This window comes from Stenotrophomonas sp. S41 (assembly GCF_016624625.1).
GTDB lineage: Bacteria > Pseudomonadota > Gammaproteobacteria > Xanthomonadales > Xanthomonadaceae > Stenotrophomonas.
Map to the genome: position 1 here is coordinate 1 of NZ_JACVTV010000031.1, position 41114 is coordinate 41114.

General features: G+C 67.2%; 38 protein-coding genes. 16 read left to right on the top strand and 22 right to left on the bottom strand.

Annotated elements, in window-relative coordinates:
- Positions 1-304: 304 nt before the first annotated feature.
- Together IAE56_RS08915 and IAE56_RS08920 are read right to left on the bottom strand one after the other, a co-directional pair.
- Positions 305-2431, bottom strand: coding sequence for a methyl-accepting chemotaxis protein (locus IAE56_RS08915; RefSeq protein WP_200752283.1), 2127 nt, complete (start codon positions 2429-2431; stop codon positions 305-307).
- A 106-nt stretch (positions 2432-2537) separates the two neighbouring features.
- Positions 2538-2903: a MerR family transcriptional regulator gene (locus tag IAE56_RS08920; RefSeq protein ID WP_200752284.1), complete on the bottom strand. Its 366-nt coding sequence runs from the start codon at positions 2901-2903 to the stop codon at positions 2538-2540.
- Between the two features lie 79 nt (positions 2904-2982).
- On the opposite strand from IAE56_RS08920, the gene IAE56_RS08925 reads away from it, so the two are divergent.
- The 3 genes from IAE56_RS08925 to IAE56_RS08935 all read left to right on the top strand — a co-directional run bounded on the left by IAE56_RS08925 (position 2983) and on the right by IAE56_RS08935 (position 5090).
- Positions 2983-3387, top strand: a complete 405-nt coding sequence (locus IAE56_RS08925) for a hypothetical protein (RefSeq protein WP_200752285.1) — start codon at positions 2983-2985, stop codon at positions 3385-3387.
- A 94-nt stretch (positions 3388-3481) separates the two neighbouring features.
- Entirely contained in the window at positions 3482-4438 is a 957-nt protein-coding gene (locus tag IAE56_RS08930) for a L,D-transpeptidase (RefSeq protein ID WP_200752286.1), read from the top strand.
- Between the two features lie 4 nt (positions 4439-4442).
- Positions 4443-5090 carry a M23 family metallopeptidase gene (locus IAE56_RS08935; RefSeq protein WP_200752287.1) on the top strand — a complete coding sequence of 216 codons (648 nt, stop codon included), beginning with the start codon at positions 4443-4445 and terminating at the stop codon, positions 5088-5090.
- A 4-nt stretch (positions 5091-5094) separates the two neighbouring features.
- Here IAE56_RS08935 and IAE56_RS08940 read toward each other — a convergent pair whose 3' ends face one another.
- The 9 genes from IAE56_RS08940 to hflK form a co-directional block, all read right to left on the bottom strand.
- The gene (locus tag IAE56_RS08940; protein ID WP_200752288.1) at positions 5095-5520 is read right to left on the bottom strand and encodes a DUF4259 domain-containing protein; all 426 of its coding nucleotides are present in this window, start codon (positions 5518-5520) and stop codon (positions 5095-5097) included.
- Positions 5521-5623: 103 nt separating this feature from the next.
- Positions 5624-6031 carry a hypothetical protein gene (locus IAE56_RS08945; protein WP_200752289.1) on the bottom strand — a complete coding sequence of 136 codons (408 nt, stop codon included), beginning with the start codon at positions 6029-6031 and terminating at the stop codon, positions 5624-5626.
- Entirely contained in the window at positions 5994-6638 is a 645-nt protein-coding gene (locus IAE56_RS08950; RefSeq protein ID WP_200752290.1) for a MarR family transcriptional regulator, read from the bottom strand. The genes IAE56_RS08945 and IAE56_RS08950 overlap by 38 nt, the downstream gene beginning before the upstream one ends.
- A 71-nt stretch (positions 6639-6709) precedes the next feature.
- Positions 6710-7354, bottom strand: coding sequence for a hypothetical protein (locus tag IAE56_RS08955; protein WP_200752291.1), 645 nt, complete (start codon positions 7352-7354; stop codon positions 6710-6712).
- A gap of 156 nt (positions 7355-7510) precedes the next feature.
- Positions 7511-7867 carry a hypothetical protein gene (locus IAE56_RS08960; protein WP_200752292.1) on the bottom strand — a complete coding sequence of 119 codons (357 nt, stop codon included), beginning with the start codon at positions 7865-7867 and terminating at the stop codon, positions 7511-7513.
- 698 nt (positions 7868-8565) lie between these two features.
- Positions 8566-9858, bottom strand: a complete 1293-nt coding sequence (locus IAE56_RS08965; protein ID WP_108769628.1) for an adenylosuccinate synthase — start codon at positions 9856-9858, stop codon at positions 8566-8568.
- A 290-nt stretch (positions 9859-10148) separates the two neighbouring features.
- A complete protein-coding gene (locus tag IAE56_RS08970; RefSeq protein ID WP_079222788.1) occupies positions 10149-10334 on the bottom strand; it encodes a DUF2065 family protein in 186 nt (61 codons plus the stop codon).
- Positions 10335-10404: 70 nt separating this feature from the next.
- On the bottom strand, positions 10405-11268 hold the full coding sequence (locus IAE56_RS08975; RefSeq protein ID WP_164074732.1) for a protease modulator HflC: 864 nt from the start codon (positions 11266-11268) through the stop codon (positions 10405-10407).
- Positions 11265-12398, bottom strand: a complete 1134-nt coding sequence (gene hflK / locus IAE56_RS08980; protein ID WP_200752293.1) for an FtsH protease activity modulator HflK — start codon at positions 12396-12398, stop codon at positions 11265-11267. Before hflK ends, IAE56_RS08975 begins: the two co-directional genes overlap by 4 nt.
- A gap of 151 nt (positions 12399-12549) precedes the next feature.
- On the opposite strand from hflK, the gene IAE56_RS08985 reads away from it, so the two are divergent.
- On the top strand, positions 12550-13545 hold the full coding sequence (locus IAE56_RS08985; protein WP_200752294.1) for a YhdH/YhfP family quinone oxidoreductase: 996 nt from the start codon (positions 12550-12552) through the stop codon (positions 13543-13545).
- An 88-nt stretch (positions 13546-13633) separates the two neighbouring features.
- Complete coding sequence (gene pilH, locus IAE56_RS08990; RefSeq protein ID WP_005410644.1) at positions 13634-14005, top strand: twitching motility response regulator PilH; 372 nt, start codon at positions 13634-13636, stop codon at positions 14003-14005.
- Positions 14006-14111: 106 nt separating this feature from the next.
- Here the strand turns inward: pilH and IAE56_RS08995 are convergent, their stop codons facing one another.
- Positions 14112-15005 (bottom strand): DnaJ C-terminal domain-containing protein, encoded by an 894-nt coding sequence (locus IAE56_RS08995; protein ID WP_164074729.1) that lies wholly within the window; start codon positions 15003-15005, stop codon positions 14112-14114.
- Between the two features lie 226 nt (positions 15006-15231).
- Here IAE56_RS08995 and IAE56_RS09000 point away from each other — a divergent pair, with 226 nt between their 5' ends.
- Together IAE56_RS09000 and IAE56_RS09005 are read left to right on the top strand one after the other, a co-directional pair.
- Complete coding sequence (locus tag IAE56_RS09000; protein ID WP_200752295.1) at positions 15232-15714, top strand: peroxiredoxin; 483 nt, start codon at positions 15232-15234, stop codon at positions 15712-15714.
- Between the two features lie 29 nt (positions 15715-15743).
- Positions 15744-16343, top strand: a complete 600-nt coding sequence (locus IAE56_RS09005; protein WP_200752296.1) for a ferritin-like domain-containing protein — start codon at positions 15744-15746, stop codon at positions 16341-16343.
- Positions 16344-16388: 45 nt separating this feature from the next.
- Here the strand turns inward: IAE56_RS09005 and pbpC are convergent, their stop codons facing one another.
- From pbpC to prpB, 8 genes are all read right to left on the bottom strand, one after another.
- Positions 16389-18770 carry a penicillin-binding protein 1C gene (pbpC, locus tag IAE56_RS09010; protein ID WP_200752297.1) on the bottom strand — a complete coding sequence of 794 codons (2382 nt, stop codon included), beginning with the start codon at positions 18768-18770 and terminating at the stop codon, positions 16389-16391.
- 49 nt (positions 18771-18819) lie between these two features.
- The gene (locus IAE56_RS09015; RefSeq protein WP_200752298.1) at positions 18820-23727 is read right to left on the bottom strand and encodes an alpha-2-macroglobulin; all 4908 of its coding nucleotides are present in this window, start codon (positions 23725-23727) and stop codon (positions 18820-18822) included.
- A 154-nt stretch (positions 23728-23881) separates the two neighbouring features.
- Entirely contained in the window at positions 23882-25060 is a 1179-nt protein-coding gene (gene prpF, locus IAE56_RS09020) for a 2-methylaconitate cis-trans isomerase PrpF (RefSeq protein WP_200752299.1), read from the bottom strand.
- A 23-nt stretch (positions 25061-25083) separates the two neighbouring features.
- Positions 25084-25410 (bottom strand): type II toxin-antitoxin system RelE/ParE family toxin, encoded by a 327-nt coding sequence (locus IAE56_RS09025; protein WP_108769639.1) that lies wholly within the window; start codon positions 25408-25410, stop codon positions 25084-25086.
- Complete coding sequence (locus tag IAE56_RS09030) at positions 25397-25654, bottom strand: type II toxin-antitoxin system ParD family antitoxin (protein ID WP_200752300.1); 258 nt, start codon at positions 25652-25654, stop codon at positions 25397-25399. The genes IAE56_RS09025 and IAE56_RS09030 overlap by 14 nt, the downstream gene beginning before the upstream one ends.
- Before the next feature lie 100 nt (positions 25655-25754).
- Complete coding sequence (gene acnD, locus IAE56_RS09035; RefSeq protein WP_200752301.1) at positions 25755-28373, bottom strand: Fe/S-dependent 2-methylisocitrate dehydratase AcnD; 2619 nt, start codon at positions 28371-28373, stop codon at positions 25755-25757.
- Positions 28374-28470: 97 nt separating this feature from the next.
- Complete coding sequence (gene prpC, locus IAE56_RS09040; RefSeq protein ID WP_108769642.1) at positions 28471-29628, bottom strand: 2-methylcitrate synthase; 1158 nt, start codon at positions 29626-29628, stop codon at positions 28471-28473.
- Positions 29629-29664: 36 nt separating this feature from the next.
- A complete protein-coding gene (prpB, locus tag IAE56_RS09045) occupies positions 29665-30558 on the bottom strand; it encodes a methylisocitrate lyase (protein ID WP_200732661.1) in 894 nt (297 codons plus the stop codon).
- Between the two features lie 153 nt (positions 30559-30711).
- On the opposite strand from prpB, the gene prpR reads away from it, so the two are divergent.
- From prpR to IAE56_RS09060, 3 genes are all read left to right on the top strand, one after another.
- The gene (prpR, locus tag IAE56_RS09050; RefSeq protein ID WP_200752302.1) at positions 30712-32295 is read left to right on the top strand and encodes a propionate catabolism operon regulatory protein PrpR; all 1584 of its coding nucleotides are present in this window, start codon (positions 30712-30714) and stop codon (positions 32293-32295) included.
- Between the two features lie 382 nt (positions 32296-32677).
- The gene (locus IAE56_RS09055) at positions 32678-33250 is read left to right on the top strand and encodes a hypothetical protein (protein ID WP_200752303.1); all 573 of its coding nucleotides are present in this window, start codon (positions 32678-32680) and stop codon (positions 33248-33250) included.
- 36 nt (positions 33251-33286) lie between these two features.
- Complete coding sequence (locus IAE56_RS09060; RefSeq protein ID WP_200752304.1) at positions 33287-34213, top strand: S1 family peptidase; 927 nt, start codon at positions 33287-33289, stop codon at positions 34211-34213.
- 112 nt (positions 34214-34325) lie between these two features.
- Here IAE56_RS09060 and aacA read toward each other — a convergent pair whose 3' ends face one another.
- Positions 34326-34793, bottom strand: a complete 468-nt coding sequence (gene aacA, locus IAE56_RS09065) for an aminoglycoside 6'-N-acetyltransferase (protein WP_200752305.1) — start codon at positions 34791-34793, stop codon at positions 34326-34328.
- A complete protein-coding gene (pdxH, locus tag IAE56_RS09070; RefSeq protein WP_200752306.1) occupies positions 34790-35389 on the bottom strand; it encodes a pyridoxamine 5'-phosphate oxidase in 600 nt (199 codons plus the stop codon). The genes aacA and pdxH overlap by 4 nt, the downstream gene beginning before the upstream one ends.
- A gap of 40 nt (positions 35390-35429) precedes the next feature.
- Here pdxH and IAE56_RS09075 point away from each other — a divergent pair, with 40 nt between their 5' ends.
- From IAE56_RS09075 to mdtD, 6 genes are all read left to right on the top strand, one after another.
- Positions 35430-36257 carry a kinase gene (locus IAE56_RS09075; protein WP_200752307.1) on the top strand — a complete coding sequence of 276 codons (828 nt, stop codon included), beginning with the start codon at positions 35430-35432 and terminating at the stop codon, positions 36255-36257.
- An 84-nt stretch (positions 36258-36341) separates the two neighbouring features.
- Positions 36342-36884, top strand: coding sequence for a shikimate kinase (locus IAE56_RS09080; protein WP_200752308.1), 543 nt, complete (start codon positions 36342-36344; stop codon positions 36882-36884).
- Positions 36881-37993: a 3-dehydroquinate synthase gene (gene aroB / locus IAE56_RS09085; RefSeq protein WP_200752309.1), complete on the top strand. Its 1113-nt coding sequence runs from the start codon at positions 36881-36883 to the stop codon at positions 37991-37993. Before IAE56_RS09080 ends, aroB begins: the two co-directional genes overlap by 4 nt.
- Positions 37994-38112: 119 nt before the next feature.
- On the top strand, positions 38113-38352 hold the full coding sequence (locus IAE56_RS09090; protein WP_106468857.1) for a WGR domain-containing protein: 240 nt from the start codon (positions 38113-38115) through the stop codon (positions 38350-38352).
- 26 nt (positions 38353-38378) lie between these two features.
- Positions 38379-39461 (top strand): uroporphyrinogen decarboxylase, encoded by a 1083-nt coding sequence (gene hemE / locus IAE56_RS09095; RefSeq protein ID WP_200752310.1) that lies wholly within the window; start codon positions 38379-38381, stop codon positions 39459-39461.
- Between the two features lie 57 nt (positions 39462-39518).
- On the top strand, positions 39519-41000 hold the full coding sequence (gene mdtD / locus IAE56_RS09100; protein WP_234455980.1) for a multidrug transporter subunit MdtD: 1482 nt from the start codon (positions 39519-39521) through the stop codon (positions 40998-41000).
- Positions 41001-41114 lie beyond the last annotated feature (114 nt).

The window sequence follows — 41114 nt, forward strand, 5'->3', positions numbered from 1 at the left end:
GCCTAAAAAACCCCCCCCCCCAACCCCCCCCCCCCCCCCAACCCCGGGGGCGGCAACCCGTGCGCGGAAGACGGCGGCACGCAAGACAGCAGCAAAAAAGGCTGCCCGAACGCGCGCCAGAGCTTGATAATCACCCAGGCAGCCCCACCCGCACCTGCAATGCCAGGTGCGGGATCTGCGCGCCTTCGGTTTCGTTGCTGTCCATGCCTCCTCCCTCGGCTCCAAGCGAGCACCCCAGCGAGCATCGCCGAAAAAGGGGGCCGCGCGGTAGAGTCGAGCTTGCTCGACTCTACCGGCGCAGCGGTCAGGCCGCGCGCGCCACCACGGCACGGGCTGCACCGCCCTGCTCGATCTGGAACACCGACACCGAGGTGGTCAGTGCGTTGGCCTGCTCTTCCAGCGCGCGGCTGGCCGCGGTGGCTTCCTCCACCAGCGCCGCGTTCTGCTGGGTCACCTGGTCCATCTGCACCACCACCTGGTTGACCTGTTCGATACCCGCGGCCTGTTCCTTGCTGGCCGCAGCGATGTCGCTCATCAGCTGGTTGGTGCGCGAACTGGCGTGGGCCAGGCGGGCGATCGCCGCCTCGGACTGTACGGTTACGGCCAGGCCGCTCTGCACCTTGGCGGCGGCATCCTCGATCAGCTCCTTGATCTCCTTGGCGGCGACGCCGGCGCGCTGCGCCAGGGTGCGCACTTCACTGGCGACCACGGCGAAGCCACGGCCCTGCTCACCGGCACGTGCCGCTTCGACGGCGGCGTTCAGCGCCAGGATGTTGGTCTGGAACGCGATGCCGTCGATCACCGTGGAGATCTCGGAGATACGCGCCGAGGACTGGTCGATCTCGCCCATCACCGTTGCCATCTGCGCCATGGCCTGTTCGGTTTCGCGCACGGCAGCACCGGCCGCGTGGGCTTCGCTGTCCGCCTGGCGGGCCAGCTCGGCGTTCTGGCGCACGGTGGAGGTCAGTTCCTCCATCGATGCAGCGGCCTCTTCCAGGTTCGCCGCCTGCTGTTCGGTACGGCGCGAGAGATCACTGTTGCCCGCGGCCAGTTCCTGCGCCGCATTGTTGATGCTGTCGGCCGCCACCTGGATGCCACGGACGATGCCGGTCAGCTGCGTGGTGGTGGTGTTGGCATCGTCGCGCATGCGGGCGAAGACACCTTCGTACTCACCGTCCATGCGCGCGGTCAGGTTGCCGTGCGAGATCGCACGCAGCACATCGGACACGTCGGCAATGCTGGCCTGCGAACTGGCCATCATGGCGTTGAGGTGTTCGACCATCGCGCGGTACTGGAACTGGAACGCCTCGGCATCGCCGCGCACGCTGAAATCGCCCGCGCCGGCGGCCCGGGCCAGCGTGTCGATCTGCGCGCTGATCGCCATCAGGCTCTGCTTCACCGCGGCCAGGGTGCGGGTGAACGCGCCCTTTTCACCCGGGTACTGCGGCAGGTCGCGGCTGAGATCGCCGATCGCGTAGCGCTGCATGACTTCAGCCATCAGCAGTTCCACCTGCACGTGCGATTCCACCAGGCTGTTGGTGGCCTGCACCATGCGGCCGAAATCGCCGGGGAAGGCGCGGGCATCCATGCGGTAGCCGATGGCACCGGCCTCGTGCTGTTCGGCCATCTGCAGCTGCGCGCCAATGGCGGCCTGCACGCTCTGCCGCACGCTGCCCATGGCCTCGCCCAGCTGCGTCAGTTCATCGCGGCCACCCAGGTGGAAGGACTGGTCCAGCTCGCCCTTCGAGAGCTGCTGCGCCAGCTGCACCGCGCGCGCCAGCGGGCCGGTCATGCTGCGCCCGATCATCACCGAAGCGGCGATGCCGACCAGCAGCGCCACGCCGCCCAGCACCAGCAGCTGCAGCAGGCTGCGCTCGCCGAGGCGGATCGCTTCGGCCGCCGCCTCGCGGCTCTCTTTTTCCTCGAAGGCCACGCCATCAGCCAGCGCCTTGTTCCAGCCGTTGGCCGCTTCCTGCACCGGGCCCAGGGTCAGCGCGACCGCGCCGGGCAAATCCCCCTGTTCCATCAGTTCGCTGGTCTGCTTGTTGAGCGGGCGCGCAATGGCACGCTTGGCCGCGATGGCCTCGCCCATCGCCCTGCCCTCGGCATCGCCGGGCAGCGCCTGGTAGGCGGTCCAGCTGGCCTCGTAGCGCTTGACCAGGTCGGCGATGCGTTGCTCGTCGGCCTCGCGCGCGTCACCCTGGCGGATCAGCATCTCGCGGCGCACGACCATCATCTGGTTGTTGGCATCGAGCATTTCCGACAGCAGTCGCACCTTCGCTACGCTGACCTCGACCACCTGCTGCATGGCGTGCTTCTGCACGGCCGTGGCGGTGGCGCCGGTGGCGACCACGGCAGCCACCAGCAGCAGCAACAGGCCAAAGCCAAGGCCAAGACGCCAGGCGACCCTGACATTCCTCAAGTAGTTCATGGGGGGGGGAATCCAAACGTGGAGGGGATGCGCCCTTATCGGCCCGCCGCCCGTGCTCCTTGACCGTGCAACCGCCAACGCTTCGGTGGCGGTTCACATTCTTCGTTCAGCCAGCGACCTCGTGTGGCTGCAGTGGACAGGCGCTGGCCAGGCGCGTGGCCAGGTCCTGGCGCAGGGCGCCGAGCGCGGCGATGCGGGCATCGATGTCGGCGAGCTTTTCCTGCAGCGCGGCCGCCAGCAACGGGCCGGCATCGGCCTGCTCCCACAGCCTGGGCAGGCGCTGGCCGATCTCGGCCAGGGTGAAGCCGAGCTGCTGGGCCGTGCGGATGTAGTGCACCAGCATCGCCGTTTCCTCGGGGTAATCGCGGTAGCCATTGGCCAGGCGCCGCGCGCCGATCAGGCCCTGCTTCTCATAGAAACGCAGGGCTTCGCGCGACAGGCCGCAGGCCTGGGCCAGCTCTCCAATCTGCATGGGGATTCCAGAAAAGACTTGACCTTGAAGTTTACTTCAGCCCTGACAGTACGCCCTCTTTCCCTTGTTGAAGGCGTCCATGCTCACCTCCCGTTACTTCCGCATCGTCCGCGCCAGTGCGTTCTACGACCTGGTGGTCACCCTGCCCTTCGCCCTGCCCTGGACCTTCGCACCGCTGCATGCGGCGATGGCAGCACTGGCCCAGGCCTGGCAGCTGCCGGGCCAGGTCCCCGCACTGGATCCGCTGCACATGCTGCTGGCCAACCTGCTCGGTTCGGTGGTGGTGATGTGGTCGCTGGCCCGCGTGCTCGCCCCCAGCGTGCTGCTGGGCCGGCTCGACGCTGCGGCACGCTGGCTGTTCGCGCTGTGGCAGGTGTATGCGGTGCTGCACGGTGCCAGTGCGATCCTGCTGCTGTTCACCGTGGCCGAGATCGGCTTCGGCGTGCTGCAGAGCTGGCGCATCGAGGATGACTCCGCGCGTTGAGCGCTCATCTGCCGCTCAGCAACACGCTGGTGTTTTCACGCGGGCTGGTCGCGGGGTGCAGGCATGGTGGGGGCACGTTCTGCAGGAGCTTCCCATGCTTTCACCCCGCGTTGCCGTGCTTGCGCTGTCGCTGCTGGTTTCCCCTGCATTCGCGCAGGCCCCGCCAGCCGACCTGCCCGCGCCCATCGCCGAACGCGCCGGACCGGACATCGCCGCACGCTCGCCGTTGCACGCGCAGGTGCTGCTGGACCGCGCCAATTTCTCGCCCGGCCAGATCGATGGCGAAGTGGGCAGCAACCAGCGCCGCGCGGTGTCCGGCTTCCAGGCCGCGCACGGGCTGACCGTGACCGGCGAGCTGGACGATGCCACCTGGAATGCATTGCAGGCCGATGCCAACGCACCGCTGGCCAGCTACACGTTGACCGCCGAGGACGTGGCCGGTCCATTCCAGCCGGTGCCGAAGGGGCCCGCCGCACAGGCCAAGCTGAAGGCGCTGGGCTACGGCAGCGTGGAAGAGTCGCTAGGCGAGCGCTTTCATGCCTCGCCCGAGCTGTTGAAGGCGCTCAACCCCGACGTCGACCTGGGCAAGGCCGGCAGCCGCATCCAGGTGCCGAACATTGCGCCGGCACCGCTGCCGAAGGCGGCCAAGGTGGTGGTCGACAAATCCGATTCCACCCTGCAGCTGCTCGATGCAGCGGGCAAGGTGATCGCGCAGGTGCCGGTGTCGTCGGGCAGCCAGCATGATCCGCTGCCGATCGGTGAATGGAAGATCCTCGGCGTGTACCGCGACCCGCCCTTCCACTACAACCCGAAGCTGTTCTGGGATGCGCGCAAGGGCGAGAAAAAGGCCACGCTGCCGCCGGGCCCGAACAATCCCGTGGGCCGGGTCTGGATCGACCTGTCCAAGCCGCATTACGGCCTGCACGGCACGCCCGAGCCCGGCCATGTCGGCAAGACCGAATCACATGGCTGCGTGCGCATGACCAACTGGGATGCGCTGCGCGTGGCCGATGCCGTGGATACCTCGGTACCCGTCGTGATGCAGGAGTGAGGCGATGCGTCTTTCGCAGCTGATCGTACTGGGCGTGCTGCTGGGGCTGGGTGCCGGCTGGTGGCTGCGCCGCGATGCGGCTGAGCCGGTAGTGGTTGCCCTGCCTGCAACGCCACCCGCAGCCGTGACGGCGGCGCCGGTGAAGCCGCCTGCACCCGCGCGCGTGGATGCTGCGGCTCCAGCACTCACGCTGGCCTCTCCCGGTGCGGATGCGCCCGCAGGCCTGCTGCTGCCCGTGCAGGGCATCCAGGCATCGCAGCTGCGCGACACCTTCACCGATGCACGCAGCGAGGGGCGCGTGCACGATGCCATCGACATCATGGCCGACGCCGGGACGCCGGTGCTGGCGGTGGCCGATGGCACGGTGGAAAAACTGTTCGACAGCGAGCGCGGCGGACTGACGATCTACCAGTTCGAGCCCAGCGGACGCTGGTGCTACTACTACGCCCACCTGCAGCGCTATGCCGATGGCCTGGCGGAAAAGCAGGCGATCAAGCGCGGTGAAGTGATCGGCTACGTCGGCAGCACCGGCAACGCCAGCGCCGATGCCCCGCACCTGCATTTCGAGGTGCACGTGCTGGGCCCGGAGAAGCAATGGTGGAAGGGCGAATCGATCAACCCTTACCCGTTGCTGCAGGCGGCTGGCCGCTGAGGCTTCAGCCGACTGCGCTGCGTGCGGCGCGCAGGCCCGCCTGCAGCGTGTTCACTTCGGCCATCCATTCGTCCAGCGAATCGACCTCGTCCCACAGCTCGCGCAGCTCACTGTCTTCGGCCGTCACCTGCTGTACGGCGCGTTCGGCCAGTGCCAGCAGCGCGGCGGTCGGGCGCTGTGGATTGGCCTTCATCCACGCCTGCAGGTCTTCCTCTTCGGCGATCGCCGGCGAGGGATGGCCCAGCAGCGCCAGGATCACTTCCGCTGCGGCCAGGGCCTTGCTGCCGTCGCCGGCGTCCAGGTCTTCGTCGGTCTCGGCAGCCGTGCGCAGCGCTTCTTCCAGCAGTGAAAGATCCGTGCTTTCGCGCAGGTCGCAGACCAGATCGCAGGCGTCATCGTTTTCGAATGTACCGCTGCCCCATGCACCCATGATGTTGCTCCTTCCTTGATTGATGTCCTGCCACGCGCGGACCGCGAGGCGCGACGCAGAAGCATGCGGCACGGCTGCGGATCCTGGCAACCCACCGGCGCACTCAGAGACCGCAGGCCACCCGCACCGCTTCACAGGCAGCGATGAGGTCTTCCACCAGGCGCCCGCTGACATCCAGTTCGCCCTCGTACTCGGCGATGTTGCGCTGCTGGTGGCACTTGTCGAGCACCCGCCATACCTCGGGGCCCACGCCCAGCGTGTGCTTGAGCGACTGGAACACGATGTAGCGGTTGCTGGGCCGGAACCCGTGCGCACGAAGCGCTGCCAGGCTCAATGCGTGGGCGGCGTTGTAGGCCAGGTCGAAGCGGCTTTCCAGCGAAAGCGTCGCATTGCGTGCGTCACGCAACCGCGCCAGGCCCGAGCGCTGCAGGCCTTCGATCTCGCGCGGATCCGGCGGCTCGGCGCTGAGCGGTTTACCCGGCCCGACCAGGTTCTGCAATGGCGAGGTCATCCATTCCTCCAATCACCCACAGCTTGGGTTGTTCCAGTACTCGCTGCAGGAAGGCATTTCCCTTGTGCAGGCGATCGTTCAATTCGTCGTGCGTGTACAGCGTCGGGTTCACCGGCCGTCCCAGGCGATCTTCCAGCGGATCGAGCACGGCCATCAGCTCAGCATAGCCCAGCGTATCGGAGACCAGCATCAGGTCGATGTCGCTGTGCGCGCTGTCGGTGCGCTTGGCCACCGAGCCGAATACGAAGGCCGCCGCAATCTGGTCCTGCAGCGGCTGCAGTGCGTCGCGCAGCGGCTGTGCCAGGCCGATGGTCTTGTGCACCAGCGCCACCAGTTCGGCATGGATCGGCGAGCCCGCAAACGCGCGATAGCGTTTCTGGTTGCCGACCTTGCGCTGCTCCACCAGGCCACTGGCGACCAGCTTGGCCACTTCGCGCTGCACGGCGCCGGAACCGGCACCGCTGCCACTGATCAGCTCGGAAATGCTGAAATCACGGCGGTCCTGCCCGAACAGCAGGGCCAGCACCCGTTGCTGGGTCTGGGTGAACAGCGCGTCGGCCAGGCCGATGGGGCCTGTGGACGACGATGTGGCGGCTTGGTTACCCATATTGGGCATTATTGTGCCCATATTGGGTATTTAGCAAGTGCGGCGCCTGCCCCGCCGGGCAAGGCCCGGCGCTACCGGGCACTGTTGCGCCGTTGCCAGCGCCGCAGCGCGATGCTCGCGGCGGCCAGCCCGCCAGCGGCAATCAGCAACAGCAGCGCCACCGGCTGCCAGAAGAAGAACGGCCACAGCCAGAGGTAATCGAGGTCGGTCAGCTTCAACACGTCCATCGGCGGCAGCAGTTCCACCGAGGCCGCTCGCCCGGCCAGCGCCGGGTCGACCTCCAGCACGGTCAGCCGCAGCCAGGAACGCCCGCGCGGCAGTGCGTCCCCCCGCCCATAGCCGAAGTACGAGGCGGCGAACCTGCTGGGCCCCACCGACTCCAGCGCACGGGAAACATCCGTTCCGGACGCACCCGAGCGTGTCTTCGCGCGGAACTCGTTGCGATCGGTCGGGGTGTCCGCGCGCAGGCGCAGCTCCGGATCGATCGACGGATCGGCGCCGTCATCGGCGTAGCGCAGGCGCAGCCGCAACGGATCGTCGATGAAACGGTAAACCGTGACCTCGGCGGTCGCGCCGGGCTGCAGCACCAGTGGCAGGGTCTGCGTGCGCGAGGCCAGGTGGTTGGCGGCCGCGCCCAGTACCAGCAGGATGCAAGCCAGCGCCCACAGGCTCCACAGCAGCCACAGGGTCACCCGCGCGACCGTCTCGCCCTTCATGCCGAACTCCCGGTCATCGCGCTGCGTCCCTGCTGGCGTTGGCCACAACGTAGCGCAGAACTGCACGTGACCATAGTGCTGGCGTAAGGCAGCGCGCGAGCCGGCCCGGTACCTCGCCAGATGGCGAGGCTGGGCATCGCACATGCAGAACGGAGGTCAGGCCGGCCTGACTTCCCGGCACACCAGCTCGGCAAGTTCGCGGCAGGCGAAGAACAAGCCTTCCACCACGCCCTCATCGAGGTGGCGGCGGAGCGTGGCCATGGTCTTGCAGCGGTTGGCCGCATGCAGCATCTCCGCCGCGGTGAGGATGGCCACGGCCGCACGGTCGATCCGCGCCAGTGACTGGCGTCGGCCGTCGGACAGGTTTTCCTCCGGCCAGAGCATGCCATCAGAGCCTTCGCCATCACGGATGCGGGTGAGGCAGCCCTGGAAGGTGCTGATATCGGAGGTGGGGTCTTCATCGTCGTTGACGGCATCAACAACATGGAGTGGCGGGTTCTTGCGAGTGGTCATGGCGTCGGCTTCCCTGGCTGTACGTAACAGCGCCACCGCGCAGAAGCGGGGTGGCGGACGGTGCGGGTTGCAAACCGGGATACATGCAGACCGGCGGGTCCGAAGACCCCCACGCACCGCCCGCCATAGAAGGCCGACGGATTGCCAGCCGGCACCGTTTCAGGACGGTGCCGGCTGGCAAGCGCTTACAGCACATATCGCGGGTTTGCATGCCCGGCCACCCTTTTTCGGTGGCGCGCCATGGTGTCTACGCCTGCACGTTCGATTCAATGAGAAAAATCCGAAAGGTCCGGAGGGAATCGAGCGTGCGATGCGAAGTGTTGCATACGCGGGGAGTGGCGGATGCGACAGGAAAAGGCGCGAATCTGCTGCTGCGCGGGCGAGAGCGACGTGCGGTGACGCAAACAACCCGCGCTTCAGAATGGCGCGTGACGCTTATCGCTTACCAGAAGTTGTATGCGGGGATCGTGCAGAAAGTGCGAGTGGCGTGTGGCTTGGGGGAATCTGACGTGGATGGCCGATTTAGAGTGCCGGAAGCGACATGCTGGTGGCTCCGGTTCTGCCAGCCATGGGCTGGCAGAACCGGAGTTGGTGGAGAACCCAAAAAGAAGCGCCGCGACCCTCAGGGAGTCGCGGCGCTCTTTTTCAATTGCACAGCGTTACCACCACGCCGGGCATGGCCCGGCGCTACCGCCCACTCAGGCGAACGGATCCTGCAGGACCATGGTGTGGTCGCGGTCCGGGCCGGTGGAAACGATGCTGATCGGGCAACCGGCCAGCTCTTCCAGCGAACGCAGGTAGGCGCGTGCGGCCGGCGGCAGCTCGTCCCAGTTGGTGATGCCGTGGGTGTTCTCGCTCCAGCCCGGGAACTCCAGGTACACCGGGGTGCAGTCTTCCCAGCCCTGCGCGTCCAGCGGCGCGTACTCGGTGCGCTTGCCGTTGTATTCGTAGGCGATGCAGACCTTCAGCTTTTCCATGCCATCCAGCACGTCGAGCTTGGTGATGCACAGGCCGCTGATACCGTTGATGGCCACGGCGCGCTTCAGCGCGACGATGTCCATCCAGCCGCAGCGACGCGGGCGACCGGTCGAAGCACCGTACTCGGCGCCGCGGTCACGGATGCCCTGGCCGATTTCATCGTCCAGCTCGGTCGGGAACGGGCCGCCGCCGACGCGGGTCGCGTAGGCCTTGGCGATGCCCAGCACGTAGTCGATCGAATCGGCACCGACGCCGGAACCGGCCAGCGCGCCACCGACGGTGGTGTTGGAGCTGGTGACGTACGGGTAGGTGCCGTGGTCGATGTCCAGCAGTGCGCCCTGCGCGCCTTCGAACAACACGCGCTTACCCTGCTTGCGCAGGTCGTGCAGGATGCCGGCCACGTCGGACTTCATCGGCTGCACGTATTCGCCGAAGGCCAGGGCCTCGTCGAAGGTCTTCTGGAAATCGACCGCATCGGTGTTCAGATACTTGGTCAGCACGAAGTTGTGGTAATCCAGCGCCGTGCGCAGCAGCTCTTCCAGCTGCTTGGGGTAATGCAGGTCGGCGATGCGGATGCCGCGACGCGCCACCTTGTCTTCGTAGGCCGGGCCGATGCCGCGACCGGTGGTGCCGATCGCCTTGCCGCCGGCAGCGCGTTCGCGCGCCTGGTCCAGGGCGATGTGGTACGGCATGATCAGCGGCGCGGCCGGGGAGATCTTCAGGCGCGAACGCACTTCGACGCCGGAGGCTTCCAGCTCGGCGATTTCCTTCTGCAGCGCGGCCGGCGAGATGACCACGCCGTTGCCGATCAGGCACAGCGCATCGTCACGCAGGATGCCCGACGGGATCAGGTGCAGGACGGTCTTCTTGCCATTGATGACCAGGGTGTGGCCGGCATTGTGGCCGCCCTGGAAGCGCACCACGGCGCCGATTTCCTCGGTGAGCAGATCGACGATCTTGCCCTTGCCTTCATCGCCCCACTGGGCACCCAACACTACGACAGACTGACCCATGACGGGCTCCTCGATTTGTTGCGGCCATCGGGGCCGCGGACGGGTAAACCGTGGCGGGGCTGGCCAGCACCTGGATGGCGGCTCCAAACGGGGAGCGGCCGGCGATGGAAGGCCCAGACACGGAAAAAGCCGAACGGGGAGGCCCGTCCGGCTTTTGTGCATTATCCGGGTTTCCGGGGTCGGGTGCCACCTTTCCGACGGACGGCTTTACCGGCCGGTCAGGCGCCTCGCCTTCCCGCAAACCGGGGTCAGAGCCGTTTCCTGCGGAAACGGATCCGACCCCTGCCCTTTCAGTGCCGGGCCCACCACAGCAGGCTCAGGCCGGCCAGCAGGACCAGGCCGCCGAAGCTGCGCAGGGCCGGGCTGGGCAGGTCCAGCAGGCGCTCGGCCATGCGCTTCCAGGCCAGCGGGGCGACGAACAGCAGCAGGCCTTCGAGCACGGCCACCAGGCAGACGGCCGCGAACAGATCTTTCATGCGGGGGGACTCCGGAAAAAACACGGGGCCCGGCATCTGGCCGGGCCCCGTGGGATCTTGCCGAACGACCTCAGCGGTCGTTCTTGAGGTACTGCAGGAACGGGTCGTTCTTGTCCAGGACGATCACGCCGTTGCCGTCGGTCATGGAGCCACGGTAGGCCTCCAGGCTGCGGTAGAACGCGTAGAACGACGGGTCGGCCGAGCCGGCCTTGCCGTAGATGCGGGCCGCATCGGCATCGCCTTCACCGCGCAGGCGCTGGGCATCGCGCTCGGCTTCGGCGATCAGCACGGTGCTGTCACGGTCGGCCTGGGCACGGATGGTCAGCGACTGCTCCTCGCCCTCGGCGCGCAGCTTGGCGGCTTCCTGCTTGCGCTGTGCGCGCATGCGCTCGTACACGTCGTTGATCACCTGGCTGTCGGTGGGCAGGTCGACCTGCTTGATGCGCAGGTCGATCATCTGCATGCCCAGCCCGGACACCGCTTCGTTGATGCCCTTCAGCTGCTCGGCGATCAGCTCGCTGCGGTCGCCGGATACCAGCTGCTGCAGGGTGCGCGAGTTGATCTGGTTGCGCAGCGAGTCGGTGATGATCGGCGCCAGGCGGGCATTGGCCACGCGCGGGTCACCACCGGTGGCACGGAAGTAGTCGCCCACGTTGGAGATGTAGCCCACGGCGAAGAAGTCGACGCTGACGTCCTTCTGCTCGGCGGTGAAGTAACGCGCCGGTGCCGTGTCCAGCACCTGGAAGCGGCGGTCGAACACGCGAACGGTTTCCACCACCGGCACCTTGAAGTGCAGGCCCGGCTTGATGTCCGAACGCACCACCTTGCCCAGGTTCAGGACCATGGCGGTCTGGTCCTCGCGGACCACGTAGACCGAACCCAGCAGGGCCAGCAGGGCCGCCACGACGACGGCAATCCAGATAGAACTTCTCATCGGCTGCCCTCCTCACGGCCGCTCGGACGCCCGGTCGGGCGGGCCACCGGCCGGCCCGGGTCACGGGAAACTTCGGTTGCGGTACCCGGCAGCGACGGCATCACCACATCCGGATTCGGCACCGGGGCCGGGGCCGAGGCGCCCGGACGGGTGTCGCCGGTCATCGGCACGTAGATCAGCTGGCGACCATCGCCACCGATCACCTTGCGGTTCTCGCTCAGCACCTGCTGGACGGTTTCCAGCCACAGGCGCTTGCGGGTCACTTCCGGGGCGTCCTTGTACTGGGCCTGCAGCAGGCTGAAGCGCTGTGCGTCACCCTCGGCCTTGGACACCACGGCCTGCTTGTAGCCTTCGGCGGTGGTACGGGCACGCGAGGCCTGGCCTCGGGCTTCCGGCACGACCTTGGCGGCGTAGGCCTGGGCTTCGTTGATCAGGCGTTCCTTGACCTGCTGGGCACCGTTGACCTCGTCGAAGGCCGGCTTGACCTCCTCCGGCGGACGGGCGTCCTGCAGGGTCAGGCCGGTCACGGTGAGGCCGGTCTTGAACGCACCCAGCAGCGCCTGCAGGCGCTCCTCGGCGGCCACGGCCAGCGGGCCACGGTTGTTCAGCACCGAATTGAGGTCGGCACGACCGACTTCCTCACGCACCGCGCTCTGCGCGGACTGTTCCAGCACCTGGTCGGCATCGACGGTACCAAACAGGTACTGCTGCGGATCATCGATGCGGTACTGCACGTTGAGCGAGACGTTGACGATGTTCTCGTCGCGGGTCAGCACCGGCACCTGGATCGAGAAGGTCTTGATCTCGGTGGCATTGACCTTGGTGACCGACTCGATCGGCCACGGCAGCTTGAAGTTCGGGCCCGGGGTCAGGATCCGCGAGAACTGGCCGAAGCGCAGCACGACGCCTCGCTGCTGTTCGCCGATCAGCTGGAAGCTGGAGAACAGCACCAGCAACACCACCGCCGCCGCCACCCAACGCAGGATGCCGCCATCGAACAGGTCCTTCAGCGGCCCGGGCAGACCGCCCCAGCCACCGCCATTGCCACCGCCACGCGACCCGAACGGCCCGCGTCGATTGTCCTCGGGGCCTTGTCCGCCCTTGTTGCCGCCGGGTGTATTCCAGGCCATGCACGCTCCATCAATATTGGGCTGCGGCGCGGGCCCTTCCCGCGGCGCCAGCCGTGAATCTTCACCGATCATACAAGATGGGGCGGACTGGCAGGTTTGAAAGGGCCATGACCGGGTAAGGTGGCGTTTTCCTCGAAGTCAGGCAGCGCCGATGGCCCCCACCACCCCGTTCACCGCCTTCCGGATCGAAAACGACGATGCCGGCTACCGCAGCGGCCTGGTCCAGCTGGGCGTGGACGACCTCAGCCCCGGCCAGGTGCTGATCCGCGCCCACTGGTCCTCGGTCAACTACAAGGACGCCCTGGCCGGCACCGGCAAGGGCAAGATCCTGCGGCGCTTCCCGCTGGTCGGTGGCATCGACGTGGCCGGCACCGTGGTCGCCTCCAGCGACCCGGCCTGGCGCGAGGGCGACGCGGTGCTGGCCACCGGCTGCGGGCTCAGCGAGACCCGTGACGGCGGCTACAGCCAGTACGTGCGGCTGGAATCGCGCGCGGTCATCGCCCAGCCTGCCGGCCTGAGCCCGCGCGAAGCGATGGTGCTGGGCACGGCCGGCTTCACTGCCGCCCTCGCCCTGCTGCGCCTGCAGGACAACCGGTTGACCCCGGGGCACGGCCCGCTGGCGGTGACCGGCGCCACCGGCGGGGTCGGCGCGCTGGCCGTGGACATCTTCAGCCGTGCCGGTTACGACGTGCATGCGATCAGCGGCAAGCCGGAGCAGGCCGCCTTCCTGCACGACATCGGCGCCGCCGAGGTGCTGCCGCGCGAGGCACTGGCCGATACCGCGCCGCTGCAGTCTGCCCGCTTCGGCGGTGGCCTGGACAATGCCGGTGGATCGATGCTGGCCAGCCTGCTGGCGCAGACCGTGCCCTATGGCAGCGTGGTCAGTGCCGGCCTGGCCGCCAGTCCGAAACTGGACATGACGGTGATGCCGTACATCCTGCGTGGCGTGTCGCTGCTGGGCGTTTCTTCGGCCAGCGCGCCGCGCGGCCTGCGCGAAGCGGTGTGGGCGCGACTGGGCGGCATGTGGAAGCCGCAGCACCTGGACCGGATCTGCACGGCCGAAGTCGGCCTGACGGACCTGCCGGGCGTGTTCGAACGGATGCTGGCCGGTGGCTCGCTCGGCCGCACGGTGGTGCGGATCGACTGAACGTCGCAGGCAGGCGACGGACGGCAGCTGCCGTGTTCCCACCCGCAATGTGCCCGCACTACACTGCGGGCATGACACGGGGAACAACATGGCACGCATTCTGATCGTCGACGACTCACCGTCGCAGCTGTTGGGGATACAGCGCATCGTCGAGAAACTCGGGCACCAGATCCTGACCGCCACCGATGGCGCGGCCGGGGTGGAAACAGCCAAGGCCGAACTGCCCGACCTGGTGCTGATGGACGTGGTGATGCCCAACCTCAATGGTTTCCAGGCCACCCGCACGCTCGCCCGCGACGAGGCGACCCGGCATATTCCGGTGATCCTGGTGACCACCAAGGACCAGGACACCGACCGCATGTGGGGCATGCGCCAGGGCGCCAAGGCCTACATCACCAAGCCGTTCTCGGAAGACGAACTGTCCGAGGTGCTGGAGCGCGTGTTCGCCGGCCAAGGCTGAGACGGCTTTTGTAGAGTCGAGCCATGCTCGACTGCTGTTGGTTGCGGCAGTCGAGCATGGCTCGACTCTACATGTCAAAACCGCCGGCCAGCGGCCGGCACTACCTTCAAATGGTTTCGCCAAAGGCCTTTGCCAGGTTCCGGTACGCCTTCTTCTGCGCCTCGTCGGTCGCCGCCGGGGCCACGATCTCCAGCTCCACGATCTGGTCGCCATCCGGGTTGCCCGGCAGGCCGCGGCCGCGCAGGCGCAGCTTGCGACCGGCATCGGAATCGGCCGGGATCTTCAGTTCCACCGCACCGCCCAAGGTCGGCACGCTGATGCTGGTGCCCAGCGCGGCCTGCCACGGGGTCACCGGCAGCGTATAGAGGATGTTGCGGCCATCGACCTCGAACTGAGGGTGGGCGGCGTATTCCACTTCCAGCAGCAGGTTGCCGCCATGGGTGCCCTGCCCTGACAGGCGGATCACCTGGCCCGGGCGGATGCCCTTGGGCACGCGCACGTCCAGCTGCTTGCCGTTGACGGTGATGCGCAGGCTGTCGCCGCCGTAGGCCGCTTCCAGCGGCACCGACAGCTTGGCCCGGGTATCGCGGTTGGGCGCCTGGCCGTGGCTGCTGAAGCCCGGGCCGGGGCCGGCGCCCTGGCCGCCACGCTGACGCGCGAACAGGCTCTCGAAGAAATCGCTGAAGCCGCCGCCGGCACCGCCGCCGCCGAACACTTCCTCGAAATTGAAGCCACCGGCACCGCCGTAGTTCGGCGGCACGTTGAATTCCTCGCCCGGGCGGTAGCCCTGCGCGCGCAGCTGGTCATAGGCCGCGCGCTTTTCCGGATCGCGCAGCGCCTCGTAGGCTTCGTTGACCGCCTTGAACTTGTCCTCGGCGCCAGCCTCCTTGCTCACGTCCGGGTGGTACTTGCGCGCCAGCCGGCGGTAGGCGGTCTTGATCTCGGCCTCGCCCGCACTCGGTTCCACCCCCAGGGTGGCGTAGTAATCCTTGAATTCCATCCAGCTACCTCGATCTGCTTCGGCCGCGCCGGTGGCGCCGCCCCAGGTTCATTCTACGCGCCGGCATGCTACGCCGCTGCCCGTACGGCGCCGGTGACGCCGACTGATCCAGCGCAATGCGGCTGCCACCGCCCGGCCCCAGGATGGGGTGTGCACACCGGGTTTCCAATGTCTTGACGCCTCCGTCCCATCAGCCCCACTAGCCTGCCACCAGCAAGGAGTTCCCATGACGATCCATGTCGGCGACCGTATTCCGGAAGTAACCCTCAAGCGCATCCGCGAGGGTATCGAAACGCTGGACACCCATGCCCTGTTCGACGGGCGCCGGGTGGTCCTGTTCGCCGTGCCCGGCGCCTTCACCCCGACCTGCTCCGCCCGCCACCTGCCCGGCTTCGTCGAGAAGTTCGCGGCCTTCCGCCAGCGTGGCATCGACGTGTACTGCATGGCGGTCAACGATCCGTTCGTGATGAAAGCCTGGGCCGCCGACCAGCACGTGCCCGAAGGCCTGCTGATGCTGTCCGACGGCAATGCCGAACTGACCCGTGCACTGGGCCTGGAGCTGGATGCCAGCGCCTCGGGCATGGGCATCCGTTCGCGTCGCTTCGCCCTGTACGTCGACGACGGCGTGGTCCGCGCCGCCTGGATCGAGGCGCACGGCCAGTTCGAGGTGTCCTCGGCCGACTACGTGCTGGAGCACCTCCCCACCTGACACCCCACTGCAAGAGGAACCGGCCAGCCATGTCCAACAAGCCAGCCAAAGCCAGCAAGTCCGCCGCCAAGCCCGGCACCAAGCCCAGCCCCCAGGTGCCCGGCATCAGCGACCGCAAAACCCTGCGCGAGCGCGCGCGACGCAACATCGAGGACGGTGCGATCACCGACAGCTACAGCGCCGACCGCAAGGCGGTAATCAAGCTGCTCAACGATGCGCTGGCCACCGAGTATGTGTGCGTGCTGCGGTACTACCGCCATTACTTCATGGCCAAGGGCATGCTGGCCGACGCGGTCAAGGCCGAGTTCCTCGAACACGCGCAGCAGGAACAGGCGCACGCCGGCAAGCTGGCCGAGCGCATCGTGCAGCTGGGCGGCGAACCGGACTTCAATCCGGACACGCTGACCGCACGCTCGCATGCCGAGTACAAGGAAGGCAGCGACCTGCGCGACATGGTGCGCGAGAACCTGGTGGCCGAGCGCATCGCCATCGACAGCTACCGCGAGATGATCAACTTCATCGGCGACCGTGACACCACCACCAAGCGCATCCTGGAGGAGATCCTGGCGCAGGAGGAGGAGCATGCCGATGAGTTCGCCGACCTGCTGGATGGGTGGATCGGGAAATGATCCGGTAGATGCGGTCGCACGGGTAGCGCCGGGCCATGCCCGGCGTCAACGGATGACGGTGAACCGCACCTGCGTCCACGCGCCATCGGTGGCCAGTGCGGTCAACGTATGCGCGCCGGGATCGGCGAATTCGCGCTGCATCAGCTGCGCGCCCTGGGTGCGGGCGATCCAGCGACCATCCAGCAACCAGTCCACCGCCTGTTCGCTGCCCAGCGCGCGCAGCTGCAGGCGCACGCCGTGCTCGGCATTGGGTGCCCGCGCCAGTGCGGCGCCATCGTTCAGACCATCCACGTGCAGGGCCACGCTCGCTTCGCGGCCATCGTCGCGGCAGTCCTCTGCCAGTGGCGGCAGCTGCGAGGCATCACGCGTGGCCTTGGGCAGCCACGGTGACAACAGCGCCGGCCAGCGCGCGATCTCGCGCTCGACTTCGGTGTGCGGCGCGCTGCAGTCGGCGGACAGCCGCTGGCCGCTACGCGCGTCGGCCATGTAACGCTGGCGGCCCGGCTGCCAACGGCGCGCCTCGCGCTCAGGGAAGGTCGGCGGCACGCCACCGTCCAGCAGCCAGGCCGGCATGCGCCGCTGGCACAACGCGGCCGGCAACGATTCGGCCAGTTCGCCGGTGGGCCAGCACACATCGGCGCGGCTGACGCTGGCCGGCATCGGCGCGGCGGCGGCATCGCCGGGCTGGCGCGGCAGGCTGTCGACCACTTCGAACATCAGCGGCAATGCGGTAACCGCGCCGTACTGACCCGGCAGCGGCGTGCCATCGGGTCGCCCCACCCACACGCCTACCGTGTAGTGGCGCGTGCTGCCGATCGCCCACGCGTCGCGGTAGCCATAGCTGGTGCCGGTCTTCCAGGCCACGCGCGGGCGGCCGCCAACATCGAAGGTTCCCACGCCATAGCCCGGGCGCGGATTGGATTCGAGCATCTCGCGCACGATCCAGCTGGCCCCGGGCGAGGCCAGGCGCCGCTCGATCATCGGCTCGTCGTCGGTGTAGCGCACGCGCCCGGCGATGCCGTTGCGGTTGAGCGCGGCGAAGGCGCCGACCAGATCCTCCAGGCGCGCACCGGTGCCGCCAAGGATCAGCGACAGGTTCGGCGAACTGCCCGGCGGGAAGCGCAGCTGGATGCCCGCGTGCGAGAGACGCGCGGCGAAACGCGCCGAGCCCACCCGCTGCAGCAGGTCCACCGCCGGCACGTTCAGCGACAGGCGCAGCGCGCTCGATGCACCGACCGGCCCATTGAAGGCCTCATCGAAGTTGCCCGGCCGGTAGCTGCCGAAACTCTGCGGCGCATCCACCAGCAGGCTTTCCGAATGGATCAGGCCATCGTCCAGCGCCATCGCATACAGGAAGGGCTTGAGCGTGGAGCCGGGCGAGCGCCAGGCCTGCACCATGTCGACGTGACCCAGGCGCTGGCGGTCACCGAAGGCCAGCGTGCCGACATAGGCACGGGCCTGCAGGGTCTGGTTGTCGACCACCAGCAGGGCGGCCGAGGTGCGCTCGGGCAGCGTGGAGAAATAGCTGGCCACGCGCTCTTCCAGCGTGCGCTGCAGGTCCAGGTCGATGCTGCTCTGGATGCGCGCCTGGCCCGGATGCGCCGAATGCAGCCGCTGCGCCAACAGTGCCGCATGCATCGGCGGGCGCAGCGAGCGTGCGACCACGTTCTCGATGCGCGCGTCCTCCACCTCTTCCGGCGTCCACACGCCAAGCTCGGCCATGCGCGCCAGCACCTTGTCACGCGCCTTCTGCGCGGCTTCCGGGTGGCGGTCCGGGCGCAGCCGGCTCGGCGCCTGCGGCAGCACCGCAAGCAGGGCGGCTTCGGCATGCGACAGCTGGGTGGCCGGTTTGCCCAGGTAGGCCCAGCTCGCCGCTTCCACGCCCTCGATCGTGCCGCCGTAGGGCGCGCGTTCCAGATACAGCGCCAGGATCTGCGCCTTCGACAGGTGCACTTCCAGCTGCACCGCGCGCAGCATCTGCTTGAGCTTGCCCCACGGCGTGCGCGAATGCGGATCTAGGATGCGCGCGACCTGCATGGTGAGTGTCGAACCGCCCGACACGATGCGGCCGCCGCGCAGCAGCTGGCCGCTGGCACGCAGGATCGCCAGCGGGTTGATGCCGGGGTGTTGCCAGAACCAGCGGTCTTCGTAGGTCAGCAGCGCCTGCAGGTACAGCGGCGAGACGCTGTCGGCCGATGCCGGGTAGCGCCACACGCCTTCGGCATCGGCGAAGGCGCGCAGCGGGCTGCCATCAGCGGCCACCACCAGGGTGCTGGTATCGCGCTGCTTCGGCAGCGGCGGCGGGAACGCGAAATCGAGAACCAGCAGCAGGACCAGCAGCGCCGCCGTGCCCCAGCGCAGCCAGGGCCACAGCGGCTGCAGCCGGCGGCGCAGGGCCGCCCGCCGGGTCGTCCGGTCGTTGTTCATTGCAGCGTGCCGGTGGGACGGGCCGCGCCGTCGCGGCCCGTCCGCGCGGTCACGGCTGGACCACCGTGATCGTGGTCGGGTTGCTGCGGCCCACGCCACGCAGCTGCGGGCGGTACATGTCTTCCACCAGCGGCGGCGGCACCGAGTAGGTGCCCGGGGTCACCGCGCGCACCAGGTAGAACACGTTGGCCTTGCCACCACGCGACAGCTTCAGTGCGGCCACGTAGCGGTCGTCGCGGAACTCCTCGTGCTTGGTGTCGGCGGCCGAGCTGCGGTCGCTGATGGTGATGCCATCGACCACCACGTCGGCCCACTGCTTGGCATCGCCCAGGTTGAAGTTCTCGATCTCCAGGCCGGCCGGCAGCAGGTCGGTCAGCAACGCATCGGGCATCTGCGTATCGGCACTGATGGTGATGCGCACGATCAGCGCTTCGCCTTCCTTCAGCGGGCGCGGCGTCCACGGCTTGCCGTCGGTGCCGAAGTAGGTCCGCTCGACGCCCAGCACGCTGTTGTCCGGCGCAGGCGCACTGCGCGGGATGCCGGCCACGTCGATGCTGGCGAACATCGGCGGCTGGCCCTGCGGGGTGAAGCGCACGCCGCTGGCCAGTTCGCTGCCGGTGAAGTTGCGGCCGAACAGCTTGCGCTGGCCGATGGTTTCGCTGTTGCCACCGATCACCAGTTCACCGGCCACCAGTGCCTTCTGGTTGGCCGCCAAGGCCTTGCCGAGGCGGGCGATGGCCACCTGCTCCTGCGTGCTCAGCCACATCCAGCCGGCATTGCGGCGGGCATCCAGGCCACGGCCGAGATCGACCGCGCGTGCATCCCAGGCCGGCTTGGCCAGCTTGTTTTCGTGGGTCAGCGCGATCATCAGCGCGTCATCGCGGATGGCACTGCCGTAATCGCCGAAGTACGACGGACGCTCGCTGCTGGACTTGGCGAAGCCGGCAGCAATCGCCGCCTGGCCACGCTTGGCGTCACCCTGCAGCGACAGCGCCACGCCCAGGTGGACCAGCGACAAACCACCGACGGCCTTGCTGCGCTCGTTGTCATACAGCGTGCGCAGGGTACCCAGCGGCGCGCGGTTGACGCGGGCCAGCACGTAGCCGGAATACGCCTGGTTGGCGAACTTCAGCTTCTCGCGGTCATCCTGGCCGTAGAACTGGTTGCCACCGGACAGCAGGTCCTCGCTGAGGCGGTTGAGTGCCTTCTGCAGCACGTTGTCCGGCACGGCGAAGCCACCGTCCTTGGCATCGAGCAGGAACTCGGTGATGTACGGGGTCAGCCACGGGTTCACGTAGCCGTCGTCACCCCACATGGAGAAGTTGCCGTTGGCCACCTGCATCGACGCCAGGCGACCGAACGCGCCTTCCATGCGCTCGCGGCGGGTCTTGGCATCCAGGCCGTCGGTGCCGAGCATCGACGAAGTCGCCTGGTCCAGGATCAGCGCGGCGTAGCCCTTGCTGGTGGTCTGTTCGGCACAGCCGTAGGGATAGTTCAGCGCGCCCTGCAGGGCACTGGCGAACGGGATCGGCGGCAGCGGGCTGACCAGCAGGCGCGCATTGACCGACTCGGCCATCAGGCCATCGGCCAGGCCGCCATCCAGGCTGACCGCGGCCAGTGGATCCAGCGTGCGCACCTGCGAACGGATCACCTGCGGCCACGCCGCACGCACCGGCAGGTCGTAGCGGCGGTCGGCCTTGAAGCCGTTGCCGTCCACGCGCACCCGCACCTTGGCCACGCTGTTGCCCTCGCGCGCCGACAGCGGGAAGCTCAGCGTGGTCTTGGCGTCGACGTTCAGCTGCACGTTGCGGCTGCCCTCGCCCAGGCCCAGCGGGCCTTCGGTGTCCACCTGCACGTTGAACTGGCCGGGCTTGCCGGTGAAGTTCTGCACGTCCAGGGTGACGGTGCTGCGGTCGCCCGGGGCGAGCACGCGCGGCATGCTGGCCTCGGCCAGGATCGGCGCGCGCACGATGGTTTCCACATCACGCTTGCCGTACTGGTCATCGCTGTAGACCAGCGCCGACACGCGCAGGGTGCCGTTGAAGTCCGGCACCTTCAGGCGGATGCGCGCATTGCCCTTGGCATCGAGCTGCACCGGGCCGGAGAACAGGTCCACGGTCTGCACGCGCGCGGTCGGCCGCTTGGCCTGCGGCAGTGCCTGCAGGGCCATGTCGCCGCCGAACTTCAGCTTGCCGTTGCTGCCGTCGAAGCTTTCGATCACACGGCTGTAGATGTCGTAGGCATCAATGCCGAGGCGACGCTGGGCGAAGAAGTGCGCGCCGGCATCGGGCACCGGGAAGCGGGTGATGTTGAGGATGCCCACGTCCACCGCCGAGACGGTGACGTGCGCGGTCTTGCCGGCCAGCTGCGGCGCGCTGACCGTCACCGGCAGGTCCTGTTCCGGGCGCATCTGCTTGGGCGCTACCAAGCCCACGGCCACGGTGCGGCCCTTGCGGTCCATCGGCACGTGCACCACGCCCACGGCGCGGGCCGGGGTGATCTTGCTGGGCGCACTGCCGCCACGGAACACCAGCGCGGTGATGTAGACGTCGTGGCGCTCCCAGTCGGCGGTGACCGGGATCTTGTAGGTGGCACCCGGCTTGGCGTCGATCTCCTGCACGTACAGCATGCGGTCGCTCTCGACCATCAGGATGCCCTTGCCGGCGTGCGGCGGGGTCACCGTCACCTGCAGGGTGTCACCGGCCTTGTAGCCGGTCTTGTCCAGGCCCAGCTTGACCTTGTCAGGGCGTGCATCCAGGCCGCGGTTGTCATCGCCCCAGCTCCAGCCGGCGCGGAACGGATAGCGGCTGGTCAGGCCGGTGGACGGATCGAACACGTCCACCCGGTACTCGCCCCACTCCACCGGGAAATCGAAGGCGACCGCGCTGCTGCCGGCATCGACGGTGCGGGTTTCCTTGTTCTCGAAGCGGCGGGTGAAATCGTAGTCCCAGCGGTTGTCGTTGAAGGTCCAGTGGTAGTCGCGCAGCTCGCGCACCAGGGTCACCTTCAGGCCTTTGGCCGGCTGCGGCTTGCCGGCGGCATCGACGCGCATCAGCTCGAAGCGCGCGTTGCCGTTGGAATCGGCACCGTCCTCGGGGTTGAACAGCGGGCGCACGCCGACCAGCGCATTGGCCGGCCACATGACGCGCTTGAGGGTGCGGGTGACCGTGCGGCCACCGGTTTCATACAGACTGCCCGACAGCACCACGGCGATCGGCGCCTTGGCCTTGGCCGCCTCTTCCGGCAGGGCCACGTCTTCGCGCAGCTGGCCATTGGCCGGCAACGTGGTGTCGACCACGTCCTTGGCTTCGCGCGGCAGCTGCAGGGTCGGGTCACCGAAGAAATAACCCGGCAGGCCTTCCACCGGCTGCTGTTCGGCGGCCACGGCCAGGCGCGCGGTGAAGCGGTTGCCATCGGCCGGGGCGCCATACAGATAGGCACCATTGGCCTGCAGGCGCAGCTCCTCGCCCGGCTTCAGCGTCTTCTGCGCGCTGTCCAGGTCCAGCTTCATGCGCTCGGGCAGGAACTCCTCGATGCGCAGGGTCATGCCCTGGATCGCTTCCTTGCTGGCCGGGTCGGTACGGAATTCCACCTGCCAGCGCCCGGTCGGCGCCTCGGCGGGGATGGTCTGCTCGAAGTTGATGTAGCCCTGGTCGCCGGGCTGCAGGCGGGTCTCGCGGAAGGTCTTGCCGTCGGGCTGTTTCAGGCGCAGGAACACCGGCTGAGCCTTCACCGGCTTGCCGTCGTTGTCGCGGAGCAGGGCCGACAGGCGCACGGTTTCGCCGGGACGGTACAGGTCGCGACCGGACCAGGCGTAGACGTCGAACCAGGCATTGTCACGACCGGCCACGGCGAATTCGCTCAGGTCCAGCGCCGGCTGGTTGAACGGCAGGAAGCTGGTGTCCTTGCCGCTGCTGGCCACCAGCACGTGGGTCGCGTCCAGGGTGTAGTTCAGCAGCGCGTTGCCGTTGCTGTCGGTGCTGCCCTTGAGCACCACCTCGCCCTTGGCGTCGAGCACGCGCAGATCGACGTTCTTCAGCGCCGCACCGTCCTTCAGCGCGGCGGTGTGGACGAACAGCTTGTCCTTGTAGGCACGGGTGTGCAGGCCGATGTCGCTGACCGAGAAGAACGCGGTATCGAACTCGCCTTCATAGTCGCCGGTGCGCTTGAGCAGGGCGAAGTACAGACCCGGCTCCTGCAGCTCCTTGATGTCCTGGGTCGGCAGGTAGGTCAGCACGCGCTCGTTCTGCTTGCCACCGAGGATGAAGCGGTTGACGTAGACCGGCTCGGCCAGCTTGTTGATGGGGCTGCGCTCGTAGTCGCTGCTCAGCTCCCAGCTGCCACGGCGGCCGCCGCGCTGGTACTGGCTGAAGAAGGTCGGCAGGTCCTTCTCGCGCACGCGCAGGAATTCGACGTCGACCTCGGGCACGTTCACCGACACCACCGGCAGGCCACGGCTGTCTTTGGCCGGCAGCACACTGCCCTGCGAGGCGAAACCGGCGACCGGCTTCAGTTCGCCGCTGAACACCTTCTGCTTCAGTTCCTTGCCCAGGCGGCTGCCGTCGGCGGCCAGCAGATCTTCGGAAACGACCAGGCTGTATTCCTTGCCGGCTTCGACGAAGGGGTAGCGCAGGGTCAGGCCGTCATCGGACAGGGTCCAGCTGCTGTCGTCGGTGCCGACCTTCTGTTCGAAACGCACCAGCTTGTCGAAGTCCTGGGTGCCGACCAGCGGGCGCGAGAACTCCAGCGCCAGCGACAGGCCCTCACTCTTCTGGTCCGGGTACGCGCGCAGCAGGGTGAAGTCCTTCACCTGCTCGGCCTTGGTGGCGATGGCTTCGCCGCTGGCCTTGGGCAGCTGCCCGCTGTCATTGCGACAACCGGCCAAGCCCAGCAACAGGCCTCCTGCCAGCACAGCCGCCGCCCAACCCCACCGCTTCCGCCGTGCCGGACCGCTCATGTCGTCACTCCTTGATCGAGGCGGCCATTATAGGCGCGCCGCGCCAAGGAGTTGACGCACCGGCGGTCGGAAACCCGGTCCCGCCCGGAACCCGGCAGCCGACAACCTTGGCTGGCGCCCCCCATGCCAACCAAGGTTGGCGGCTACCAGGGCATTACTCGGCCGGTACCCGCACCTTGCCTTCCATCAAGACGCGGGCGCTGCGGCTCATGATGGCCTTGGAAACCGTCCACTGGCCGTCAACGCGCCCGGCCTGGGCGCCCACGCGCAGCGTGCCGGACGGATGGCCGAAGGTCACCGCCTCGCGTTCACCGCCACCGGCCGCGCGGTTGACCAGGGTGCCCGAAATCGCCGCCGCGGTACCGATGGCCACGGCTGCCGTACCCATCATCGCGTGGTGCAGCTTGCCCATCGACAGCGCGCGCGCGTGCAGGTCGATGGCCGAGGCCGGAATGGCCTTGCCGCTGGACGATACGTAATCCTGCGCTGGCGCCACGAACGCCACCTTCGGCGTGTGCTGGCGGGTGGCGGCATCCTCCAGCTTCGAGATCAGGCCCATGCGCAGCGCACCGTGGGCGCGGATGGTCTCGAATTTCTGCAGTGCCGCCTTGTCTTCGTTGATGGCCGGCTGCAGCTCGGTGCCGGTGTAGCCCAGATCGGCGGCGTTGAGGAAGATGGTCGGAATGCCTGCGGTGATCATCGTCACCTCGAAGCTGCCCACGCCCGGCACATCCAACGTATCAACCAGGTTGCCGGTGGGGAACATTGCGCCGGCATCGCCGTCGTCGGACGGATCGATGAATTCCAGCTGGATCTCGGCGGCCGGGAAGGTCACGCCGTCCAGTTCGAAATCACCGGTCTCCTGCACTTCGCCATCGCGCATCGGCACGTGGGCGATGATGGTCTTGCCGATGTTGGCCTGCCAGATCCGCACGGTGCACAGGCCATCGCGCGGCACCCGGGCCGGATCGACCAGGCCGTTGGCAATGGCGAACGGACCGACGGCGGTGCTGAGGTTGCCGCAGTTGCCGCTCCAATCGACGAAGGCGGTGTCGATCGACACCTGGCCGTACAGATAATCCACGTCGTGGTCGGGCACCGAGGCGCTGGAAATGATCACGCACTTGCTGGTGCTGGACGTCGCCCCGCCCATGCCGTCGGTGTGCTTGCCATACGGATCGGGCGAACCGATCACGCGCATCAGCAGCGCATCGCGCACGGCGCCCGGGACCTGGGCGGCTTCGGGAAGGTCCTGCAGGCGGAAGAACACGCCCTTGCTGGTGCCACCGCGCATGTAGGTGGCGGGAATACGGAGTTGCGGGAGGAAGGTCATCGTCGGGTCCACGCGTTGGAATATCAGGAAATGTCTTGCATCAAGTGATCGAGCCCACGGTCAACACACCACACACGCATGACGTGCACGCACTCAGGCAGGTCGACGTAATAGATCAAGTAACGATCAAAGGAAGAAACCGGCATGAAGCGCAACGGCCCAGGCAGCTGCGCGGCGAGATCGGCGTGCCTGGTGGAGCCCGAAGCAGGAAACAGGGCGATGCGCTGCAGGGTGGCCTCCAACTCGGCCAGGAAACGCACGCCCAGTGCCATCCCTCCCTGTCGCGCGAACCAAAGCGCGGTATCGGCCGCGTCGGTCTCAGCACTCGGCCTCCACTCAATCGCCTTCACGCTCCATCCTTTCGGTCAATTCACGACGCATCCGTTCGAAGGTTTCACCGGTCACTGGAATGGCAGGGCCCGAGGCCAGCCCCTCGGCGATGAGCTTCTTGAGCAACTCCTCCGCCTTGCTGCGCTGCCGCTGGCGGATCAAGTCGCGCACATAGTCCGAAGTACTGGAGTAGCCGCCTTCGCGCACTTCCTCATCCACGAACTGCTTGAGCGGGTCGGTCAGCGAAATGTTCATGGTGGCCATGAAACTCTCCTTTGGCAGTTTTTGCCAAGTCAGTGTGCGCCCCGCCCTCGTGTCGGACAAGCCCGCACCCGCTCTCCGGGGGCAGGCATTCAGCGGGCTATCACGCCACCTTGGCGCCTTCCAGGAAATCCTGGGCGAAGCGCTGCAGCACGCCGCCCGCCTCATAGATCGCCACTTCCTCGTCGCTGTCCAGGCGGCAGGTGACCGGCACGACCACGTCCTGGCCGTCGCGGCGGTGGATGACCAGGGTCAGTTCGGCACGCGGGGTGCGCTCGCCGACCACATCGAAGGTCTCGGTGCCGTCGATGCCCAGGGTCAGGCGCGTGGTGCCCGGCTTGAACTCCAGCGGCAGCACGCCCATGCCGATCAGGTTGGTGCGGTGAATCCGCTCGAAGCCTTCGGCCGCAATGGCTTCCACCCCGGCCAGGCGCACGCCCTTGGCGGCCCAGTCACGCGAGCTGCCCTGGCCGTAGTCGGCGCCGGCGATGATGATCAGCGGCTGCTTGCGGTCCATGTAGGTCTCGATCGCTTCCCACATGCGCATGACCTTGCCTTCCGGCTCCACGCGCGCCAGCGAGCCCTGCTTCACGCTGCCGTCGTCGTTGCGCACCATCTCGTTGAACAGCTTCGGATTGGCGAACGTGGCGCGCTGCGCAGTCAGGTGGTCACCGCGGTGGGTCGCGTAGGAATTGAAGTCCTCTTCCGGCAGGCCCATCTTCGCCAGGTATTCGCCTGCAGCGCTGGAGGCCATGATCGCGTTGGACGGCGACAGGTGGTCGGTGGTGATGTTGTCCGGCAGCACTGCCAGCGCGCGCATGCCGGACAGCGTGCGCTCACCGGCCAGTGCGCCCTCCCAATACGGCGGACGACGGATGTACGTACTCTGCGGGCGCCAGTCGTACAGCGGGCTGACCGGCGCACCGTTCTCCACGCGCACGTTGAACATCGGGTTGTAGACCTTGCGGAACTGCTCGGGCTTCACCGAGGCCTTCACCACGGCGTCGATTTCGGCGTCGCTCGGCCAGATGTCCTTCAGGCGCACGTCATTGCCGTCGGCATCCACGCCCAGCACGTCCTTCTCGATGTCGAAGCGCACGGTGCCGGCGATGGCGTAAGCGATCACCAGCGGCGGCGAGGCCAGGAACGCCTGCTTGGCGTACGGATGGATGCGGCCATCGAAGTTGCGGTTGCCCGACAGCACGGCCGTGGCGTACAGGTCACGGTCGATGATTTCCTGCTGGATCTTCGGGTCCAGCGCGCCGCTCATGCCGTTGCAGGTGGTGCAGGCGAAGGCGACGATGCCGAAACCGAGCTGCTCCAGATCGGGCAGCAGGCCGGATTCTTCCAGGTACAGCTGCACGGCCTTCGAGCCCGGTGCCAGCGACGATTTCACCCACGGCTTGCGCTGCAGGCCACGTGCGTTGGCATTGCGTGCCAGCAGTGCAGCGGCAATCACGTTGCGCGGGTTGGAGGTATTGGTGCAGCTGGTGATGGCGGCGATGATCACCGCGCCATCGGGCATCAGGCCCTGCGCCTGCTCGGCCTTGCCCGCTTCCAGCTTGGCTTCGTCGGCGATGCCGCGCTCGGCCAGCTCGGCGGTGGCCACGCGCTTGTGCGGGTTGGACGGGCCGGCCATGTTGCGCACCACGCTGGACAGGTCGAAGTGCAGCACGCGCTCGTACTGTGCGGTGGCCAGGTCATCGGCCCACAGGCCGGTGGTGCGTGCGTAGTTTTCCACCAGCGCCACCTGCGCTTCCTCGCGGCCGGTAAGGCGCAGGTACTCGGTGGTCTGCGCGTCGATGTAGAACATCGCGGCGGTGGCACCGTATTCGGGGCACATGTTGGAGATGGTGGCGCGGTCACCGATGGTCAGTGCCGCCGCACCCTCGCCGAAGAATTCAAGCCAGGCGCCGACCACGCGTTCCTTGCGCAGGAACTCGGTCAGGGCCAACACCACGTCGGTGGCGGTGATGCCCGGCTGCGGGCGGCCGCTCAGTTCGACGCCGACGGTGTCGGGCAGGCGCATCCACGAGGCGCGGCCCAGCATCACGTTCTCCGCTTCCAGGCCGCCCACACCAATGGCGATCACGCCCAGCGCATCCACGTGCGGGGTGTGGCTGTCGGTGCCCACGCAGGTATCGGGGAAGGCCACGCCGTCCTGCACGTAGATCACCGGCGACATCTTCTCCAGGTTGATCTGGTGCATGATGCCGTTGCCCGGCGGAATCACGTCCACGTTCTCGAACGCCAGCTTGGTCCAGTCGATGAAGTGGAAACGGTCTTCGTTGCGGCGATCTTCGATCGCGCGGTTCTTCTCGAATGCCTGCGGGTCGAAACCACCGCATTCCACCGCCAGCGAGTGGTCGACGATCAGCTGCACCGGCACCACCGGATTGACCTTGGCCGGGTCGCCGCCCTTGTCGGCGATCGCATCACGCAGGCCGGCCAGATCCACCAGCGCGGTCTGGCCGAGGATGTCATGGCAGACCACGCGTGCGGGGAACCACGGGAAATCCAGGTCGCGGCGGCGCTCGATCAGCTGCGCCAGCGAGTCACTGAGCGTAGCCGGATCGCAGCGGCGCACCAGGTTCTCGGCCAGCACGCGCGAGGTGTACGGCAGCGTGGCGTAGGCGCCGGGCTGGAGCGCGTCGACGGCGGCGCGCGCATCGAAATAGTCCAGCGTGCTGCCGGGGAGGTTCTTGCGGTAATCGGTATTCATGGGCTGGCGGAGTACTTGAGGCGGGCCGGGTGCCGACGAAGCGGCAACGAAGGCATCCGGCCGGCGCGCGGCCGGCCGGATGGGTACAGCAGGTGGATCAGGCGCGCTTGTCGATGGCGACGAACTCGCGATCTTCCGGGCCGGTGTAGTTGGCGCTCGGGCGGATGATCTTGCCGTCGATGCGCTGCTCGACGATGTGCGCGCTCCAGCCGGCGGTGCGGGCGATCACGAACAGGGGGGTGAACATCGCGGTCGGCACGCCCATCATGTGGTAGCTGACGGCGCTGAACCAGTCCAGGTTCGGGAACATCTTCTTGATGTCCCACATCACCGTTTCCAGGCGCTCGGCGATGTCGTACATCTTCATGCTGGACTGTTCTTCGGACAGCTCGCGGGCCACGTCCTTGATCACCTTGTTGCGCGGATCGGACACGGTGTAGACCGGGTGGCCGAAACCGATCACCACTTCCTTGCGCTCGACGCGGGCCTTGATGTCTTCCTCGGCTTCATCGGGGTTGTCATAGCGCTTCTGCACTTCGAACGCGACTTCGTTGGCGCCGCCGTGCTTGGGGCCGCGCAGCGCGCCGATGCCACCGCAGATCGCGCTGTACATGTCGCTGCCGGTGCCGGCGATGACGCGGCAGGCGAAGGTCGAGGCATTGAACTCGTGCTCGGCGTACAGGATCAGCGAGGTGTGCATCGCCTTCACCCACGAATCCTGCGGCTTGTCGCCGTGCAGCAGGTGCAGGAAGTGGCCACCGATGGAGTCGTCGTCGGTTTCCACGTCGATGGCGCGCCCGTTGTGGCTCCAGTGGTACCAGTACAGCAGCATCGAACCGAGGCAGGCCATCAGCTTGTCGGCGATGTCACGCGCGCCCGGATGGTTGTGGTCATCCTTTTCCGGCGCCACGCAGCCGAGCACGGACACGCCGGTGCGCATCACGTCCATCGGGTGCGCCGACGGCGGCAGCTCTTCCAGCGCGGCCTTCACCGCGGCCGGGATGCCGCGCAGCGACTTCAGCTTGGCCTTGTACGAAACCAGTTCGGCGCGGGTCGGCAGCTTGCCGTGCACCAGCAGATAGGCGATTTCCTCGAACTCGCTGGTGTTGGCCAGGTCCAGGATGTCGTAGCCGCGGTAATGCAGGTCGTTGCCGCTGCGGCCGACGCTGCACAGCGCGGTGTTGCCGGCAGCGGTGCCGGACAGGGCGACGGATTTCTTCGGCTTGAAGGTCGGGTTTGCGGTCGTATCGTTCATGTTTTCCCTCCGAAAACTGATGGTGCAGGGTACTGCTTATTTCTTGGCGGCGAACAGGGCGTCGAGCTGCTGTTCGAAGGCGTGGTAGCCGATGCGGTCATACAGTTCTTCACGCGTCTGCATGGCGTCGACCACGTTGCGCTGGTGGCCGTCGCGGCGCACCGACTGGTAGACGTTCTCGGCCGCCTTGTTGGCGGCGCGGAAGGCCGACAGCGGGAACAGCTGGATGGCCACGCCGGCCGAAGCCAGTTCGTCGCGGCTGAACAGCGGGGTGGCACCGAATTCAGTGATGTTGGCCAGCACCGGCACCTTCACCGCATCGACGAAGCGGCGGTAGGTGTCCAGGTCGTAGGCGGCCTCGGCGAAGATGCCGTCGGCACCGGCCTCGACACAGGCGATGGCGCGCTCGATGGCCTTGTCCACGCCGTCCACCTGGATGGCGTCGGTGCGGGCGATCAGGAAGAAGTCCGGATCGGTCTTGGCATCGGCGGCAGCCTTCACGCGGTCGACCATTTCACCCTGCGAGACGATTTCCTTGCCCGGTCGGTGACCGCAGCGCTTGGCGCCGACCTGGTCCTCGATATGGCAGGCGGCCGCGCCGGCCTTGATCAGCGACTTCACGGTGCGGGCGATGTTGAACGCACTCGGACCGAAGCCGGTATCGATGTCCACCATCAGCGGCAGATCACAGACATCGGTGATGCGGCGCACGTCGATCAGCACGTCTTCCAGGGTGTTGATGCCAAGGTCCGGCAGGCCCAACGAACCCGCAGCGACACCGCCGCCGGACAGGTAGATGGCGCGGAAGCCGGCGCGCTTGGCCAGCAGGGCGTGGTTGGCGTTGATCGCGCCGATCACCTGCAGCGGCGATTCGGCAGCCAGCGCCTCACGGAAGCGGGCACCGGCGGAAGAAGGAGTGGAAGCGGTCATGCGGCAATCCAGGTTGGGAACGGGATAGAAGGCGCAAACACCATGCCAAGCTGCAAGCGATTGATTTCAAAGGCATGACCATGCCGCAATAATGAAACATATGAAACATTGAAACGGATGTATCATGAAACATCGTCACCCACGACTGCCGTCATGTATCTGCCCCGCTCGCCCCTGCGCCACGCTGATGCCGACCCCGGCCGCCCGGTCATCTGGACGGTCAGCGTCTCGCGCCTGACCGGCCTGCTCGGCGATGTCATCCCCGAGTTCGACCGTCGCGCGCGCATCGAGCAGATCAACCTCGGTTTCGAGGAAGCGGTGGATGTGATCGGCCAACGCCTGCGCCGCGAGCACTGCGACGTGGTCATCGCCGGCGGCTCCAACGCGGCCTGGCTGCGCGGCCGATTGGAACTGCCGCTGGTACCGATCCAGGCCAATGGCTTCGACCTGATGGAGGCACTGGCCCGCGCCCGCCGCATCGCCCCGCGCATCGGCCTGGTCACCCACGCCAGCGACGTGCCGGTGTTCAGCAACTTCCAGCAGAGTTTCGGCCTGGATATCGAGCACCGCCGCTTCGTCACCCGCGAAGATGCGCGCGACTGCATCGCCGACCTGCGCGCCAACGGCATCGAGGTGATCGTCGGCACCGGCATGGCCATCGACCACGCCGAACAGATGGGCCTGCCCGGCGTGTTGCTGTACTCGGCCGATTCGGTACGGCACGCGTTTGAACATGCGCTGGAACTGACCCAGGCGCTGGCCCGCTCCGGCGGCAGCCGCCCGGTCGCGCGCCGCCGCACCGCCCCGCGCAGCGATGCGCACGCCCTGCTCGGCGACAGCGAGGCGATGGCCCAGGTGCGTGCGCAGATCGCGCTGTATGCCCCGCATGACAGCACCGTGCTGGTCACCGGCGAAACCGGCACCGGCAAGGAACTGGTCGCGCGCCAGCTGCACGCGGCCAGCGGCCGTCGTGGCCGCTTCGTGGCACTGAACTGCGGCGCGATCAGCGAATCGCTGCTGGAAGCGGAGCTGTTCGGCTACAGCGATGGCGCCTTCACCGGCGCGCGGCGCGGTGGTCGCGTCGGCCTGGTCGAGGCCGCCGACGGCGGCACCCTGTTCCTCGATGAGATAGGCGAACTGCCGTTGCCACTGCAGACGCGCATGCTGCGGGTGCTGGAAGAACGCGAGGTGCTGCGCGTGGGTGCCACCGAACCAACGCCGGTGGACCTGCGCGTGGTTGCCGCGACCCTGCAGTCACTGGAGCAGCGCGCGGCCGCCGGCAGCTTCCGCCGCGATCTGTATTACCGGCTCGCCGCGCTGTGTATCGCCCTGCCCTCGCTGCGCGCGCGGCGTGGCGACATTCCGCTGCTTGCACAGCATTTCTTCCGCCAACTGCGTGGGATCGACGCGCCATTGGACGAAGAGGCAATGGGCGTACTGACCGCCGCCGGGTGGCCCGGCAACGTGCGCGAACTGCGCAACCTGGTGGATCGCCTGCGCATCCACTGGCAGCCGGGCGAAGGGCTCATCGATGCCACCCGCCTGCTGCAGCTGGCGCCGGAGCTGGTGAGTGAAGGTACCGCCGCGTTGCCCGTGGAAAGCAACGGCAAGCGCCCGCCGCGCGCGCAGCTGGAAGCGCTGCTGCAGGAACACCGCAATGACCGCGAAGGCATGGCGCAGGCGCTGGGCGTGTCACGCACCACGCTGTGGCGCTGGTTGCGCGCCGAGGGCTTGTAGCGATCCGCAACCTGGCGTGGCGTGGATGTACTGGACTTTCATTTTTCGGCTGAGTCGAACTGACCAGGAAGTCCTGTTCGTTAACAGAAGGCGCGCTTTCGATGGATTTACCATCGCAATGCTGACGCGATAGTCCCGCCCGCTACCCTGCACGCATGATTTCCTTGGCTGGAAACACGACCGTGAGCGACGACACCTCCCAAATCCGCTACCTCCAGTCTCGCGCGCCTGGCCCAAAATCAGAAAATGCGATACAGCTCACACCAGAGCATTTCCGCACGCGATAGAAGTCATTGCCAATGGGCTTCAGGAGACCATCGTACGAATCGGTAATTCATACCGTCAGATCGAGAGCAGGCCAGCCATTCAATAAGGAAGTTCAATGACAGCCACACTCGGATTGCACGTAAAATTAATTTCAGGGAGCGCCCTGATTGCAGCGTCGGCAATATTCAGCCTGAGCGCAACAGCCCAGAACAGGGACATAGTGGCTGAAAAGTACTCTGAGACTTACAAGACCTCGATCACAGAGGCGACGCAGCGTCTTGCTGCATCGAGAGAGGCCGGAAAGCTGCAGCAACGCATTGCCGCGGACAACCCGGAAACATTCGCCGGCCTTTATATTGAACACACCCCCGATTTCCAGATCGTCGTTCTCTTCACCAAGGATCCACAGCGGAACCTGGCCAAGTACACTCAGAGCAGACTCTATTCTGCGAAAATTGCACCTCGCTCCGTTGAGCTGCTACTAGCAGTCCAGGAAGAAGTCGGCGAGCAGCTGTCCAAATCGGGAGTGCGCTTCGAGAGCGGAATCGACATCAGAAAATCTGAAGTCGAACTACACGTATTGGATGCGAGCAGAGCAAGAGACGTCCTGACAAAGATCCTCTCCGCAGTAGATTTCATCAAGATCAATGAAACGACTGGATTCCCTCAGACAACGGCACTTGTTTGAGGAAACAAGGTCAGCGGAAACAACAGGATCTGTACGATGGGATTCAACGTTGTAGACCCCGCCACACGTGAACTTGGGATCGTGACGGCCGGGCATTGCGACAACAATCTGACTTATTCCAACTCCACCCTGCAGCTGCTTTATCAGAACGAAAGTGATGCAGGCATCTACGACGTTCAGTGGAACAAGCAGCGAGTCATAGGCACCGCCAAGCAGCAAAAAAACGAGATAATTATCGAGGGCAGTCCTGAGTCAATCGTCAGCGAGACTCCGTCCATTGACCTTGCCGTAGGCATGCCAGTCTGCAAGAGCGGCGTTACGACTGGATACACCTGCGGAGAAATTGCCGACACCAATGCCGCCACGGAAGATTACAACGGACTGCCTGCGAAATATGTTCGGGCTAGAAACGCAAACGACGCCGAAATGAATGCAGATGGCGATAGCGGCGGCCCTGTATTCTCCGGGGAGGCCGGGCATAGGAGCGCTTACGGAATTGTGCATGCCCGCGGCGCCGGTGACCGCATCAATCACCTTTACTTCATGCCTATCGAACGGCTGTCCATTCTCGGAATATCGACATTGACGTCCGCCTTTGAGACCGAAAGTGTTCCTGATGTTTCCGGACCCTCGCCATCCATACCGGTCAATATCAACTTCAAAGGGTACCCGCGCTTCCCAGTCGATTTAACTCTTGAAGTCATCTCCTGCCCTGCGGGGTGGACGTGCACAGGCGGCACCAACCGCTACGCCACCAATACCCCCTCACCATTGACCTTCACATGGGGATGCAATTCGAGCGGTCCTGATTGGCCCAAGCATTTCAGAGTGCGGACGTCGCTCAAGGACGCCTCTGGCACCACAGGTGCCGTGGAGACAAGCATCACGTGTACCGGCCCCGCTACTGGCGCTGCCCACCGAAACGTGAACTCCCATGCGTCACCAGAAGCCGGACTCCAGTAGATAGCCCTCGGACCTTGCTGTGCTGCAATCGGATTGACAGCACAGCAAGGTCAGGATGCACACAGCCTCACGGATAAACCAGTCGAGCATGGCTCGACTCTACAAAAAGCAGTTACCGGGGCGGCTCTGCGTCCAACGCCATGCGGAAATACACCACCCGCTCGGTTTCCTGGAAACCACACGCGCGGTGTGCGGCATGCGCCAGCACATCCTCCACGCGGCTGTCCGAAGCCAGTTCGCTGCAGCCGGCCGCGCGCGTCCAGTCCTGCACCGCCGACAGAAGTGCACGGCCCACGGCATGGCCCTGCCACGAAGGCTGCACGTACCAGCCTTCCAGGAAGCCCACCGGCGAAGATTCCGTACCGTTGACGTAATCGTGGCGCAGCCGCACTTCGGCGAAACCTACGGCTTCGCCATCGGCCAGGCAGGCCAGGAACACCGCGCCGTCGGCGTCGTCCAGCGACTGCGCCAACTCCTCCAGCGGGTCATCGGCATCCGGCCACAGACCCAGCCGCAACTGCGCCCACGCCGCCGCATCGGCCGGCGAGGCCTTGCGGATCGTCGGCGCGGCATCACTCACGGGTACAGCAGCCGCTTGCTCCAGCGCCCTTCGGCACCGGCCTGGTAGCACCAGCGCTCGTGCAGGCGGAACTGCGCGCCGTACCAGAACTCGATGCGGTCGGGCACCACGCGCAGGCCACTCCAGCCCTCCGGACGCGGCACATCCTTGCCCTCGAAACGGGCTTCGACCTCGGCCACGCGCGCATCGAATTCCTCGCGCGTCGCCAGCGTCTTCGACTGCAGCGATGCCCACGCGCCGATCTGGCTCATGCGCGGGCGGCTGGCGAAATAGGCATCGGCCTCGGCATCGGCCACCTGCTCCACGCGCCCTTCGATGCGCACCTGGATGCCGGCCTCGCGCAGGCTGCGCCACAGGAACAGCAGCGCCGCCTGCGGATTGGCCTGCAGTTCCTGGCCCTTGTGGCTGTCCAGGTGGGTGTAGAACACGAAACCGCGCTCATCGAAGGCCTTCAGCAGCACGGTACGCGCCGACGGGCGGCCCTGCGTATCGGCGGTGGCCACGGTCATCGCGTTGGGCTCGACCTCGCGGCTCTGCTTCGCCTCGTCGAACAGGGCGGCAAAGGTGGACAGGGCTTCGGCGTAAAGGTCGCTCATGGTTCGCTTCTTCTCACACGGATTGGGCTATTGTGGCGGCATGGTTGCTGCTGCGTACATGCCCCAGGTGAAAGGATTCCCGGATGCGCTTGCCGAGCAGGCGCTTGACGATGCGCTGGCCAGCGGCGCCACGGTGCCAGTATTGGCGATCAGCGGCGTGCAGGGCAGCGGCAAATCGACGCTGGCCGCGCAGGTGGTCGCCCGCGCCCAGGCACGCGGCCTGAACGCGGCGGCGCTGTCCATCGATGATGTCTACCTGACCCGCGCGCAGCGCCAGCGCCTGGCCCGCCAGGTCCACCCGCTGCTGATCACCCGCGGCCCGCCCGGCACCCACGACCTGCCGCTGGCCCATGCCGTGCTTGACGCGGTGGCCGCACGCCAGCCGCTGGCACTGCCGCGCTTCGACAAACTGGCCGATGAGCGCCTGCCCGAAGCGCAGTGGGCCGCGCTGGACGCCCCGCTGGACCTGCTGGTGTTCGAAGGCTGGTTCCTCGGCACGCCCGCGCAGGACGATGCCGAGCTGGACAGCCCCTTGAACGCGCTGGAGCGCGAGGCCGACCCGGATGGCCGCTGGCGGCGCTGGTGCAACCAGGCGCTGGCCCGTGACTACCCGGCGCTGTGGCAGCGCTGCGACCGCCTGTGGTTCCTGCAGCCGCCGGATTTCTCGGTGGTGCCGCGCTGGCGCTGGCAGCAGGAACAGAACCTGCAGGCTGCCCAGCCCGGCCGCCATGGCATGAGCCGCCCGCAGCTGGAGCGCTTCGTGCAGTACTACGAACGGGTCAGCCGGCAGGCGCTGCGTGCCCTGCCCGACCGCGCCGACCATGTGGTGGTGCTGGACGGCCAGCGCCAGGTGCAGGCGGTGCGCTGAGGCCGCCCGCTGCGGTACGGCGGATGCTTCCAACAGCAACCATCGTGCCAGGCCGGGGGTGCGGAAGTGGTAGGATCAGAGGGCATGAATCCTGCTCCGAACCTGATCCTGATCGGCCCGATGGGCGCCGGCAAAACCTGCATCGGCCGCCGCCTGGCCGAGCGCTTCACGCTGGACTTCGTCGATGTCGACCAGGCCATCGTCGACGCGGCGGGGGCCAGCGTTCCCACGATCTTCGAACACTCCGGTGAAGCCGGCTTCCGTAGCCATGAGCGCGAGGCCCTGGCCCGCGTGCTGGAAGGCCACGGCCAACTGGTTTCCACCGGTGGCGGTGCCGTGCTGGAAGCAGGCAACCGTGCACTGATCGCCCAGCGCGGCTTCGTGGTCTACCTCCGCGTGAGCGTGGCGGCCCAGCTGGAGCGCCTGGCCCGCGACAAGGGCCGGCCGCTGCTGCAGCGCCCGGACCGCGAGCAGGTGCTGCACGATCTGGCCGCGCTGCGCGACCCGCTGTACCGCGAGCTGGCCGACCTCACCCTCGATACCGACCCGTTTACCGCTGCCGACGCCACCGCCCAGCTTGTCGTCAAGCTGGCCACGCAATGGCAGCGCCAGGACCTGACCGCATGACCTCCCCCGCCCTGCTGCAGGTCGCCGTTGGCGGCGACCGCCCCTATTCCATCACCATCGGCGCCGGTGCCCAGGCCGACGGCGCTGCGCTGGCATCGCATGTGCGCGGCCGCCACGTGCTGCTGCTGAGCGACAGCGAAGTCGCCCCGCGCTACCTGGCTGCCGTGAAACAGACCCTGCTGGCCGCGCGCCCGGACCTGATCGTCGGCGAGCACGTGCTGCAGGCCGGCGAGGCCTCCAAGACCCTGGCCGAGTTCGGCCGCGCCATCGAAGCACTGGCCGCGCTGGGCGCCACCCGCGATGCCTGCGTGTTCGCCCTCGGCGGCGGCGTGGTCGGCGATCTGGCCGGTTTCGCCGCAGCCTGCTGGATGCGCGGCGTGGACTGCGTGCAGCTGCCGACCACCCTGCTGGCGATGGTCGACTCCTCGGTGGGCGGCAAGACCGCCGTGGACATCCCCGCCGGCAAGAACCTGGTCGGTGCCTTCCATCCGCCGCGCGCGGTCATCGCCGATACCCGCGTGCTGGCCACCCTGCCGCCGCGCGAACTGCGTGCCGGCCTGGCCGAAGTGGTGAAGTACGGCGCGCTGGGCGATGCGGTGTTCTTCGAATGGCTGCAGCAGCACGCCGAGGCGCTGCTGGCCGGCGAAGATGCCGCACTGGCCGAAGCCATCGCGCGCAGCTGCCGGCACAAGGCCGCGATTGTCGAACGCGACCCGTTCGAAAAGGGCGAGCGCGCCCTGCTCAACCTGGGCCACACCTTCGGCCACGCCATCGAGACCGAACAGGGCTATTCGGCCCCGGGCCGCGATGCACTGAACCATGGCGAGGCCGTGGCGGTGGGCATGGTGCTGGCGGCGAAGCTGTCCACCGACCTGGGCCTGGCCGAGGATGCCGACCGCCTGCGCCTGCAGGCGCTGCTGGAAAAGCTGCAGCTGCCGGTGGCGATCCCTGCCGGGCTCGACCCGCAGGCCCTGCTGGGCCGCATGCGGCTGGACAAGAAGAACGTGGCCGGCCGCCTGCGCCTGGTGCTGTGGCGCGGCATGGGCCGGGCCGAAGTGGTGCCGGACGTGGATGAAGCGGCGGTGCTGAAGGTGCTGGGCGCGGGCTGACACCGCGCGCGTCCGCCGGGCACGGCCCGGCGCTACCGGTCCTTCGCGGCATGAAGCGCAGCCGAGCATGGGCTCGGCTCTACAGGTCCGTGTCGCCCCCGGGGCGATACAATCGGCCCATGCACGTCTACCTGCAACATCCCGATGCCGGTGCGCAGGCACCGCGCTTCCTGCGCCTGAGCCTGCAGCCGGACCTGTTCGGCGGCTGGGAGCTGCTGCGCGAGAGCGGCCGCGTCGGTGCGCGCTCGCAGCTGCGGCGCGAGCTGTTCCTGCAGGCAGACGAAGCCCGCCACGCCTTCGAGAAGGCCCGTGATGCCGAACTGCATCGCGGCTTCCAGATGCTTTCGCACGGCGACTGACGCCGCTGCCAACTTTCGCCCAAGGAATGCCCATCGTGACCAGCCCCCTCCGCAACGATCGCCTGCTGCGCGCCCTGCGCCGCGAACCGGTGGACTGCACCCCCGTCTGGCTGATGCGCCAGGCCGGCCGCTACCTGCCGGAGTACCGCGCGACCCGGGCCAAGGCCGGCAGCTTCCTGGCCATGGCCAAGAACCCTGAGATCGCCTGCGAGGTCACCCTGCAGCCGCTGCGCCGCTTCCCGCTGGACGCGGCCATCCTGTTCTCGGACATCCTCACCATTCCCGATGCGATGGGCCTGGAGCTGTACTTCGTCGAAGGCGAAGGCCCGAAGTTCCGCCACCCGGTGCGTGATGAAGCCGCCATCGCCAGGCTGGCGGTGCCGGACATGGAACAGGACCTGGGCTACGTGATGGACGCGGTGCGCCTGATCCGCCGCGAACTGGACGGCCAGGTACCGCTGATCGGCTTCTCCGGCAGCCCCTGGACGCTGGCCTGCTACATGGTGGAAGGCGGCGGCAGCAAGGATTTCGCACGCATCAAAGCGATGGCGCTGAACCACCCGCAGGCCCTGCATCGCCTGCTGGAAGTGACCACCGACGCGGTCATCGCCTACCTCGGTGCGCAGCGCGCGGCCGGCGCGCAAGCCCTGCAGGTGTTCGACACCTGGGGCGGCGTGCTGTCGCCGGCGATGTACCGCGAGTTCTCGCTGCGCTACCTGCAGCGCATCGCCGAAGGCCTGGAACGCGGCGAAGGCAGCGAGCGCACACCGCTGATCCTGTTCGGCAAGGGCACCGGCCTGCACCTGGAAGCGCTGTCGCAGACCGGCGCCGATGCGCTGGGCCTGGACTGGACTCTGGACCTGGACGAAGCCCTGCGCCGCACCGGCGGCCGCGTTGCCCTGCAGGGCAACCTCGACCCGAGCACGCTGTACGCCTCGCCCGACGCCATCGCCGAGGCCGCTGCACGCGTGCTCGATACCTATGCGGCCGGCAACGGCGGTTCGCGCGAGGGCCATGTATTCAACCTCGGCCATGGCATGTCGCCGGACATGGACCCGGCGCACGTGCAGGTGCTGGTCGACGCGGTGCACGCGCACAGCCAGCGCTGAACCCCGGCACGGGCCACGGCGCGGCATTGATCGCGCCGTGACCCGCATTGCGCGATCATGGCGGCCCCACGCTGCACCGGCCCCCACGCCATGTCCGAACCGTCGCCCGCAGGCGCGCCCGCACCCGATACCGCCGCATCCGCCGCCGAATACGCCCGTTTCCGCCCGCTTCTCTGGCTGGTTTCGCTGGCGATCTTCATGCAGATGCTCGATTCGACCATCGTCAACACGGCGCTGCCGGCGATGGCCAAGAGCCTGGGCGAAAGCCCGCTGCAGATGCAGTCGGTGGTGTTCAGCTACGCGCTGGCGGTCGCCACCTTCATCCCCGCTTCCGGCTGGATCGCCGACCGCTACGGCACCCGCCGCACCTTCCTGGTGGCGATCATCCTGTTCACCCTCGGCTCGCTGGCCTGCGCGCTGGCCCAGCACCTGCACCAGCTGGTCGGCGCGCGCGTGCTGCAGGGCATCGGCGGCGCGATGCTGCTGCCGGTCGGCCGCCTGGCGGTGATGCGCTCGGTGCCGCGCGAGGATTTCCTGCGCGCGATGAGCTTCATCGCCATCCCCGCCCTGGTCGGCCCGCTGATCGGCCCCACCCTCGGCGGCTGGCTGGTGGAAATCGCCTCGTGGCACTGGGTATTCCTGATCAACCTGCCGATCGGCGTGATCGGTTTCATCGCCGCGATGAAGATCATGCCAGACCACTACGCCAGCCATCGCATCCGCTTCGACCTGCGCGGGTACATCATGCTGGCCTTTGCGATGGTGGTGCTGTCGCTGGCACTGGATGGCATCTCCGGGCTGGGCACGCCGCACGCGCTGATCATGCTGATGACCGTGGCCGGCCTGGCCGCACTGGTCGGCTACTGGCTGCACGCCGCCAATTCCACCGCGCCGCTGTTCTCGCTGGCACTGTTCCGCGTGCCCAGCTACCGCATCGGCATCCTCGGCAACCTGTTCTCGCGCATCGGCAGCAGCGCCATGCCGATGCTGATCCCGCTGCTGCTGCAGGTCGGCCTCGGCCTGGGCCCGATGCACGCGGGCCTGATGATGGTGCCGGTGGCGGCGGCAGGCATGGTGTCCAAGCAGCTGGCGGTGAAGCTGGTCGAACGCTACGGCTACCGCCGCGTGCTGATGATCAACACCGTGCTGGTGGGCTTTGCGATGGCCAGTTTCATCCTGATGGACCCGGGCCAGCACCTGGCCTGGCGCCTGGTGCAGCTGGCGTTCTTCGGTGCGGTCAATTCGCTGCAGTTCACCGTGATGAACACCGTGACCCTGCGTGACCTCGACCGCGAGTACGCCAGCTCGGGCAACAGCCTGCTGTCGATGGTGATGATGCTCGCGGCCGGTTTCGGCGCGGCGGCGGCCGGCAGCCTGCTGGCGGCATTCGGCACGCATCTGGAAGGCCATGGTGCGACGGCGGCGCTGCATGCGACGTTCATCTGCGTGGGTGCGATCACGCTGACCTCGACGATGATTTTCTGGCAGCTGCCGGATACGAGGCCGGAACCGCGGCAGGTCGAGTCGGTCGCGGAGTAGTTTTTTCGGCAGGGCTGCGCCCTGCACCTGCTCAATGCAACGGCAACGTCAAAAGCCGAAGCGGCATTCCGTGGGATGGCGGGGCGGTGTGGGCTTGCAGGACACGCCGTAAAC

Coding starts and splice junctions, on each gene's coding strand:
- IAE56_RS09015 (WP_200752298.1), bottom strand. CDS start 23,727: ATGAGCGGTCCGGCACGGCGGAAGCGGTGGGGTTGGGCGGCGGCTGTG.
- IAE56_RS08970 (WP_079222788.1), bottom strand. CDS start 10,334: ATGAAAGATCTGTTCGCGGCCGTCTGCCTGGTGGCCGTGCTCGAAGGC.
- IAE56_RS09080 (WP_200752308.1), top strand. CDS start 36,342: ATGAATCCTGCTCCGAACCTGATCCTGATCGGCCCGATGGGCGCCGGC.
- IAE56_RS09000 (WP_200752295.1), top strand. CDS start 15,232: ATGACGATCCATGTCGGCGACCGTATTCCGGAAGTAACCCTCAAGCGC.
- IAE56_RS08950 (WP_200752290.1), bottom strand. CDS start 6,638: ATGGGTAACCAAGCCGCCACATCGTCGTCCACAGGCCCCATCGGCCTG.
- IAE56_RS08965 (WP_108769628.1), bottom strand. CDS start 9,858: ATGGGTCAGTCTGTCGTAGTGTTGGGTGCCCAGTGGGGCGATGAAGGC.
- pbpC (WP_200752297.1), bottom strand. CDS start 18,770: ATGAACAACGACCGGACGACCCGGCGGGCGGCCCTGCGCCGCCGGCTG.
- prpC (WP_108769642.1), bottom strand. CDS start 29,628: ATGAACGATACGACCGCAAACCCGACCTTCAAGCCGAAGAAATCCGTC.
- IAE56_RS09005 (WP_200752296.1), top strand. CDS start 15,744: ATGTCCAACAAGCCAGCCAAAGCCAGCAAGTCCGCCGCCAAGCCCGGC.
- IAE56_RS09075 (WP_200752307.1), top strand. CDS start 35,430: ATGGTTGCTGCTGCGTACATGCCCCAGGTGAAAGGATTCCCGGATGCG.
- hemE (WP_200752310.1), top strand. CDS start 38,379: ATGCCCATCGTGACCAGCCCCCTCCGCAACGATCGCCTGCTGCGCGCC.
- IAE56_RS08960 (WP_200752292.1), bottom strand. CDS start 7,867: ATGACCACTCGCAAGAACCCGCCACTCCATGTTGTTGATGCCGTCAAC.
- IAE56_RS08920 (WP_200752284.1), bottom strand. CDS start 2,903: ATGCAGATTGGAGAGCTGGCCCAGGCCTGCGGCCTGTCGCGCGAAGCC.
- hflK (WP_200752293.1), bottom strand. CDS start 12,398: ATGGCCTGGAATACACCCGGCGGCAACAAGGGCGGACAAGGCCCCGAG.
- IAE56_RS09030 (WP_200752300.1), bottom strand. CDS start 25,654: ATGGCCACCATGAACATTTCGCTGACCGACCCGCTCAAGCAGTTCGTG.
- IAE56_RS09055 (WP_200752303.1), top strand. CDS start 32,678: ATGACAGCCACACTCGGATTGCACGTAAAATTAATTTCAGGGAGCGCC.
- IAE56_RS08985 (WP_200752294.1), top strand. CDS start 12,550: ATGGCCCCCACCACCCCGTTCACCGCCTTCCGGATCGAAAACGACGAT.
- IAE56_RS09060 (WP_200752304.1), top strand. CDS start 33,287: ATGGGATTCAACGTTGTAGACCCCGCCACACGTGAACTTGGGATCGTG.
- prpF (WP_200752299.1), bottom strand. CDS start 25,060: ATGACCTTCCTCCCGCAACTCCGTATTCCCGCCACCTACATGCGCGGT.
- IAE56_RS08935 (WP_200752287.1), top strand. CDS start 4,443: ATGCGTCTTTCGCAGCTGATCGTACTGGGCGTGCTGCTGGGGCTGGGT.
- IAE56_RS08915 (WP_200752283.1), bottom strand. CDS start 2,431: ATGAACTACTTGAGGAATGTCAGGGTCGCCTGGCGTCTTGGCCTTGGC.
- pilH (WP_005410644.1), top strand. CDS start 13,634: ATGGCACGCATTCTGATCGTCGACGACTCACCGTCGCAGCTGTTGGGG.
- IAE56_RS08955 (WP_200752291.1), bottom strand. CDS start 7,354: ATGAAGGGCGAGACGGTCGCGCGGGTGACCCTGTGGCTGCTGTGGAGC.
- IAE56_RS08925 (WP_200752285.1), top strand. CDS start 2,983: ATGCTCACCTCCCGTTACTTCCGCATCGTCCGCGCCAGTGCGTTCTAC.
- IAE56_RS08930 (WP_200752286.1), top strand. CDS start 3,482: ATGCTTTCACCCCGCGTTGCCGTGCTTGCGCTGTCGCTGCTGGTTTCC.
- prpB (WP_200732661.1), bottom strand. CDS start 30,558: ATGACCGCTTCCACTCCTTCTTCCGCCGGTGCCCGCTTCCGTGAGGCG.
- IAE56_RS08995 (WP_164074729.1), bottom strand. CDS start 15,005: ATGGAATTCAAGGATTACTACGCCACCCTGGGGGTGGAACCGAGTGCG.
- aroB (WP_200752309.1), top strand. CDS start 36,881: ATGACCTCCCCCGCCCTGCTGCAGGTCGCCGTTGGCGGCGACCGCCCC.
- prpR (WP_200752302.1), top strand. CDS start 30,712: ATGTATCTGCCCCGCTCGCCCCTGCGCCACGCTGATGCCGACCCCGGC.
- pdxH (WP_200752306.1), bottom strand. CDS start 35,389: ATGAGCGACCTTTACGCCGAAGCCCTGTCCACCTTTGCCGCCCTGTTC.
- IAE56_RS08940 (WP_200752288.1), bottom strand. CDS start 5,520: ATGGGTGCATGGGGCAGCGGTACATTCGAAAACGATGACGCCTGCGAT.
- mdtD (WP_234455980.1), top strand. CDS start 39,519: ATGGCGGCCCCACGCTGCACCGGCCCCCACGCCATGTCCGAACCGTCG.
- acnD (WP_200752301.1), bottom strand. CDS start 28,373: ATGAATACCGATTACCGCAAGAACCTCCCCGGCAGCACGCTGGACTAT.
- IAE56_RS08945 (WP_200752289.1), bottom strand. CDS start 6,031: ATGACCTCGCCATTGCAGAACCTGGTCGGGCCGGGTAAACCGCTCAGC.
- IAE56_RS08975 (WP_164074732.1), bottom strand. CDS start 11,268: ATGAGAAGTTCTATCTGGATTGCCGTCGTCGTGGCGGCCCTGCTGGCC.
- IAE56_RS09090 (WP_106468857.1), top strand. CDS start 38,113: ATGCACGTCTACCTGCAACATCCCGATGCCGGTGCGCAGGCACCGCGC.